At 35.0% G+C, this 57,671-nt stretch carries 46 protein-coding genes (1 of these 46 running past the window's edge); 22 read left to right on the top strand and 24 right to left on the bottom strand.

The features are described 5' to 3' along the window. Positions 1-136 precede the first annotated feature (136 nt). The 6 genes from AC1DVP_RS06580 to rpsF all read right to left on the bottom strand — a co-directional run bounded on the left by AC1DVP_RS06580 (position 137) and on the right by rpsF (position 4,683). A complete protein-coding gene (locus AC1DVP_RS06580; protein WP_477182702.1) occupies positions 137-829 on the bottom strand; it encodes a hypothetical protein in 693 nt (230 codons plus the stop codon). After that, complete coding sequence (ligA, locus tag AC1DVP_RS06575) at positions 819-2,822, bottom strand: NAD-dependent DNA ligase LigA (protein ID WP_477182701.1); 2,004 nt, start codon at positions 2,820-2,822, stop codon at positions 819-821. The genes AC1DVP_RS06580 and ligA overlap by 11 nt, the downstream gene beginning before the upstream one ends. Positions 2,823-2,985: 163 nt before the next feature. Then, a complete protein-coding gene (locus AC1DVP_RS06570; protein ID WP_477182700.1) occupies positions 2,986-3,459 on the bottom strand; it encodes a DUF6495 family protein in 474 nt (157 codons plus the stop codon). A 70-nt stretch (positions 3,460-3,529) separates the two neighbouring features. Then, entirely contained in the window at positions 3,530-3,973 is a 444-nt protein-coding gene (rplI, locus tag AC1DVP_RS06565) for a 50S ribosomal protein L9 (protein ID WP_477182699.1), read from the bottom strand. A gap of 66 nt (positions 3,974-4,039) precedes the next feature. Continuing rightward, on the bottom strand, positions 4,040-4,336 hold the full coding sequence (rpsR, locus tag AC1DVP_RS06560; protein WP_007138295.1) for a 30S ribosomal protein S18: 297 nt from the start codon (positions 4,334-4,336) through the stop codon (positions 4,040-4,042). Positions 4,337-4,341: 5 nt separating this feature from the next. Next, positions 4,342-4,683: a 30S ribosomal protein S6 gene (gene rpsF / locus AC1DVP_RS06555; protein ID WP_281298720.1), complete on the bottom strand. Its 342-nt coding sequence runs from the start codon at positions 4,681-4,683 to the stop codon at positions 4,342-4,344. Between the two features lie 165 nt (positions 4,684-4,848). Here rpsF and AC1DVP_RS06550 point away from each other — a divergent pair, with 165 nt between their 5' ends. Beyond that, positions 4,849-5,544 (top strand): LytR/AlgR family response regulator transcription factor, encoded by a 696-nt coding sequence (locus AC1DVP_RS06550; RefSeq protein WP_077370383.1) that lies wholly within the window; start codon positions 4,849-4,851, stop codon positions 5,542-5,544. Between the two features lie 14 nt (positions 5,545-5,558). Here the strand turns inward: AC1DVP_RS06550 and priA are convergent, their stop codons facing one another. From priA to dnaK, 18 genes are all read right to left on the bottom strand, one after another. Next, complete coding sequence (gene priA / locus AC1DVP_RS06545; RefSeq protein ID WP_477182698.1) at positions 5,559-8,009, bottom strand: replication restart helicase PriA; 2,451 nt, start codon at positions 8,007-8,009, stop codon at positions 5,559-5,561. A gap of 24 nt (positions 8,010-8,033) precedes the next feature. Beyond that, positions 8,034-8,783: a subclass B1 metallo-beta-lactamase gene (bla-B1-FLAV, locus tag AC1DVP_RS06540; RefSeq protein ID WP_477182697.1), complete on the bottom strand. Its 750-nt coding sequence runs from the start codon at positions 8,781-8,783 to the stop codon at positions 8,034-8,036. 11 nt (positions 8,784-8,794) lie between these two features. Then, positions 8,795-9,229 carry a DUF2147 domain-containing protein gene (locus AC1DVP_RS06535; protein WP_477182696.1) on the bottom strand — a complete coding sequence of 145 codons (435 nt, stop codon included), beginning with the start codon at positions 9,227-9,229 and terminating at the stop codon, positions 8,795-8,797. Between the two features lie 110 nt (positions 9,230-9,339). After that, positions 9,340-10,272 carry a YihY/virulence factor BrkB family protein gene (locus AC1DVP_RS06530; RefSeq protein ID WP_477182695.1) on the bottom strand — a complete coding sequence of 311 codons (933 nt, stop codon included), beginning with the start codon at positions 10,270-10,272 and terminating at the stop codon, positions 9,340-9,342. A 3-nt stretch (positions 10,273-10,275) separates the two neighbouring features. Further along, a complete protein-coding gene (gene nadC / locus AC1DVP_RS06525; protein WP_477182694.1) occupies positions 10,276-11,133 on the bottom strand; it encodes a carboxylating nicotinate-nucleotide diphosphorylase in 858 nt (285 codons plus the stop codon). A 215-nt stretch (positions 11,134-11,348) separates the two neighbouring features. Next, positions 11,349-12,722 carry a M20/M25/M40 family metallo-hydrolase gene (locus tag AC1DVP_RS06520; RefSeq protein WP_477182693.1) on the bottom strand — a complete coding sequence of 458 codons (1,374 nt, stop codon included), beginning with the start codon at positions 12,720-12,722 and terminating at the stop codon, positions 11,349-11,351. A gap of 111 nt (positions 12,723-12,833) precedes the next feature. Next, positions 12,834-14,756 (bottom strand): family 43 glycosylhydrolase, encoded by a 1,923-nt coding sequence (locus tag AC1DVP_RS06515; protein WP_477182692.1) that lies wholly within the window; start codon positions 14,754-14,756, stop codon positions 12,834-12,836. Positions 14,757-15,054: 298 nt separating this feature from the next. Then, positions 15,055-17,355: a beta-glucosidase BglX gene (gene bglX, locus AC1DVP_RS06510; RefSeq protein ID WP_477182691.1), complete on the bottom strand. Its 2,301-nt coding sequence runs from the start codon at positions 17,353-17,355 to the stop codon at positions 15,055-15,057. Beyond that, complete coding sequence (locus tag AC1DVP_RS06505) at positions 17,352-18,059, bottom strand: carboxylesterase family protein (RefSeq protein ID WP_477182690.1); 708 nt, start codon at positions 18,057-18,059, stop codon at positions 17,352-17,354. Before AC1DVP_RS06505 ends, bglX begins: the two co-directional genes overlap by 4 nt. Before the next feature lie 12 nt (positions 18,060-18,071). Beyond that, a complete protein-coding gene (locus AC1DVP_RS06500) occupies positions 18,072-19,457 on the bottom strand; it encodes a glucoamylase family protein (RefSeq protein WP_477182689.1) in 1,386 nt (461 codons plus the stop codon). 72 nt (positions 19,458-19,529) lie between these two features. Beyond that, entirely contained in the window at positions 19,530-20,432 is a 903-nt protein-coding gene (locus AC1DVP_RS06495; protein WP_477182688.1) for a LamG-like jellyroll fold domain-containing protein, read from the bottom strand. 17 nt (positions 20,433-20,449) lie between these two features. After that, positions 20,450-21,907: a RagB/SusD family nutrient uptake outer membrane protein gene (locus AC1DVP_RS06490; RefSeq protein WP_477182687.1), complete on the bottom strand. Its 1,458-nt coding sequence runs from the start codon at positions 21,905-21,907 to the stop codon at positions 20,450-20,452. A 4-nt stretch (positions 21,908-21,911) separates the two neighbouring features. Further along, positions 21,912-24,920, bottom strand: coding sequence for a SusC/RagA family TonB-linked outer membrane protein (locus AC1DVP_RS06485; RefSeq protein ID WP_477182686.1), 3,009 nt, complete (start codon positions 24,918-24,920; stop codon positions 21,912-21,914). Positions 24,921-25,161: 241 nt separating this feature from the next. Continuing rightward, complete coding sequence (locus AC1DVP_RS06480; protein WP_477182685.1) at positions 25,162-27,906, bottom strand: helix-turn-helix and ligand-binding sensor domain-containing protein; 2,745 nt, start codon at positions 27,904-27,906, stop codon at positions 25,162-25,164. 102 nt (positions 27,907-28,008) lie between these two features. Beyond that, on the bottom strand, positions 28,009-29,205 hold the full coding sequence (locus AC1DVP_RS06475; protein WP_477182684.1) for an acetate/propionate family kinase: 1,197 nt from the start codon (positions 29,203-29,205) through the stop codon (positions 28,009-28,011). A gap of 1 nt (position 29,206) precedes the next feature. After that, on the bottom strand, positions 29,207-31,300 hold the full coding sequence (pta, locus tag AC1DVP_RS06470) for a phosphate acetyltransferase (RefSeq protein ID WP_477182683.1): 2,094 nt from the start codon (positions 31,298-31,300) through the stop codon (positions 29,207-29,209). Between the two features lie 90 nt (positions 31,301-31,390). Next, positions 31,391-32,461 carry a magnesium/cobalt transporter CorA gene (gene corA, locus AC1DVP_RS06465; protein ID WP_477182682.1) on the bottom strand — a complete coding sequence of 357 codons (1,071 nt, stop codon included), beginning with the start codon at positions 32,459-32,461 and terminating at the stop codon, positions 31,391-31,393. Between the two features lie 139 nt (positions 32,462-32,600). Beyond that, the gene (gene dnaK, locus AC1DVP_RS06460) at positions 32,601-34,484 is read right to left on the bottom strand and encodes a molecular chaperone DnaK (RefSeq protein WP_477182681.1); all 1,884 of its coding nucleotides are present in this window, start codon (positions 34,482-34,484) and stop codon (positions 32,601-32,603) included. Between the two features lie 432 nt (positions 34,485-34,916). On the opposite strand from dnaK, the gene AC1DVP_RS06455 reads away from it, so the two are divergent. From AC1DVP_RS06455 to AC1DVP_RS06355, 21 genes are all read left to right on the top strand, one after another. Then, entirely contained in the window at positions 34,917-35,378 is a 462-nt protein-coding gene (locus AC1DVP_RS06455) for an SRPBCC family protein (RefSeq protein WP_477182680.1), read from the top strand. A 212-nt stretch (positions 35,379-35,590) separates the two neighbouring features. Continuing rightward, positions 35,591-36,046, top strand: coding sequence for a MarR family winged helix-turn-helix transcriptional regulator (locus AC1DVP_RS06450; protein ID WP_477182679.1), 456 nt, complete (start codon positions 35,591-35,593; stop codon positions 36,044-36,046). Between the two features lie 11 nt (positions 36,047-36,057). Then, complete coding sequence (locus tag AC1DVP_RS06445; RefSeq protein ID WP_477182678.1) at positions 36,058-36,690, top strand: NAD(P)H-dependent oxidoreductase; 633 nt, start codon at positions 36,058-36,060, stop codon at positions 36,688-36,690. A gap of 49 nt (positions 36,691-36,739) precedes the next feature. Next, on the top strand, positions 36,740-37,306 hold the full coding sequence (locus tag AC1DVP_RS06440; protein WP_477182677.1) for a YceI family protein: 567 nt from the start codon (positions 36,740-36,742) through the stop codon (positions 37,304-37,306). Between the two features lie 242 nt (positions 37,307-37,548). Beyond that, on the top strand, positions 37,549-38,823 hold the full coding sequence (locus AC1DVP_RS06435; protein WP_477182676.1) for a hypothetical protein: 1,275 nt from the start codon (positions 37,549-37,551) through the stop codon (positions 38,821-38,823). A 283-nt stretch (positions 38,824-39,106) separates the two neighbouring features. Next, positions 39,107-39,676, top strand: a complete 570-nt coding sequence (locus AC1DVP_RS06430; RefSeq protein ID WP_477182675.1) for a YceI family protein — start codon at positions 39,107-39,109, stop codon at positions 39,674-39,676. 287 nt (positions 39,677-39,963) lie between these two features. Next, a complete protein-coding gene (locus AC1DVP_RS06425; protein WP_477182674.1) occupies positions 39,964-41,364 on the top strand; it encodes an anthranilate synthase component I family protein in 1,401 nt (466 codons plus the stop codon). A 70-nt stretch (positions 41,365-41,434) separates the two neighbouring features. Next, positions 41,435-42,001, top strand: coding sequence for an anthranilate synthase component II (locus tag AC1DVP_RS06420; RefSeq protein ID WP_477182673.1), 567 nt, complete (start codon positions 41,435-41,437; stop codon positions 41,999-42,001). A 74-nt stretch (positions 42,002-42,075) separates the two neighbouring features. Further along, entirely contained in the window at positions 42,076-42,912 is an 837-nt protein-coding gene (locus AC1DVP_RS06415) for a c-type cytochrome (protein ID WP_477182672.1), read from the top strand. Positions 42,913-42,918: 6 nt separating this feature from the next. Next, positions 42,919-43,326 (top strand): GNAT family N-acetyltransferase, encoded by a 408-nt coding sequence (locus AC1DVP_RS06410; protein WP_477182671.1) that lies wholly within the window; start codon positions 42,919-42,921, stop codon positions 43,324-43,326. 101 nt (positions 43,327-43,427) lie between these two features. Continuing rightward, positions 43,428-44,423 (top strand): anthranilate phosphoribosyltransferase, encoded by a 996-nt coding sequence (trpD, locus tag AC1DVP_RS06405; protein ID WP_477182670.1) that lies wholly within the window; start codon positions 43,428-43,430, stop codon positions 44,421-44,423. A gap of 4 nt (positions 44,424-44,427) precedes the next feature. Beyond that, entirely contained in the window at positions 44,428-45,108 is a 681-nt protein-coding gene (locus tag AC1DVP_RS06400) for a hypothetical protein (RefSeq protein WP_477182669.1), read from the top strand. Between the two features lie 5 nt (positions 45,109-45,113). Beyond that, complete coding sequence (gene trpC / locus AC1DVP_RS06395; protein WP_477182668.1) at positions 45,114-45,896, top strand: indole-3-glycerol phosphate synthase TrpC; 783 nt, start codon at positions 45,114-45,116, stop codon at positions 45,894-45,896. A 107-nt stretch (positions 45,897-46,003) separates the two neighbouring features. Further along, positions 46,004-46,627, top strand: a complete 624-nt coding sequence (locus tag AC1DVP_RS06390) for a phosphoribosylanthranilate isomerase (protein ID WP_477182667.1) — start codon at positions 46,004-46,006, stop codon at positions 46,625-46,627. 14 nt (positions 46,628-46,641) lie between these two features. Further along, entirely contained in the window at positions 46,642-47,823 is a 1,182-nt protein-coding gene (gene trpB / locus AC1DVP_RS06385) for a tryptophan synthase subunit beta (RefSeq protein ID WP_477182666.1), read from the top strand. 157 nt (positions 47,824-47,980) lie between these two features. Then, positions 47,981-48,301, top strand: a complete 321-nt coding sequence (locus AC1DVP_RS06380) for a gamma-glutamylcyclotransferase family protein (protein ID WP_477182665.1) — start codon at positions 47,981-47,983, stop codon at positions 48,299-48,301. Positions 48,302-48,335: 34 nt separating this feature from the next. Then, positions 48,336-49,097 carry a tryptophan synthase subunit alpha gene (gene trpA / locus AC1DVP_RS06375; RefSeq protein ID WP_477182664.1) on the top strand — a complete coding sequence of 254 codons (762 nt, stop codon included), beginning with the start codon at positions 48,336-48,338 and terminating at the stop codon, positions 49,095-49,097. Between the two features lie 651 nt (positions 49,098-49,748). Beyond that, the gene (locus tag AC1DVP_RS06370; RefSeq protein WP_477182663.1) at positions 49,749-54,341 is read left to right on the top strand and encodes a molybdopterin cofactor-binding domain-containing protein; all 4,593 of its coding nucleotides are present in this window, start codon (positions 49,749-49,751) and stop codon (positions 54,339-54,341) included. 53 nt (positions 54,342-54,394) lie between these two features. Beyond that, the gene (locus AC1DVP_RS06365; RefSeq protein ID WP_477182662.1) at positions 54,395-55,825 is read left to right on the top strand and encodes a hypothetical protein; all 1,431 of its coding nucleotides are present in this window, start codon (positions 54,395-54,397) and stop codon (positions 55,823-55,825) included. 109 nt (positions 55,826-55,934) lie between these two features. Further along, positions 55,935-56,984 (top strand): deoxyribonuclease II family protein, encoded by a 1,050-nt coding sequence (locus tag AC1DVP_RS06360; RefSeq protein ID WP_477182661.1) that lies wholly within the window; start codon positions 55,935-55,937, stop codon positions 56,982-56,984. Positions 56,985-57,023: 39 nt separating this feature from the next. Then, positions 57,024-57,671, top strand: partial view of an alkaline phosphatase family protein gene (locus AC1DVP_RS06355; protein ID WP_477182660.1) — the 5' end (the start) only. 879 nt of this gene lie beyond the right edge of the window; 648 of the gene's 1,527 nt are visible here — the first part of the coding sequence; it begins with the start codon at positions 57,024-57,026; its stop codon lies beyond the right edge, outside the window.

Below are 57,671 nucleotides of genomic sequence, written 5' to 3'. Positions count from 1 at the left end.
GTTTTAACTTGACCTCATGTAAAAAACAGCAGCAAAAAAAAGGGCCATGAAAAATCAGGGGGGACAATATAGAATTTAATTGAAGTCGAATTGATTTTTAATTTATTCTCATAAACAAATAAAAACTCTAGGAAAATCAATAGCCGTTTAAATCCTCAATTACTTTATCTTTCTCCAATAAGTAGCTCACCATAAAAAAATACGATAAAAATTGAGTGATTAAGCTAACAAAAGCAAAGAGAGAATTATAAAAATAAAATTTATATATAATAAAAAAAATATCCGTAATTATAAAACAAATACACATTAACATGCCATTAAAGAAAGCATAACTCCCGCTTTTGATATAGTTTATGATTGAAACGATACTCAAAACGCTCAAAATTATCCCAAAAAACACATACAATGAAAAATCAAGTTCTAAATTTTCGAGTTCTAAGTTTAAAACGGAATAACAAATAGCTCCAATTCCAAGAATTAAAATAAAAATAGAAAGGCTGTCTTTATAACTAAATTTCAAGTATTTAAATTCTTCTTGCGCTAAATACAAAAGCAAAACATAAACCATCAAGACAGATAAGAAAGACCCCATTGCAGATTCACTAATATTAAGCGTGGTAAAAACATCTCTCAAAAAAAGCAGCAAGAAAATCAATCCTTTAACAAATGTAATCCTGTAATTGTTAGACACCAAATAATAGATAAACAAAGAAGGAACTATAATTGATTTACCACACAAAACTAAACCTTCATAATCCAATAACTTAAATAGTATAACCAATACTGAAGTTACAAAAAATAATATAAGTGATGGAGTGCTAGCTTTCATTCAGCATTATTATAAATTGGTCTTCTGAAATTATTTCCACGTTCAGTTTATTTGCTTTTTCTAATTTAGCAGGTCCCATATTATCTCCAGCAACAACAAAATCCGTTTTGGCTGATATAGAACTACCCACTTTACCTCCATTATCTTCGATAGCCTTTTTTAAATCATCTCTTGAAAACTGAGCAAAAACCCCTGAAACAACAAATGTTTTTCCGATGAATTTCTCTGTTGCGTTTGGATTTATTTTTTCGACGATTTCAAACTGAACGCCATAACTTTTTAACCGTTCAATTATTTTCTTATTTTCTTCATTCTCGAAAAATTCGATTACGCTTTTAGCAATTCGTTCACCTATTTCGTCAACTAAAATCAAATCCATTAAAGAAGCCTGACTTAAAGCGTCAATATTTTTGTAATGTTTGGCTAATTTCTTGGCGACAGTTTCACCAACAAAACGAATTCCTAATGCAAACAAAACACTTTCAAACGGAATTTCTTTAGATTTTTCAACGCCATTTACCAGATTTTCAGCAGATTTTTGCGCCATTCTTTCTAAGTGCAAAATATCCTCAACTTTTAATTCATACAAATCAGCATAATTATGAACCAAGTCATTTTTGAAAAGCAAAGCAACCGTTTCTCCGCCAAGACCTTCTATATCCATTGCTTTTCTTGAAATGTAATGCTGGATTCTGCCAATAATCTGTGGAGGGCAGCCATAAAAATTTGGACAATAATGATTGGCTTCTCCTTCGTTACGAACTAACTCTGATTGACATTCTGGACAATGTGTGATGTATTTTGTGACTTCTGAATTTTCAGTACGCTTGTCTAAATCTACCGCTATAATTTTTGGAATAATTTCTCCTCCTTTTTCCACAAAAACAGTATCATTAATTCGAATATCTAACTTTTCTATTTGATCAGCATTGTGCAATGAAGCACGCTTTACAATAGTTCCAGCCAATTGTACTGGTTCAAGATTAGCAACAGGAGTTATTGCTCCCGTACGCCCAACCTGATAGGTAATCGAATTTAGTTTTGTTGAAACCTGCTCTGATTTAAATTTATAAGCAATTGCCCAGCGAGGTGATTTTGCTGTATAACCCAATTCTTGCTGGTGTTCGATACTATTAACTTTTACAACAACTCCATCCGTTTCATAAGGCAATTCATGACGATGTACATCCCAATGGTCTATGAACTGAAAAACCTCTTCTAAACTATCGGCCAATTTTGCTCCAGCAGGTACTTTAAAACCCCATTTTCTTGCTGTTTCCAAACCTTCAAATTGAGATCGAAAAGGCACATTATTCCCAATAACAGAATACAACAAACACTCTAAAGGCCGTTTGGCAACTTCGGCACTATCCTGCAATTTTAAACTTCCAGAAGCTGTATTTCTTGGATTCGAATAGGGTGTTTCACCAATTTCAATTAATTCCTGATTCATTTTTTCAAAACCAGCATAAGGCAATATAATCTCTCCGCGAATAGCAAACTGCGATGGAAAATCCCCTTTCAATTGTAACGGAATTGATTTAATTGTCTTAATATTATTGGTAACATCATCTCCCTGAAAACCATCTCCGCGAGTTACAGCACGAGCCAATTTTCCATTTTCATAAGTAATACTAATTGAAGCGCCATCATACTTTAATTCACAAGTATACTGCAAAGGAACATCACCAAGAACTTTCTGAATTCTATTCTCCCAGTCAATCAAATCTTCTTTAGAATAAGAATTATCCAAAGAATACATACGGTATTCATGTGCAATAGTTTCAAAATTTTTAGTAACCTTACCTCCTACTCTTTGCGTAGGCGAATTGGCATCAAAAAATTCAGGATGCTTGTTTTCCAAATCCTGAAGTTCTTTTAATTTCATATCAAACTCATAATCAGATAATGTTGGATTATCCAGCACATAATAATTATGATTGTGAAGATTGAGCTCTTCTCTAAGCGTTTGTATGGTTTCCTGTATATTCATATGCAGATTATATTTGCTTTTTTTATGGGTCATATGTAATTCGCATATCGTATATTAGTCTTTATCAACATTTTTCGGGTATGCTCATTTCATAAAAAAATTGGCTATTCTAGTAAATTAATAATCTACTAAAATAACCAATTTAAAATTTAAAAATCAAATTTTATGACTCAATAATAGTATTAATTTGGTTGTATAATTGTCCGTCGCTCAAAATTGAACCTTGCTGAATCAATTGAAAAACAGAAAGATTGCGTTCCTCTGTAAATTCTTTTTTACCCGCTTTCATTTCAATAGTTTCGGTAAACATATTATCACTCAGCCATTGCAGCCCATCTTTTGTCAAAAAATCAACATCGGAAACCAATGATTTCAAAACTATTGATTTTATATAGGTATCAAAACAATGAAACAGGAAGATATGATTTTTGGAGAAAAATTCCAAATACGCAGCTCTTGACAAAACACCTTCCCAAACTAAATCTGAAAAAACATCCAGCTCCTGCTCGGCAACTTCAGGTTTTTCTGCCTTGATTTGATCCCATTCGGCTTTATCAATTGCCTGAGCAGCCAAAAAATTAGTGAACTCCTGCGTTAATTCTTCAAACTGTTCTTTGGTTAACCTAGAATATTTCATTTTTTCCAATAATTATTTTAAACAAAAAAATCCCGATTTTCATCGGGATTTCAATATATACATTTAAAAATTATGCTTTTTCAGCGATAATTTCGTATGCTAATTCAACGATTACATCTCTGTGCAATCTAACTGAAGCAGTATATTTACCAGTACGCTTAACGATACCAGAAGTAATAAATTTTCTGTCAATTTCAAAACCTCCTTTAGCAATTGCCTCAGCGATATCAATGTTTGTAATAGATCCGAATAATTTTTCACCACCTGCTTTTGCAGAAATTTTAATTTCTAAAGCTTTTAAGTTTTCAGCTAACGCTTTTGCGTCAGCAACAATTTTAGCTTCTTTGTGAGCTCTTTGCTTTAGGTTTTCAGCCAATACTTTCTTTGCAGAAGAAGTAGCTAAATGAGCAAATCCTTGTGGAATTAAAAAGTTACGACCGTATCCGTTTTTTACAGTTACTACATCATCTTTAAATCCTAAATTCTGAACGTCTTTTCTTAAAATAAGTTCCATGTTGTTGTCCTTTATTTGAGAAGTTAGGTTTCATTTTACCGAAAACCAACAACTGTTAATTTTTAATTATTTTAATAAATCAGCCACGTATGGCATTAAAGCTAAGTGACGAGCTCTTTTTACAGCTACAGACACTTTTCTTTGGTATTTTAATGAAGTTCCAGTTAAACGGCGAGGAAGAATTTTTCCTTGCTCATTAACGAATTTCAATAAGAAATCAGCATCTTTATAATCGATATATTTGATACCTGATTTTTTGAAACGGCAATACTTTTTAGTTTTGTTAGTTTCTATGTTTAAAGGCGTAAGATATCTGATATCCCCGTCTTTTTTTCCTGAAGCAGATTGTTGTAATGTTGCCATGATAATTAAGCTTTTTGAGATTTAAGTTTTGCTCTTCTTCTTTCAGCCCAAGAGATAGCATGTTTGTCAAGACTTACAGTTAAGAAACGCATAACTCTTTCGTCACGTCTAAATTCAGTTTCGAAAGCAATTAAAACTTCTCCTGGAACTTTGAATTCGAACAAGTGGTAAAATCCACTTTTTTTGTTTTGAATTTCGTAAGCCATTTTTTTAAGGCCCCAATCTTCTTTCGATACCATTTCTGCTCCTCTACTAGTAAGAAAATCTTCAAATTTGCTTACTGTTTCCTTTACCTGAACTTCAGATAAAACGGGATTTAAAATGAAAACAGTTTCATAATGATTCATAAAAAATTTATTTATTTGTTAAATTGGGTGCAAAAGTAATCTTTTTTTCCAAACAAACAAATGCTAACCAAGTATAATCGACAAACGGTGGAAAAAAACATGATTTTTTAAAATTAATTAAAAAAAAAAACTATTTTTACTCTACCGAATCAAAAACTTGATACTATGAAACTAAACTGTGTTGTTGTTGATGATAGTTCAATACAAAGAATGATTATTGCAAAACTGGTTAATAATCATACCAACTTAAACCTAATCGGAGATTTTTCAAATGCAATTGAGGCAAAAAGCTGTATGACTGTCCATACGGTAGATTTAATATTTCTTGATATTGAAATGCCTGTGATTAGTGGTTTTGATTTTCTTGACGGTTTAAAAACCAAGCCTCAAATCATTTTCATTACTTCAAAAGCTGAATATGCGATGAAGGCATTTGATTATGATGCAACCGATTATTTGCAAAAACCAATTTCTATTGAACGATTTAATGCTTCTGTCCGCAGAGCGATTGACCACTTTCTTCTTAAAAAAGAAAATAAGGAAGACGAAGGAGAGCATATCTTTATCAAAAGCAATCTAAAAAAACTAAAGATATTTACTTCTAAAATTAAATGGATTGAAGCTTTTGGCGATTATGTAAAAGTAGTTACAGAAGACGACAGCAATCTTGTGCTTTCCACAATGAAATCATTTGAAAATGATTTATCAAAGGATAAATTTATTAGGGTACACAAATCCTATATTGTAAACATTGACAAGATCGACCGTTTCAATAGTAAGTTTGCCGAAATTGGAGTGACAAAAATTCCTTTAAGCAGAAACAAAAAAGAAGATTTAGTAAAAGCACTTGCTTATTCTTAAATCAAAGCAATAGCTTAATAAAAATCAACATTTACAGCTACTTTTATTGCTCTGTATTGTGAAACAGCCTCAAAACTATTCAATATTTTCTGAATAGTTTTTTTTGTACCTATAATGGAAGTATTTTGGGGTATTTTAATTATTATAGTTCTTATGTATTCATTTCGAATTCTGCTGATAGCTGGCTCTTCGGGACCTAAAACTGGCATTGCAAGATTCTGGCTGAGTACTTGATACAACCACATGGCACCTTCTTTCAGCTTGTCAAAATCACGCTGCTTCAAGGTCAGTTTTATAATTCTGAAATATGGCGGATACTTATAAATTTGTCTGTCATACAATTGCTCATTATACATTCCTAAATAATTTGAGTGCGTAACTTGCTGTATCGTATTGTGATTGGGATTGTAGGTCTGAATAATAACTTTTCCTTTTTTATCGGAACGTCCGGAGCGTCCAGCAACTTGGGTCATCATTTGAAAACTTCGTTCAAAAGCTCTAAAATCAGGGTGGTACAGCATCGTATCGGCATTCATAATACCAACCAAATTTACATTGTCAAAATCCAATCCTTTGGCAAGCATCTGGGTTCCAACCAAAATATCAATCTCCCGATTCTTAAAACTGTCAATTATCTTTTCGAAACCAAATTTTCCTCGGGTTGTATCCTGATCCATTCTGCCAATTTTGGCATTTGGAAAAATAGTTATCAGCTCCTGTTCTATTTGCTCTGTTCCTAATCCTTTTGTAGTCAAATCTACACTATGACAGGCATGACAATGAGTTGGATTCGCAATAGAATAACCACAGTAATGACAGCGCAATTGGTTTTTATGCTTATGATAGGTCAAACTTACATCACACGACTGACAATGAGGAACGTGACCGCAGGTAATACATTCTATAATTGGAGAATAACCTCTTCTGTTTTGAAACAAAATCACTTGCTCCCCTACAGATAAAGAAGCTGTAATTTCTTCTATTAAAACATCACTAAAATGACCGTTCATTTTTTTTCGAAAGTACTTATCTTTCAAATCTACCAGCAAAACTTCCGGTAAACTTGCGTTTCCAAAACGCTTCGAAATTTCAACGAATCCAAATTTATCTGATTTTGCATTATAATACGTCTCAATACTTGGCGTTGCCGAACCCAAGAGTACTTTAGCCTTATGCGCATTGGCCAAAACAATAGCAGAATCACGTGCATGAAACCTAGGAGCAGGATCTGACTGCTTAAAAGTCTGTTCATGCTCTTCATCAATAATTATAAATCCTAAATCATAAAAAGGCAAAAACAAAGCTGATCTGGCTCCAATTACAATTTGGGCTTTTTCAGCATTTAACAAAACCTGATTCCAAACCTCCACTCTTTCATTATTGCTGTATTTAGAATGAAAAACAGCAACTTTATTTCCAAAATGCGCTCTGATTCTTGAAACCAACTGAGCGGTTAAAACAATTTCCGGCAACAAATACAGTACTTGTTTTCCTGTTGCCAAATACTCCTCTATAAGTTTAATATAAATTTCAGTCTTCCCACTTGAAGTAATTCCGTGTAAAAGACAAACTGATTTTTGCTTAAAACTTTCTTTTATCGATTCGAAAGCATTTTGCTGATCTGGGCTCAACTGCAGTTCATCTTCCCTTCCTTTTCCAGCAAAATTGATTCGGTCTTCCTGCAAAAAATAATCCTCCAGAATCTCCTTATCGATTAATGCTTTAATAATTGCAGGAGTCGATTGAGCTGTCTCAGCCAGTTTTTTTACTGTAATCGGCTTTTTCTCAGTCGCGCTCAATTGGAAATAATTCAAAACTATTTCCTTTTGCTTATTGGCGCTTTTTAAAATTTCGAGTAAATCCTTTAAGCCTTGATCCGAATCGTATTTTGGATGCAACCGCACATATCTAACCAATTTAGGMTTGTATGTTTCCTGGAGTTCTTCCTGCAGCACTAAAATATTTTTATCAATCAATTTTTGAATAACCGGAAAAATATTCTTTTTATTCAAAATTGAAATAATATCTTGTATTTTTAATGAACTCTGTTGCTGCAAGGCTTCATAAATTAAATATTCATCATCCGAAAGTAAACTTTCATCAACAAATAAATCATTTTTTCTGGTGATCAGCGTCTCACTTTCCAATAACAATGCGCTTGGCATAGCATTACGGTACACGTCCCCTATAGCACACATATAATAATCAGCAATCCAAAACCAGTGATTGATTTGAAACTCGGTTACTACAGGAGCTGTATCTAAAATTTGATGTATTTCTTTGGCTTCGTATAAAGTAGGTACGTTATTATGGATTTCAATAACTAAAGCCGTATAGATTTTATTTTTTCCAAAAGGCACTGTAACTCTCATTCCTTTCTTCATGAATTGGAATTCAGTTTCAGATACAGAATATGTAAATGTTTTAGCTAAAGAAAGCGGTAAAATGACTTCGACGAAATACATGTAAAGAATTTATGGTCTGTAAAATTACTTTTTATTTAATTTATCAGACGCTTTTTTATTTTTATATTCCTGAACCAATTTCAACGTATGATTCAAAGATTTTGTATCAGTCCAATCATCATGGCCCGGAATAATATACTTTGGATTTTTAAATTTTACCTGTACTTTTTTAATGGATTTCTCCCATTCATTCACATTGGCATCGCCTAAATAACCTAAATCTTTTGCAATTGAGCTTTTAATAAAACATCCTCCGTAGAGTAGTTTTTCTTTATCAAACCAAACTACGATATTATCTGGCGCATGCCCTTTTCCTGGATAATAAACTTCAAATTTATATTCTCCAACTTTGAAAATAGTATCATCCGGAATTACAAATTCAGCTTTTTTTTCATTTTTTAGAATCTGATCCGTTAATTTTATGGTATACGTTTTAATTCCCTTTTGTCTGTAAAATTCCAGCCCACCTGCGCGGTCATCATGAGAATGCGTTGCGAGACACATCACAACATCCTTTTTATGTTTAAATTTTATGCTGTCCAGTAAAGGCTGAAATTGCGACTTATCCCATGGAGCATCAAATAAAACAACTCCTTTATCTGTAACTAAATACATTGCGTTTGCAGAAACCAGATTTCCTTTATAATTATTAAAAGTTTTATAAATATAAAAGCCACCCATAAGATGACTTATTTGCAATGGCGAATTTTTAGATTGTCCAAAGCTTTTAGACAGTATTATAAAGAACAAAATTACCGATGCCAGTTTTTGCATTTGCATTAAAATTAATTTTTCACTCTTGTCCAGTATTGAGTTCTTCCTATAATTGAAACCCCAATATAACCGCGGAGTTTTAGTCTATCTGGAGACTCTAATATGATATAGCATTTATATTTTTTACCATTTTCAGGATCCAAAATTGTTCCTCCATTGTATTCTGAATCGTCTTTTTGAAGACCTTTAATTATAACCATTCCTAAAATTGGTTTGTTTTTATCAGCGCCATCACATTTCCCGCATACATCTTTTTTGTGTTCCGCACGAAGTATTTCGACAATTTTGCCGTATAGTTTCCCTCCTTTTTCATAAATCTCTACTATTGATTTGGCCCGTCCTGTCTCATCATCAACGGTTTTCCATTTCCCTAAAATACTCTGGCTTTGAACATTAAAAATCATTGCAAAAAACACAACTAAACCAAATACGATACTTTTTTTCATTTTTCCTTAAATTATTGTCTCACTTTTTTATTCAAAAATCACCTTTTCTAGTCGATCAGGATTTCTTTCGGCAAGAATACAAAATTTCACATAAACAATCTCATTCATTGCTAAACTTTGCTGCTGTCATTTGTTTTTTTCAGCTTACGGATCGTTGCATTCAGCTCAAATCCCAATAATAAAATCATACAGTTAATCCAGATGTAAAACATCATAATTAACAATGTTCCAATCGAACCATACAATTCATTATATTTTGAAAACCGCAACACCCAAATTCCAAAAAAATAAGAAGAAATAATTATAAGTACTGTTGTAAAAACCGAGCCAACGCTAATGAACGGCGGCTTATGCGACTGTTTAGTTCCATACCGCAATAAAACCGAAGATGTAATCAGAATCATTAATATTACAAAAATATATCTTCCTAAAATTATCAGCGGAATCCGGTCACTCAGTACATCCTGTATCGCTGTGCTTTGAATCAAAACCTCAAAAACCACAATAATTGCAACTGTCAGAAGCAAAAGAACAGAAAGCAGTAATGAAATTCCCAAGGCAACAAAGTATTGATTCAAGAAACCTCTTTTTTCCAATACATGACGGGAAGATTCAAATCCGCCAAGAATTCCGTTTATACCATTTGCCATCAGGAAAATAGACAGAAAAAATCCAGATGACACTAATCCAGTGTGACTGTTATTAAGAATATCGTTAACAATATTGGCAATAGCATCATACGTATTGGGGGGAACTCCGTCTTTTACAAAATCCAGAAAATCGTTTTGAAATCCTTTTATCGGTATGTAAGGAATTAAATTTAAAATAAATAACGCAAAAGGAAACAGCGCCATAAAAAAGCTAAATGCAACCGCACTGGCGTGATAGGAAAATGCTCCGTCTATGATTCCCTCAAAATATAATTCTAATAAATCATAAAACGAAAAGCCTCCCAAACCTGGCATTTTAATCTTTTTCAAGATATGCATCAGACTTCTTATAACTGGGATTTTTTCGATTTTTTCCTCGATCTTAAATGTCATAACCTAAATTGCTTTCAAGCTTAAATCCATGTTATAAACCGAATGCGTTAATGCTCCCGAAGAAATATAATTGACACCGCATTCTGCATAAAACCGCATTGTATCTTCATTGATGTTTCCCGAAGATTCGGTTTGGCATTTGTTACCAATTAAAGCAACAGCTGTTCGGGTATCTTCATAATTGAAATTATCAATCAGAATTCTGTGTACTCCTTCACTTTTTAGAATTTCTTCAATTTCGGCAAGATTTCTGGCTTCAACAATAATTTTTAAGTCCAGATTATTTTCTTTCAGATAAGCTTGAGTTTTGGCTATTGCCAATGTGATTCCACCAGCAAAATCAATGTGATTATCCTTTAGCATAACCATATCATACAATGCGAAACGGTGATTTTCTCCCCCTCCAATTGTTACAGCCCATTTTTCGGCAACACGAAATCCTGGAGTGGTTTTGCGGGTATCTAGTATTTTTGTATTCGTTCCTTTTAACAATTGCACAAAACTGTTTGTTTTGGTAGCTATCGCACTCATCCGCTGCATAGTGTTTAACACCACTCTTTCGGACTTCAGAATAGATTGTGAACTAGCCAAAACATGAAAAACAACATCGCCTTTTTTGACTGGCGTACCATCTTCAATAAAGGTTTCTATCTGCATATTAGGATCAACATATTCAAATATCATTTTTGCAAAAGCAACTCCGGCAATAATACCGTCTTCTTTTACCAATAATTTTGCTTTACCCATTGCGTTTTCAGGAATACAAGCTAAGGAGCTATAATCTCCAGAGCCTACATCCTCTCTAATAGCATTTGCAATCAATACCTTTAATTCGTTTTGAAACTGCTCTTCAGTAATCATTTTTTTATTCTTTAATATAGAATGCTAAAGTAGGATTTATTTTGTGCAATAAAAAGCAAGTCTGTTTGAAAAGTTTGAGTTTTTACATTTATTTATGACAGATCAATATTTGAATTACTAACTGTTTCAATATGTAAAGCTTCGATTTTTTCGCAAAAAAACCTGCAGAAATTATATTCGCTGCAGGTTACAGCTCAACCTTAATTGATATAAGATTATTCTATGCCTTTCTGGTCTATCAAATAAATCATTGCAGTCATTGTCGCTGCGCCAAGTTCCAGCTCTCTTTTGTTAATTGCATCAAACTTATCATTCGCTGCATGATGATAGTCAAAATAACGCTGAGAATCTGGTTTTAAACCAGCTTTAACAATCTTTTTAGCCGTTAAATGTTCAATATCTGATCCTGCATGGCCTATTGTAAAACTGTGAACCAAATACGGTTCAAAAAAATCTTTAAATCCTTGTATCTTTTTGAAGTTAGCATCATCTGCTTCAATAGAGAAACCTCTTGGAGTAAACCCGCCAGAATCACTTTCTAAAGCAAAAACATGATTTTCGTTCTTTTGCTTTGCTTCTTCTTCATATTTTGCTCCGCCTTTTCCACCATTTTCTTCATTCATGAATAAAACCACACGAATCGTATTTTTAGGCTTATAATTTACATTTTTAAGAATACGGATCACTTCCATACTTTGTACAACTCCTGCTCCATCATCTTGAGAGCCATCAGCTAAATCCCAAGAATCAAGATGTCCTCCAACTACCATAATATTATCGGGACGTTCTGTTCCTGTTAGTTCACCAATTACGTTATGAGACAAAACATCCGGTAATGTCTGGCATGATAATTTGAAATAAAATTTCAGTGTTGGATTCTTTTTTAAGGATTCGCTCAATAATTCAGCTCCATTTGTACTTATTGCAGCAGTTGGAATATATTTCTCTTTTGGCAAATCCCCATAACTTTGTGCTCCTGTATGAGGATAATCGTCTAAACGTAAATTCATTGAGCGGACAATAGTTCCTACAGCACCAAATTTCGCTGCTTCTTTTGCACCAGCAAATCTTTGGTCAACACAAGCTCCATAAGAGACAAACGTTTCAATGTTTTCAGGATTCATTGGGCGATTGAAAAACACAATTTTCCCTTTTACTTTATCACCTAATTCATTTAATTCCTTTATTCCCTTAACTTCAATTACCTCAGCTGTAAGCCCCGTTTTTGCAGTTGCAACTGATCCGCCTAAGGCACAGATCGGCACAACAGTTTTGGTTCGATTGTTTAAAATATAAGCAGTTTCTTTTTCTCCGCGAACCCAATGAGGCACCATTACTTCCTGCAGATATACTTTATCTAGTCCAAGACCTTCTAATTGTGATTTTGTGTATTTAACTGCAGTTTCTGCATTGGCAGATCCAGACAGACGGCTTCCGATATCGTTAGATAAATGTTTTAACCAAGAATAACATTGAGATTCGGTTAAGGCTTTTTTATAAAACAGTTTAATGTTTTTTTCATCATTTGATTGTGCAAAAGATGTCAATCCGTTTAGAAATAAAGCAGTTAAAAGAATTGTTTTTTTCATAAGTAATATTCCTTTATTGGTTATCAAAACCCTTTTTTGGGCTAAAGCAAAGAAACAAAATTCTAAACAACCAAAAGGGATTTATCCGCTGACTTTTCTCAAAATCTAAAATTATTTTATCTCAATAATCTTATTTTTAGGCCCTATTCCATTTTCATTAAAAGGCTCAATAGCAAAATAGTACTTTGTTCCTTTATCTAAACCTCTAAAATCATAAGAACTGTCTCCGTAAACCATTATGCTGTTGTATAATTTATCTGGAGCTATTCCATAAAAAACAGTATAACCAGTGGCATCTTTCTGTTTTTTCCAAGAAATGACTGCATTACGGGAATCAGATGCATTTCGTTTAACTTTAAAATCAGCTACAGCCTTTGGTTTTTCCAATAATCCATTTCCAAAAACCCTAAAATCTGAAACTGCAAATAGACCGGAAGCGTTATGAATATTGACCATTTTGATATAACGGGCTTTAATTGATTTTGTCAGCTCAACATAATCGTGAGGAACATCTTTATCGTTGTTTGACTTATCGACCACTAAAGTCCAATTTTCGGCATCATCAGACATATAGATCTTATACTGATAATAAATATCCATGGCTTTATTGTACTGAGTCGCTTTATGATCTGCATAATTGATTTGTAGTGCGTTAATTTCCATCTTTCTGCCTAAATCAAGCTGTAGCCACTCACCTGCTTTATCTGTCGTTGCCGACCAATACGTTTGAATATTTTCATCGGTTAAATTCGAAGCATCATAACAGATTTTTTCAAACACTTTTTTACCTCCATTATCCACTCTGTGTGTTTCGACTTCCTTACACTCTTCGGATGAAGAAACTGTAACAGGCTTTTTATAGGAAAGTAACATCCAGCCTGAAGAAGCTCCTTTTGTTTGATCTCGCTGCCCTGTTGGAAGCACAATAGGAAAATCTCCATAAGAAGTAATAGAATACATCACATTATCTTTGTCAAATCCGGCTGGGAACATATCAATTCTTCGTTCAAAACGGTCTTTTATTGAGATTTTACAGGTTCCCGTATTCCAATAATTACCGTAATTATCAGCAAAAGTATTTCCGTGTCCGGCACCAATTACAAAACCTCCTGGCTTATACGACATCGGATTGTGTTTTTGATATACAAATGGTCCCAAAGGGCTATTCCCTACATGAACACCATTTGCATATCCCTTAAATTCCGTAGCCGGAGCGCCATATTGCATGTAATACTTTCCATTGTGCTTGGTCATCCACGCACCTTCAATAAAATTCCCCCAAGGTGCAGGTTCCATGTCGTTATTAGACCCAAAACGCTCCCAACCATGTGTTACGGGATCTAAACCAATAACTGCTTTTGCCTCACCATACGGGCGCTGAATATCTTCAACTTCGGTTGATGCATATAGTTTTGCGTAGTCATCCTGATTCCCTTTAGGAAGCCAGGTTTTATAATCTACTTCAACCCCAACAAGCGGTAATTTTCCGCTAGAACCATAATACATATAGACTTTTTTATCATCGTCCTGAAAGATTGCAGGATCCCAAGTTGGCAGCATTGCGGTGTTTACATGTCTTGTCCATCTTCCTGACTTTGGGTCAGCTGTTTTCCAGATCGGATGATCTTTTTTCCAAGTTGAACCTACATAAAACAAAGTGTCATTTACAACCCAAGCCGCAGGCGCACACTGATCATCATCACCCGGATTTCGCTGAAAACTGCCATATACAAATTTCCAATCGGACATATCTTTGCTCGAAAAAAATCCAGCCTGATTAGTTGCAAATAAATAATAATCTCCTTTATAGGTAATAATCACAGGATCTGCACTGGAACGGCGGGATTCTGGAATACCATTATGATTTTGAGTCGTATAATTGTAACCTATATTTATTGGATTACAATAGGTCACTGCTGGTTTATTAGGATCAAACCATTCTGTTTTTCCACCAACAGCATTATTTTGAGCTTTTGTATTGACTGAAAAACCAATCAAAAAAAGCAAAAGCGTTATCGAATACAGTTTATCCATTTTTGTTCTATTTATATTAATGATTTAAGCTTTAGACAGTTTTTCTTTTGAAACTAAAATTTGTCAAAATGTATTCTCGCAAAGGCGCTAAGACGCAAAAAAACCATCTTAACTTTGCGTCTTAGCGTCTTTGCTAGAGTGAATTAAAGAATTTATTAATAATATTACCCTCACTCGGAAATCAATCTGAAACAATCAAATTTGATATAATTTAAAAATATTTTATCCTAAATAATGATTAAAAAAAAGCCCTTCGTCTAACCAAAAAACGAAGGGCCAAACAAACTACTAACCAATTTTAATCTGCTAAAATGAAATTAACTTTCTTATCTGCATTTGAGTTTCCTCCAACAAAAACTTCAAACTGTCCAGGTTCAGCAACAAATTTTAAATCCGAATTATAGAATTTCAGGTCTTCTACAGTGATATCAAATGTTACTGTTTTCATTTCTCCTTTTTTCAGCGTTATTTTTTGAAATGCTTTAAGTTCTCTAACAGGTCTGGTTACAGATCCTACAACATCTCTAATATACAATTGAACCGTTTCCTTACCGTCATAATTCCCAGTATTAGCAACTTCAATACTAACTGTTACTTTTCCATCAGCATTCATTTTATCAGATGAAATTTTCAGGTCTGAATATTCAAAATTGGTATAGCTCAATCCGTAACCAAAAGGAAATAATGGTTCGTTTCTTTCGTCTAAATAATTAGATCTGAATTTTTCAAATTTACCTTCTGTGTTAGAAAGAGGTCTTCCTGTATTTTTATGAGCATAATAAATTGGCACCTGCCCAACGCTTCTTGGAAATGTAGTAGTTAATTTCCCAGAAGGATTTACATCACCAAACAAAACATCGGCGATAGCATTACCAGCTTCGCTACCGGCAAACCAAACATTCAAAATAGCTGGAACAGTTGCATTTTCATCGTTTAATACTAATGGACGGCCGTCAAATAATACGAGCACTACAGGTTTTCCTGTTTTTAATAATTCGTTCAATAAATCTTTTTGCGCTTGAGGAATTTCTAAATTGGTACGGCTACTGCTTTCTCCGCTCATCTCCGCAGATTCTCCAAGTGCTGCAACAATAACATCAGCTTGATTAGCTGCTTTTAAAGCTTCGGCGAGCATATCTTCTTTAGATCGTTTATCTCTGTTTAAGGTTTTTCCAAACATAGTGGCATTGGTCTCAAAAGTCTCATCATAATCTAAATTACTGCCTTTGGCATACAGTACTTTGGCAGATTTCCCTGCAACTTCCTGAATTCCTGCCAATAATGAAATACATTTTTCTCTATTAGTAGCAACACTCCAAGTTCCTGACATATTGTTTTTGGCATCCGCCAATGGTCCAATCAAAGCAATTGTTCCCGATTTTTTCAAAGGCAGTAACTGATTTTTATTTTTTAGTAAAACCAATGATTGAGAAGCTGTTTTTCTGGCTTCATCTCTGCTGGCTGTGGTAAAAATTTCAGTTTTCGATCTTTTGCCATCACAATATCTGTACGGATCTTCGAATAATCCTAAATCATATTTGGCATTCAAAATCAATGTAACCGCATTATCAATCTGCGCTATAGTAACTTTCTTTTCGTCCAATGATTTTTTTAAAGTAGTCAAGAATCCTTCGCCTACCATATCCATTTCAACACCAGCGTTCAAAGACATAGCCGTTACAGTCTGCAAATCGCCCATGCCGTGTGCCATCATTTCAGGAATACCTGTAAAATCAGTAACTACAAAACCTTTAAAACCCCATTGTTTTCTCAACACATCAGTCATAAGCCATTTATTTCCAGTGGCAGGAATACCGTCAACTTCATTGAAAGAAGCCATAACCGATCCTACTCCAGCATCAACAGCGGCTTTATAAGGAGGAAAATAGTCATTAAACATTCTTATATGACTCATATCTACTGTATTGTAATCGCGTCCTGCTTCTGGCGCTCCATACAATGCAAAATGCTTAACACATGCCATAATCGAGTTATTCTTAGAAAGATCATGTTGCTGATAACCATTCACCATTGCTTTGGCTATTTGGCTTCCCAAATACGGATCTTCCCCGGAACCTTCTGAAATCCTTCCCCAGCGCGGGTCACGAGAAATATCAACCATAGGGGAAAACGTCCAGTTTATTCCATCGGCACTCGCTTCCTGTGCTGCAATTTGAGCACTTCTTTCGATTAAATTCATGTCCCAAGTACAGGAAAGTCCAAGAGGAATCGGAAAAGTAGTTTCGTAACCGTGAATTACGTCCATACCAAAAATCAAAGGAATTTTCAAACGGCTTTTTTCGACAGCAATCCGTTGTACTTCTTTTATTTTTTGAACTGATTTGATATTAAATAATCCACCGACCTTACCTTCTTCAATTTTTCTTGCAACATCAGAGCTATTGGCCTGACCGGTGGTTATATCTCCCGAAGTTGGCAAATTCAATTGTCCTAATTTTTCATCCAAAGTCATTTTGGATAACAGCTCGGCCACAAATTCGATTTTTGGTTTTATTTTAACGGCTTTTTTATTTTCTTTCTTTTGGCTGTAGCCAAAAAAAACAGAGCCTAGGAGTATTACAATTACTATTTTTTTCATTTTTTATTTATTTTATTTTGCTTCAATATCCAAGCGTATGTTGCTGAATTATCATAAACCTGAGTCCAACAATCATGACCTGAATCGTTGAATAGCTTTAACTCAACATCTTTATTACATTTTTTTAATTCTTTATAAATGGCAATATCGTTATCAACAGGAACCACATTATCTAGCAAACCGTGAAAAATTCGAATGGGAATTGCTTTAATTTTGCAGATTTCTTCCAACTGATTGATATCTACGAAGCCTGAAACTGGTACAACTGCAGCAAACATTTCTGAATGCTTTAGAGCCAGACTCCAAGTTCCCCATCCTCCAGAACTTAACCCGGTAAGATAAATTCGGTTAGAATCAATATTATTTTCTTTCTGAATTTTTAAAATCAGTTCATACAAAAAATCTGGATTCCATTGTTGTCCTTCCGGACATTGCGGCGCAAGAACATAAGCATCTATATCATGGTTTTTTAAATACTTGAAAGGGCCATGAATTTTTACTTTCTCCACATCCGAACCATTTTCGCCAGAACCATGCAAAAAAACAAGCAATGGTTTTTTCTCTTTAATGTCAGCAGGAATATGCAATGCATACCCCAATTCCTGTTTTTGCACAACCTCTATTTTAGCATTACCAATAATATCCTTTTGGGCAAAAGTCAATAGTGAAAACAAAAAAAATGGAATTATGATTTTATATTTCATATACAGATTATATTAAAATCCATACTTTCCAGAATGAAAGCCAAGATTCAGCAAACCTTGTTTTACCTCTGGCGCATTCATGAATAATTTCCATAACAAACCAGTGCGATGGTTTTCAATCATTGGCGCAATAGTTCCCTGGTCAATTGCCAGATAACGAGGGGTAACCCAATTATAATGTGGCGAAAAAGCATCATAAGGCCCTGCAATTCCTACGTAAGTGTTTTTCTTTTCATCGTATAAATAATGTAAAAACTTCATGCTTTCGGCAGGAGTAAAAGGAAAAGCAGACAAAGCTGCGGTTGGAGTAATAACCCCAGTATCGTTCAAAGGCTGGTGAGCTGTATAACCTGTTGTCCCATCTGGATTTCTGGTATAACTCGCTGTAAGCCCCCAACATTTTTCAGAATATCCATTCCATTGCTTTGGATTTGCAATGCAATATTTATTAATGATTTTGGAATGATTTTGGGTTAATTCCCAGTAATTGGCATACTTATCCGTTAACTGACTTGGGTCAAGTCCCAAATAAGAATACTGAGCCCAAAACAAAGGACCTACATTGCCCGTAGCTCCATTATAATTAAATATTACCGGAAGTCCATATTGAGTAGCTCCGTTTATAATTGCTCCATTTCTAGCCCAAGCTTCATGATAAGCTGCCGCAGGAATGGCATGAGCAACAGATGAAGCTCCCAAAATATAGGTAATCAAACATTCATTATAACCTTCTAATTTGAAATTCATTTCCCAGCCATAATTAGGAGACCAGTGCCAATACATTGCATTTTCACCTTTGGTATACCAATTCCATTCAACTCCTTTCCATAAATTATCAGCTTTTAAAGCCAATGCTTTCTCTGCTGTATTTCCGTTTTTAAAATATTCTCTAACAATTAGCAATCCTTGGCATAAAAAGGAAGTTTCTACAATATCACCTCCATTATCTTTAGTTCCAAAAGGTATAACATGACCTGTTTTTCCATCAATCCAATGTGGCCAAGCTCCATGAAAACGGTCTGCATTTTCAAGGAAAATCATAGCTGTTGTCAATCGGGAAACTGCCTCGCCTCTATTTACAAAACCACGTTCTACTCCTACAATTACAGACATTAGCCCAAAACCAGAACCGCCAGTAGTAACGATATTCGCTTCAAAACTAGGATCTTCGGTAAGATAACGCTCTCTTGCCAATTTAGAGTTGGGTTCGGCATAATCCCAAAAATACTTTATAGCATCTTTTTGAACCTGATCCATGGCTTGTTCATCGGTCAAAACGGCTACAGGTGTTGTTGGAGTTGTTGGTAATGGAGTGCCTCCACTATTTCCTTCGGGTGTTGATGAAGAACAGGAATTGAAGAAATTCAAAAAAACTAATAAGAATAGATGACTTTTCATTTTATAAAATGTATTAATGGCTAAAAAATACACACCTGATTTATTAACTTTATCAGGTGTGTAAATGAATATCTATCTGTTGTCTTTTTCTAATTTATAAAGAGCTGTAACTTCATTATCTGCAAGTGCTACATCATAAATTCTAAATTCGTCCATTAAACCAGTATAGTGAAGCATCCATCCATCAGCAGCACCCCAAGGAGCTCCTAAATGCTGTTGATAGCCACCAATAATAAATTTTGAAACTTCGGAATTAGCTAATTCTCCATAGGGACCTCCTCCAGTTAAAGGATCGCTTGCATATCTTTTTGAAATAGATGCAGGCAGATCTAATTTTTGACCATCAATATAAAGACTGTAAGTAGAACTTATACCATTATATGTCCAAACTAAATGTTTCCATGATCCAAACATATTGGCTAAAACATTTGCTCCTCCATGTTCAATAAATTGTCCCGACCAAGGAATACTTGGCGTAACATCTTTTTGGATATGATTTTTTAATAACATTGTTGTTGCTGGTCCAGTACCTTCAATCAGAGTAAAAATGTTTCCCCAAAAATCAGTTTTCTTAGGAAGCATAAATAATGATTGAGCTCCTCCAGTATGCGGATTAGTTTTTATCCACATTGAAACTGAAATACTCTTAACATTAATTACAGAACTTGATACATTATTATATGCAATAAATGAACTTGAAGAACCTTTGTATGCCTCTCCTTTTATACCAGCTTCATAAGCAACATCAGTTCCCACTCCACCAGTTATAGCATTTTTTGAATCTTGTATATTACCATCAAAACTAAATTTTGAAACTAAATGGTCTTTAGCAATTTCATCTGAGTTTTCATAACCTCCAATTGACTCATAAGGAATTGGAGCGTTTACTTTATCAATGCTTTCCTCATTACAGCTTACAAAAAATTGTATGGCTATAACTGAAGCAAATAAGAAAATATATTTATTTTTTTTCATTTTACCTTTTTTTAAAATTAATTATAACCTGGATTTTGTTGTGACAATCCACCAGCCTGTTTAATAAATGATGCAGGAATTGGAAACAATTCGTTTTTGCCTTCTGTAAAAACTTTATTGTCTACAGCAAATGCAGCTTTGGCTTGACCTGTTCTCACTAAATCGAAGAATCTGTCGTGCTCAAAAGCCATCTCTACTCTTCTTTCTCTCCATATCGCTGTTCTGATATCTGCTTGAGAACTAAAAGTTGTATTGGCTAATCCTGCTCTATTTCTAATTTGGTTTAACAAAGGAATTGCAGTAGAGGTTTGACCCAATTCATTTAAAGCTTCCGCTTTCATTAATAAAACTTCAGCATATCTTAGGTACTTAATATCAACATCTGTTTCCCAAGCATCTGTGTAAGCCGAAGAATAAGCCTTGTAATTGTATCTTTCATTTTCAACTGTATTTGGCACTATTCTGCCATCATATAAAGTTGTTCCTCTAAAGATAATTGTAGCTGCTTTTCTAACATCTCCGAGCTCATAGGCATTAACTAAACTTTGTGATGGTGTATTGAAACCCCATCCCCAACCGCCAGCGCCACGAGCGCCTTGCGTATTAGAATACCCCTCAATTCCTTTGGCAGGAACAGCACCCTGAGCGTAAATTTCAAAAATAGATTCTGAATCAAATTTTCCTGTAGCTTTATACATAGAAGCATAATCACTAACAATTGAATAACCTGTAACTTTATTACAGTTATCAATTACTTGTTGCCATTTTTTTTGATACAAACTTACTTTTGCCAATAAAGCATAAGCAGCACCTTTTGAAGCTCTAGATCTTTCATTTACAGAATAAGCTGTTTTTTCTGGTAAAGCAGCAATAGCATCATTTAAATCACTTTCGATAAAAACATATACTTCAGCTGCTGTTTTACGAGTCAACTGCATAATTCTATCCGAATCTGAACCTGGAACTGGCAAATGATCCACAATTGGAACTCCACCGTAGCATTTTACTAAAGTAAAATACATAAAAGCTCTTAAAAACTTAGCTTCACCAATTAGCCTAGCTCTTAAATTTGGATCAGCTTTATCTAATTTTGGAATAATGCTTAAGGCTTGATTACATCTGTTAATTCCATCATAATTAGCATTAAACGTACTCTCTGCAGATGGGTTTGAAGCATTGTATGTTAATGCATCCAGTACATCTTTGTCTGTTCCCGTATCACCAGGAGACGATCCTTTATCGGCATCATCAGAGGTAATGCTTGAAAGACCTATCCATCCGAATGAAGTCATATCCCAATTCAAAAACTTGTTATAAATGGCCGTAACAAACTGAGCAGCTCCAGCATCATTATTATATAATTCTATATCTTTTGTAGAAATAGATTCTGTTTGGTCTACATCTAAATAATCGTCTGCACATCCAGAAAAAAAGAATGCCGATACTACAAACGTTGCTATATATATCTTTTTCATTGTATTAAAATTTTAAATTAGCACCAATAACAAATGATCTTAAAGTTGGATAAGCATCAAGCTCTACTCCTTGAGTTCCGTAAGGATTTCCGTCACCATTTAATTCTGGAGAGAATCCTGAGAATTTTTGTGTAATAAATGGGTTTATAGCGTTTACATAAATTCTGCAAGCGCTAATGAAACTAGTGCTTTGTAATGGCAGCTTGTATCCCAGTGTTATGTTATTAATTCTAAAAAAGTCACCAGATTCTAAATAATAAGTAGAAGCAACGGGCACTTGATTAAATGGTGCTGGGTTTGAAGCTGTTAAATTATTGGCTGTCCAGAAATCTGTAGCAAGAGATTCTTCTATGTTTTCTCCAGAAAAACGCTGTGCTTTTTTGCCGTTGTATACTTTTGCGCCTGCTGTTCCGTATCCATCAACAGAAAAATCAAAGTTTTTGTAATTGAATCCTAAAGAAATACCGTAATTAGATTTTGGCAAACTGGATCCAACATACTTTTTATCTGTAGCTGCGCTTAAAGCATCTTGAGTTACTTTGTCGCCTGCTGCATTATAGTACAGCATTTTACCATTTGTAGCGTCAAAACCTGCATATTCATAGACATAAAAACTTCCTAGTGGTTGGCCAACTGTAGTATTATCAAGCAATTTAGTATCTTGGCCGTTACCCAATCCTCCTCCAATAACTGGAGATAAAACCACATTTTTTAAACCAGTAAGCTCATTTTTATTATTTGAAAAGTTACCGCCAATGTAATAGCTAAAATCATCATTGATTTTATCATCCCAACGCAAAGAAATCTCATATCCTTTGTTTGATACTTCTCCAACGTGTGCCGGTGATGCGCTTGTAATCCCTGATGTAGAATAAGGTTTTGTATTTAAAATTACGTTGGTTGTATTTTTTTCATACAAATCAACAGTTCCTTTTAATCTATTATCTAAAAATTCAAAATCAAGACCTACTGAAGATTCTTCACTGATTTCCCAAGATAAACTAGGGTCAATTTGCGAGTTGATTGTCGTTCCTTCGTTTAATATGGAACCTCCTAAATATGTGTTCAAACCAGAAGTATACCCTTGACTGTTAAGCGGTACATTTTGATTTCCCAATCGTCCCCAGCTTCCTCTTAATTTTAACAAATTGATTCCTTTCACATCTGTCATAAAGTCTTCTTTGGTAATAATCCATCCTGCACCAAAGGCAGGAAAAGTTCCCCAACGATAATCTTTGCCAAAATTTGATGAGCCGTCACGTCTTATTGTTCCTGTCACCAAATATCTGTCCATCAATTTGTATTGGAAACGACCCAAGTATGAAGCTAGTTTTGTTTCATTAAAAACCTCATCTTTATAACTTATCACATTTGTTGCGTATTCAACATCTTTTAAAGCCCAATAGTTAGCATCGGAATTTACATTTTTCCTTTTGATAGTCAATTTTTCTCTAGATCCCTTAACATTTGTTTCAATGCCTGCAGTAACTTCGACATCATGAATTTCAGCAAATACTTTATTGTATGTTAAGTAATTGGACAAATTCCAATTAAAATATTCTTCTCTGCCTTTGGTCAATGAATTTAAATTGGCATTTGGAAATAGTTTCTCATAATCACTTGCCACTTTATCAGGGTTTCCTGCTAACCAAATATTTTTAGTGTCTTCAAAATTATATTGTTTCCAAGTATAATACTCTCCATTAAATTGGGATGTAAACTTTAATGATTTTATAATTTCATAATCCAATTTCAAACCTCCCTGCAAGTTTACACTTCTTTGCTCTTCATTAAAAAAGTCAAGTTGAGCTACCGGATTTCCAACATTATTAAATGCTGCCCCTGTTTCACTTGCAAAACCATCATCCCCAACTCTGGAAACTCCGTATTTACCATCTGCAAAACGAACCGGTACAATTGGAGATTGTTTGTAGGCATTTGTGAAAGCTCCCAATGGTTTTGGTGTAGACTTAGTAGATGTAAAACTAAAATTTTGATTTAAAGTCAGTTTCTTAGAAATTTTATATTCGTTATTATTTCTAAAGGTAGTACGGCCATAATCCAATCCATTTAAAATTGCTTTTTCTTCATAATTTCCTAAACTGAAAAAATATTTTATGTTTTCAGTTGCTCCCGAAACAGAAATATTGTTTTGATTATAAGTTCCCGTTCTGGTAATTTCATCAAACCAATCTGTATTAACGGGTTGATCCTGAGAAAAAGTAGTAGATTGCAAAGCCGAATTCGTATAGTAAGCATATTTGTTACTACCAGCCATTTTCACTTTTTTAAGTGGTTCTCTTATACCAGCATAACTTTCTATTTCTACAGAAACCTTTTCTCCTTTACCTTTTTTTGTAGTAATAATGATAACTCCATTCGCAGCTCTTGTACCATAAATAGCTAACGCTGAAGCATCTTTTAGAATATCATAAGAAGTAATGTCATTAGTGTTAATGTTATTGATGTTCTCAGTTGGCATTCCGTCTACGACATATAAAGGAGTTCTTCCTCCTAATGCAGTTCCTAAACCTCTAATAACCACTGAAGGAGTACTTCCTGGCAAATCAGATGAAGTAACCTGCACCCCCGCCGCCTTACCTTGAATAGCCTGCGATGCATTCAATACTTTGGTTTTGGCAATTTCTTCTGCTTTTATAGAAGAAATTGCCGTAGTATTATCAATTTTCTTTCTTGTACCGTATCCAATAACTACGACTTCTTTCAATGCAGTGTCTTTGGATTCTTTCATTGTTATAGTCATCGGTGTCAAAGTTGCAGCTACTGATACAGATTCAAAACCGACTAAGCTAATTTTTAATATTGTGCCCTCTTTGGCATTAATACTAAAACTTCCATCAAAATCAGTATCAGTGGAAACATTTCCTGCAACAACAAATGCTCCGGGAATTCCAATTCCATTCTGATCCGATACTTTTCCTTTGATTACTTGACCAGACATATAGGCTGGAAGTAGAATGAGTGCTAAAAAGCTAAAAATAAAATTTCTCATAGGTTTATTAAACGTTTAAGTTAGTTGAGCTAAATTAACCAATTACAACGTTGTAGTAGCTGAAGTGACACTACTACATAAATACATCAAACCGTGTTTTTATTTTTATAAATCCTTGTTTTAAAGGATTTAAGGAGATCATGAAGAAGTATGGCAAAAGCTAATGATGTAGTAATGATGTATTGTTATTCCATAAAAATTATGCGAAATAAATATATTATTAATAAAAAAATACATCATTTTATATAGATAATAAAAATTTAGAAAGCACTTCTTCTTGAGAAAGCCCAAGTTTTTTTCTTAAACGGTAACGGTGCAGCTCTACACCTCTAAAAGAAATATTCATCATAGGAGCAATTTCTTTGGAAGAAAGATTCATTTTCAGGTACACACACAGCTTAATATCCTTAGAAGTCAGATTTGGGTATTTCTTTGAAAGAGCAATAATAAACTCATTATTAATTTGATTCAGATTAGTCTCAAAAATTTCCCATTCATGCTTATTAACAGCATTAATTTTTATAGCTTTTTTTATCTCGCTTTTTAGTTTATTGAAATCCGATTCTGAATCTAATATATTCTGAATGTTTTCAATCATTTCGCTTTGCTTAGCAATCGAAAGCGATTTGCCTGCTACTTCCGAAGATTTTGACTGCAATTCGAGTTCCAGAATATGCTTCTCATATTCCTGCCTGTTTAACTCATTTTCGGCTTTCAGTTCCATCTCCAGAATTTCTCTCTGATGCTTTAGTTCCTCTTTCTGCAGTTTAAGTTTTTGAATATATTTAATCTTATTCCATTTATAATAAAGATATAAGATAAGCCCAACGACAATAAGGTAAACTAAGATCATCCAAATGGAAAAATACCATGCATTGGCTACAGTAAACTGAAAATTAGCCGCTTTATTATAGTGTAAGCCATCATTACTGTAAATGGTAACATCATGAGAACCGCTAGTAAGGTTGTTCAGGAGTATCAAGCCTTCCTTTATTGGAACTAACTCTTTTTTACCATTTAATCTGTAAAATAAATCTGGTTTCGAAGCTCCGTAAACTCCAGATATAACATCAATCCTCAACTCTGAATTGTGCTTGATCTTCGAATTATTTTCGACTAAATTATCATTATTGAAGGCTTCAATTTTTACATTCGCTTTTTCTTTCTTATTATACCTTAAATCTAAAGAAATGAAGCCATCATCCAGATTGAGCAAATAATTATTTTTATCTTTAAAAATCTTCAAATTATCATTAATGATTTTTCCTTTATAATATTTCTCCTGAATACTGTTCCTGATAAACTTAGATCCTTGAGCATAAACATGATATAAAAGACCATCTTGCAGCACCATAAAATGATTTTCATCGATAGAGACAATATTGGAAACATTTTTGAAATTTTCATTAAACAATTGATTAGCTTCTAATTGATTAGTAAAGGAGTTGAATGTGTACCATGTATTGTTAATCAAAAAAAGGATTTCATTTCTAAATTCAAATATTTTCACTCCAAAGTCATTGCTAATTTTACTGCGCTGGGTCACATTATCGACTTTGATTTTATAAGCATCATTATATAAAATACGATATAAGCCTCTATTGATATCTGCTGCCCAAATTTCATTCTTTCTATTTTGGGCAAGGTACTTAATTGGCTTCTGCAACCCTTTAAGCGCTGTCTTTTCTTTTAAATTATTGGCATCATTATAAATTACAATTCCGCTGTAAGTAGCCTGCAGATAGGAATTATTAATGGCGCTCTTGGCTAGATTCCACCCTCCGTTAATAGTACTCAGCTTACTGAATATACCATTTTTATAAATATATGTTCCCTCATTATGACCTATGAGATACTGATCGTTTATTTTACTGATAACCCAAGCCTGTCCCTGCGTACTGGGAATCAAAGAAAGCTGTTTTCCTTCATACTTAAACACACCATGATTGGAAGCCATCAAATAGCCTTGCGGAATGCTCGCTACCGAATAAACCGAACCTAAAATCCCTGAACTGTCATAAAATATTGAAATTGGGGAATTTACCTCAATATGAGCGATTCCGTTATCAAGACCTAGCCACAAATCATTTTCTTCGTCCTGTCCAATACTCAAAATAGAATTGTTCATCAGGACATTGTTCCTGTTAATATTTTCATAAGTGCCATCTGTCAAGTCCAGAATATAAACGCCATTATTTGCGGTACCAATAATCAGTTTATTATTTTTGATAAATTGGGCAACATTAATATTAGCAGATTTTAGAATTTCATTTAACTCGTTTTTCCAAGCGCTTAAAATATTATTTTCAAGCACATAAACTCCATGCTTTTTGGTAAAAAAATAGGTTTTTCCTTGATATTTCTGAATAGAATGTATTACGTTATTTTCTAAAAGGGACAGCCCGTTTACTTTTTCAATCTCTCCATTATTTAGCCTGTAAATTCCTTTTTCTACAGAAGCAATCAATAATTCATTGCCGGCAATAAAACAATAGGATATTAAAAAAGGAAAAATTTTCTCTTTAATCACTTTTCCGTCATATACAAAAAGACCATTAAAAGATTGAAAATAAATTTTATTATTAAACTTAAATATCTTCCATATTTCATCATTATTATTCTTCTCATCAAATACTTTCTTCCCTTTGGAAATAGAAACATAATGCATCTTGGCATCCTTTCGATACCAATAGCCGAATTCCTGATAAGAACCCGAATAAATCTTATCTCCTTCGACCATTATTGATCGGATTATAGTTTTATTGGGTAATTTATATTTCTCCCATTTTACGCCATCATACCTTAGCAAATAGTTATTATTAGCAAAATACATAGCATTATCTTTTCCTTGTGCTACGCTCCAAATCTGGTTATCTCCCTGATAATTTGATTTGCTGTAATTTTCAACAAAAGGGAGCAATTCCTGAGCTGTAAGATGTAATGATATAAAACCAAAAATGAATATATAGATAAGTTTAGTTTTCAAAATGTAGCGATTTTTTATCAAATATAATTACATTTCCGCAATTAAAAACACAAAAAAAGCCTCTGAATACAGAAGCTTTTTTGGACATTCATTATTTATTTTTTAATTCAGCAGTAATTTATACACTTGATTAGCAATTTCGATTTCTTCGTTGGTAGGAACAACCAAAATTTTCGTTTTCGATTCTGGCAAATTGATTTCTCGAATTTCTTTGGAACGGATTTCATTTTTAGACAGGTCTAATTCAATCCCAAAATACTCCATATCGGTACACACTAATTTTCTGATGTAAGATGAATTTTCACCAATTCCAGCAGTAAAAATAATGGCATCCAAACCATTTAAAGCAGCTGTATAGGAACCAATGTATTTTTTTATTCGATAGGCATTCATTGCTAATGCCAATTGACAGTCTTTATTTCCCTGCTCAGCATTTGATTCAATATCTCTTAAATCGCTATATCCTGTCAAACCAAGCATTCCGCTTTGTTTTTGCAATAAAGCATTAGCTTCGTCTGCTGTATAATTCAATACTTTCATCATATGAAATATTACAGATTGATCGATATCACCGCTTCTGGTTCCCATAATCAATCCGCTGATTGGAGTAAAGCCCATCGAGGTCTCAATACTTTTCCCATCTTTCACAGCTGTAATGCTACAGCCGTTGCCTAAATGTATAGTAATCATATTTTTATGAGGCTTATCTGAAGCTCTCAGATACTGAACTGCCTTTTCAGATACATATTTATGAGATGTTCCATGAAAGCCATAAGCTCTAATTTTATTCTCCTTTAAAAAATAATTAGGAATAGCATACTTATATGCTACCTCAGGCATTGTTTGATGAAAAGCAGTATCAAAAACAGCTATTTGTTTGGCTTCAGCAAAAATTTCTTCGGCCACAATAATTCCTTCTAAATGCGCTGGATTGTGCAAAGGTGCTAAATCACATAATTTTCTTATTTCTTCTTTAACTTCTGGAGTGATCAAGGTTGTATCCGAAAATGAGCTGCCGCCATGCACCACTCTATGTCCAACAGCTTCAATCTCTTTGGTGCTTTTTATAACTCCTTTTTCGTCATCCATAAGCAATTGAGCGATTTTATTAAGCCCAATTTTATGATTGGCGATTGGCAGAATTTCCTCTACTTTAACGGCTTTGGTTACATAAGTAAAATTAGATGTTTCCAACCCTATTCTATCAATCATCCCTGAACAGACTACTACTCCAGAAGGCATTTCTATCAATTGGTACTTTATAGAAGAACTTCCTGAATTTATTATTACTATTTTCATATTATAATCCTTGTGCTTGAATTGCCGTAATCACGACAGTGTTAATAATATCATCTATTGTACAGCCACGGCTTAAATCATTTACAGGCTTATTTAACCCTTGCAGCATTGGACCAATTGCTAATGCTCCAGTTTCTCTCTGTACTGCTTTATAAGTGTTGTTTCCTGTATTCAAATCAGGAAAAATCAATACGCTGGCGTGACCAGCCACTTCAGAATTCGGCATTTTGCTTTGTCCTACTTCCAAATCGACAGCTGCATCGTATTGAATAGGACCTTCTATTTTGAGATCTGGGCGTTTTTGTTTCACTATTTCCGTTGCAGTTCTCACTTTATCCACTTCATCACCTTTTCCAGACGAACCGGATGAATAAGATAACATGGCTATTTTTGGTTCTATTCCAAAACCAATACTAGAATCTGCAGATGAAATTGCAATTTCTGCCAATTGTTCGGCCGTAGGATTTGGATTGATTGCACAATCACCAAAAATAGAAACGCGATCTTCCAGACACATGAAAAATATAGAGGAAACAACAGAAGAGTTAGGTTTGGTTTTAATAAACTGCAATGCAGGCAAAATAGTATGCTGAGTAGTATGTGCCGCCCCGGAAACCATTCCGTCAGCATGCCCTTTATACACCATCATCGTTCCAAAATAAGAGACATCCTCCATTAAATCCCTTGCCATTCCAAGAGTCACATTTTTGGCTTTTCTTAACTCATAATAAGTATTTACATAATCATCATACAGCTCTGATTCTATTGGATTTATAATCGGTATTCTTGAAAAATCCAACTCTAAGCCTAATTCAGCTACTTTACTTTCAATTTGTTTTTTGTTCCCAATAATAGAAAGATCCACAACATCCATCGCTTGTAAACGGGCAGCAGCAATGATAATCCTTTCATCACTTCCTTCGGGCAAAACGATATGTTTTCTATGTGCTTTAGCTCTTTTTACCAAATTATACTGAAACATTTTTGGCGTCATTCCTTCGGCTTCAAAAGCGTTAAACTTATCGATCAAAACATCTAAATCTACATATTTATCAAACGTATTGATCGATGTCTCAATTTTTTGCAGGTTATCAGGATAGATTTTAGATTTAATATTTCCTATTTTATTCGCAATATGATACGTTCCCCCTTCTACGGTAATAATTGGCACTACTGATGAAAGTCCTTCTATCAATTTCATAATACTATCCTCTGGAATAATATTTCCAGTCAATACAATTCCTGAAACTGATGGATAATTGGCAGATTCATTTGCCTGCAAGGCTCCCAGAATAATATCGGCTCTGTCACCAGGCGTGATAATAAGCCCATTTTCTTTCAGATGCAGTAAGTAATTGCATAATTGCATTGCTCCAATACTGTAACTTCCTATTTGATTGTTTAAATATTCATGACCAAATAATATTTCGGCATTCAATACTTCGACAATCTCATGTATAGTAGGATTGTTTAAACTTCCAATTAATGGTATCGAATTTACAAGAACCGATGACGGCAGGCTTTTTTTCAGACTGGTAGTAACTAACTCCAGATTCTCCGGCTGTACTTTATTGGCAATTACAGCCAATACTTCCACTTCTTTAATCTTAAAGGAATTATGAGCAAGATTTAAATTATCAATTAATTCATCTAAAGTTTTTCCTTCCCCAGAGCCAACAATAATAGTAGGAACACCTAGATTTTTTGCAATCAAAACATTCATATCCAGCTCAATGACTGTGCCTTCTCCTGTAAAACTGGTTCCTTCAACCAAAATAAAATCAAAACGGTCTTCCAGTTTTTTATATTTTTCAATAATCAAATCAACAACTTCTCCTAATTTGCCATTGTTTTTTTTCTTGATTAATTTACTTTTGGTAATAGCATAAGCATCCTCATATTCAATATCAAGATCAAAATGCGAAATAACCATTTCAATATGCGTGTCTTTTTTCTCCTTTTCATAATCTTCAATAATAGGTCTGAAATAGCCCACTTTTGCAGTCTTTCCCAAAAGCATTCTCAATAACCCTAAAGTAATTATTGTCTTGCCGCAATTCTCTTCAATAGTTGCGATATATATAGCTTTCTTCATATTGTAAATTTTATTTTTTCCTTTTATATTAATTACAAAATTAGATGTTTAATTTCCTAATAAATATGACCAAAATCAGTTTAAATAAAATTAAAACCATTTTCGTTTCTTGAAATAAATAACCATGCCAATTACTGTCAAAAACATGAAGGCAATTACAAAATAATAGCCATTTGGTTCCCGCAGTTCTGGCATATTATCAAAATTCATCCCATAAACTCCCACAATAAAAGTCAACGGAATGAATATGACCGAAATAATGGTCAGCGTTTTCATAATCTCATTCATTTTATGCGTCTGCGCTGCAAAAAAGAAATTAGAAGCACTTTCCAATGAAACCATATCCGATTCTATTTGTTCCAAAAGTTCTAAACATTTTTGATGCAAACGGGTAAAAAAACTAAAATTATCCGATTCAATTTCATCAAAAACATTATCCTCTTTAATACTTTTAATATCATACAAAGAATCCCGAAGCGGTATAATAGAGCGCTTTAAAAAATTAAAAATATCCCTGTGTTTTTCAATTTTTTCCAAAATAATGGGGTCAGCACTATTTTTGGTACAGTCTATCAAATCTTCTATTTTATCCTCTTCGGCTTCGATCGTAATATAAAAATTACCTATAATGGCATCCAGCAGAATATACAATAAATAGTCTGCCCGTTTAGAGCGCACAATTCCGGAATTGGTACGGATTCGTTCCCTTATATGGGTGAAAAAATCACTTCTTTTTTCCTGGAAAGAAATCAGAATTCCTCTTTTCAGCAAAAAACTAATTTGTTCAACCCTAATATCATCGGAACTTTCAGAAGGCAAAATCGATTTTATATTAAAGAACAAAACCTCTTTTTCTTCTTCCAGTTTGGTTCTCTTAGTTGTATTCAGAATATCAGCCAGCATAAAATCGTTGATGTCAAAATATCCTGCAACATCTTTAAGCAGATCAACATCGTTTAAACCATGAATATTCAGCCAATTGGTTTTAGCTAAATCAATATGTTTTTCTAAATTATCAATAGTCCCGTTTTCATATTCAGAAACCGTGCAATCATCAAAAACAAACAATTGCATTTCAATTTCTTTATTTTTGTGCTGTCCCGTATATTCGAGCGTATAAGGCTGTAATCTCTTCCCTTTCTTGTATTTAATCTTTCTCATAAAATAATTTGTATAGTAATATTACAAAAAAAACTGCAAACGCTGGCTTTAAGGCATAAAAAAACCGAGCCATTTCTGACTCGGTTTCCCATTTATTATAGTGTTGAGACGCGATTAATCGCGTCTCAACGAGAAATAATTATTTTACTTCTTCAAATTCAACGTCTTCAACATTGTCTCCTTGCGATTGAGCTTGTGGCTCAGCTGCTTGTTGACCTTGTTCTCCTTGAGCGTACATTTCCTCAGTAGCTTTTTTCCAGGCTGCGTTGATGTTGTCAAGAGCAGTTTGAATTGCAGGGATGTCTTGAGATTGGTGAGCCATTCTCAATTCAGTCAATGCATACTCGATAGCCACTTTGTTATCATCAGATAATTTAGCTCCAAGCTCTTTCAATTGAGACTCAGTTTGGAAGATCATTCCATCTGCTTCGTTCAATTTTTCAGCTCTTTCTCTTGCGATTTTGTCAGCATCAGCATTAGCTTCAGCATCTTTTTTCATTCTTTCGATTTCTTCAGCTGTCAATCCAGAAGAAGCTTCAATACGAATATCGTGAGATTTACCAGTTCCTTTGTCTGTTGCAGAAACTTTGATGATACCATTAGCATCAATATCAAAAGTTACTTCAATTTGAGGAACTCCTCTTGGTGCTGGCGGGATACCATCTAAGTGGAAACGACCGATAGTTTTGTTATCCACAGCCATTGCTCTAGCTCCTTGCAATACGTGGATTTCAACAGATGGCTGAGAATCAGCAGCAGTAGAGAATACTTGAGATTTTTTAGTTGGGATAGTTGTGTTAGCCTCAATTAATGTAGTCATAACACCACCCATAGTTTCGATACCTAAAGATAAAGGCGTAACGTCAAGCAGCAATACATCTTTTACATCTCCAGAAAGAACTCCACCTTGAATAGCAGCTCCAATAGCAACAACTTCATCAGGGTTAACTCCTTTAGACGCTTTTTTACCAAAGAATTTTTCAACTTCGTCAACAATTCTTGGGATACGGGTAGAACCTCCAACCAAGATAACTTCGTCAATGTCAGAAACAGATAAACCTGCATTTTTCAACGCTTTAGCAACTGGTGCCATAGAACGTTTTACTAATGAGTCAGTTAGTTGCTCAAATTTAGCTCTAGTTAATTTTTTAACTAGGTGTTTTGGTCCAGAAGCTGTAGCAGTTACGTATGGCAAGTTGATTTCAGTTTCTGCAGAAGATGACAATTCAATTTTAGCTTTCTCAGCAGCTTCTTTGATACGTTGTAATGACATTGGATCCAAACGCAAATCGATACCTTCTTCAGCTTTAAATTCGTCTGCTAACCAGTCAATAATTTCGTGGTCAAAATCATCTCCTCCTAAGTGAGTGTCTCCATCTGTAGACAATACTTCGAAAACTCCGTCTCCTAATTCAAGAACAGAGATATCAAAAGTACCTCCACCTAAATCGTAAACAGCAATTTTTTGATCAGTTCCTTTTTTGTCCAAACCGTATGCCAAAGCTGCTGCAGTTGGTTCGTTGATGATACGCATTACTTTAAGACCTGCAATTTCACCAGCTTCTTTTGTAGCTTGACGCTGCGCATCATTAAAGTAAGCAGGGACAGTAATAACCGCTTCAGTAACTGTTTGACCTAAATAGTCTTCAGCAGTTTTTTTCATTTTTTGAAGTGTCATAGCTGACAATTCTTGTGCAGTGTACAAACGGCCGTCAATATCCACACGTGGAGTATTGTTGTCACCTTTTACTACTGAATAAGGAACTCTTTTTGCCTCCTCAGTGATTTCAGCAAAAGAATGTCCCACAAAACGTTTGATAGAAGCAATAGTCTTAGTTGGATTAGTTACTGCTTGTCTTTTAGCAGGATCTCCCACTTTAATTTCTCCACCTTCAACAAAAGCGATGATAGATGGTGTAGTTCTTTTTCCTTCCGCATTAGGAATAACAACTGCTTCATTACCTTCCATTACAGAAACACAAGAGTTTGTAGTACCTAAATCAATTCCGATTATTTTACCCATTTTTAATATATTTAATTTTTATTATATACTTATTTTATAACTCGAAGACTCAAAAGCAATCACTGTGCCAATATAAAAAACCGAGTAAAATGTCAGTTTATAATACAATTGGCATAAAACAATATGACAAACTGACATTTTGTAATTCATTTACTTCATCAATTTACTAAAGCTCATTTGGGCAAGACCACATTAGGTAAAGGGGCTCATGCTGCACACGCCTATTCGCCCCTTTCCCTAATGCGGTCGGGCTATTGCCATTACTTCGGTAATTTGGCGCTATCCCTCTTGCGGCCACAACAGTATTAATCCATATCAAAATTCTATATCCTATTTATTTTATACCTTAGTATTATTAAAAAAACTTTCTCTAAGTCATCAATTTTAGAGACAATCTATTTTAAACTGACGATAATACTAAAACAAATGTAAATGGCAACAGAAATTACAATAACAACCCCAGACAGCGAAATAGTCAGTTCCAGAATTGTAAACGCATCAAGAGAACTTGTCTATCGTGCCTGGACAGAACCTGAACATTTAAAAAAATGGTGGGGACCAGCAGGTTTCACAAATACTTTTAATGAATTTGATTTCCGGGTAGGCGGAAAATGGAGCTTTATTATGCACGGCCCAGACAAAGGAAATTATCCTAATGAATGTGAGTTTATCAAAATAGAAAAACCTTCATTAATAGCTTGGAAACGCCATTCTAAACCATTATTTCAAATACTGGCAACATTTGAAGAAGTGTCCGGCAAAAAAACAAAAATTGTTTTTAAAATGCTTTTTAATTCAGCCGAAGAATGCAATAAATTGAAGCCATTTGTAGTCGATAAAAATGAAGAAAACTTTGACAGGCTTGAAAATGAATTAAAAGTAATGGCTATGTAACATAGAATGAATAAGAACTTCTTTGTTTTAATACACTCCTATTGTAATTGAAAATCCTTATTTTACTAGGCTCCGTTCCTGTTATAGCAGTCTTTGAATTATTTATGGATGTTATTTCATCATCTTTTCTTAACAAAAAATTAACTCTAACATTTGTATATACAAATATAAAATGTGTTACATTTGTACCAACAAATAAAGATTGACTAGCTATGAAGATTGAAGATGAATTAAAAAGCAAGGTTGAATATAGCAAATCAAAACAAATTGTTTTGAATATAATGTACACTGTAAACGTAATTACAGAACGTTTTAATGACATCATAAAACCTTATGATATATCAGGAGAACAATTTAATGTATTACGAATATTAAGAGGCCAAAAAGGTTGTCCTGCTAATATGTGCATTATACAGGAAAGGATGTTGGCCAAAACGAGCAATACAACGCGATTAGTAGATAAATTATTATTGAAAGATTTAGTTACACGTAACGTTTGTCCGGATAACCGAAGAAAAATTGAAGTATTAATTACCCAAAAAGGTCTTGATTTATTAGCTGAACTAGATCCTAAAGTAAAAGAACACGAAGATTTTTTTGCCAAAAATTTAAATAACCAAGAATTAGAACAACTGAATACATTACTAGAAAAATACAGAACCAAATAAATTAAATAATCATGAGTAATTTTTTGAACAATCAAAATTGGAGATACGCAACAAAGAAATTTGATGCAACTAAAAAAGTCTCAGCAGAAGACTTAAATACCTTAAAAGAAGCTATTCGATTGAGTTCTTCTTCATACGGATTACAGCCTTACAAAGTAATCATCGTAGAAAATCCAGAATTAAGAGCACAGCTTCAGCCAGCTGCTTGGGGACAAACCCAAATAGTAGATGCATCACATTTATTCATTTTTGCAAATGATACAAATATTGGAGATGAAGCTATTGATGAATTTTTAAATGCCATTAGCGTTGAAAGAGAAACTCCTCTTGAAGCATTGGCTGGATACGGCGATTTTATGAAATCTAAAATATCAACTTTGGAACCTGCAATCAAAAATGTTTGGACATCAAAACAAACGTATTTAGCATTAGGAAACTTACTAAATGCCGCTGCCGAACTAAAAATTGACGTAACTCCAATGGAAGGTTTTGTCCCTGCTCAGGTAAATGAAATATTAGGTCTAGACAAACTAAATCTTAATGCTTCTCTTATTGCAACAATTGGATACCGTCATGAAGAAGACACTACCCAATTTTACAAAAAAGTCAGAAAATCACAAGAAGAACTATTTATCACTTTATAATCTTAATAATTACTAATTCATAATTAAATCATTTTAAACAAATTAAAACATGAAAAATTTAAAAACTATCGCCTTAGCATTCGTAGTAGCATTGTCCACATTAGCAGTAACTGCACAAACTAAAAAAATTGATGTAGCTAAAAGCAGCATTAACTGGGTTGGAAAAAAAGTAACAGGTCAGCACTCTGGAACTGTAGCTTTTAAAAGCGGCGCTCTAGTATTCAAAAAAAATGCACTAACAGGAGGGTCTTTTACTGTTGATATGACATCTTTGACAGCTACAGATCTTACAGGTGAATACTTAGGAAAATTAAACGGTCACTTGAAATCAGAAGATTTCTTTGGAACTGAAAAATTCCCAACTTCAACTTTAGTTTTCAAAACTATTGCTGTAAAAGCAAAAGACGTATACACTGTAACTGCTGATTTGACTATCAAAGGAATCACTAAACCTGTAACATTTGACATCACTGTAAAAGGAAAAACTGCTACTACAGCTTTTAATGTAGACCGTACTAAATACGATATTAAATACAATTCTAAATCATTCTTCGAAAGCATTGGTGACAAAGCTATCTATGATGAATTTGAATTAACCGTAAACTTGAACTTTTAATTTTAGAATTCAATAATGGAAAGTACCCTCAGCATTTTTTGCTGGGGGTATTTTTTTTACGCTAAAATCAGCTCAAAAAAATATTATGAACAGCCAGCTCCTTGCGAACATATACAGAAAAATATTAACTCAAAAATCATAAATCGATAACATTAAGAAAATACGTCTAAGACATTGTTCCGGTAATTTTGAAAACAAAACTAAAGGATTAAAAAAACAAAAAAACCACAACTATTAGCGTTATGAAAGCAAAACTACTGGCAGTCATTATCATTTTATTTTCTATTACCTTATTGAATGCCCAACAAATAAAAGGAATTACTGGCGACACCAACTGGATGAACAATTGGACAAATTTTAAACCAAGCACTACCATATATAATGAAGCCAACCAAATACTAACAGGTACCATAGACAAAGACCTAAAATTGACTAAAAACAATACGTACAAATTAATTGGAACTGTCTATGTAACTAATAAAGCTGTTTTAACAATAGAACCTGGAACAGTCATTAGAGGCGATAAAGAATCCTGTGGAACTCTTGTTATCACCAAAGGCTGTAAACTTATGGCCGAAGGCACCGTTGCCGAACCTATTGTTTTTACTTCAAACAATTCTAATTTAATGAGAAAACCAGGCGATTGGGGAGGCATTATTATATTAGGCGAAGCTCCTATCAATAAAATTGGAGGCGTTAGTTTTTTAGATTTCAATTTAGATCCAGCTGTCAGTTATTATGGAGGACAAGACCCAAACAGCAATTCGGGTATTTTAAAATATGTCCGTATCGAATATTCAGGCCACAAAATCAATGCTCTTAAAGAATTGAACGGATTATCATTGGGCGGCGTCGGAAGAGGCACTAAGTTTGAATTCATTCAAATTAGTTTTTCAAATGATGATTCATTCGAATCTTATGGAGGTGATGTTAATTTTAGCAATCTGATTTCGTTTAGAGCAACCGATGATGATTTTGATTTTACTCAAGGTGTTCAATGTACTATTTCCAATAGTATAGCTATTCGTAATCCATATTCTTCGGACATATCAGGTTCACGCTGTTTTGAAATTGATTCATACGATAAAATTGAAAATGCAGATATAACAAAAAAACTAACCAAAATTACAGCCAGCAACATGACATTGATAAATACCGAAGACAACAATCAGGGACTGGTTAGAGAAGCGGTTTATATCAAAGAAAAAAGCTATTTTAATATCATTAACAGTATTATAGATGGTTTTAGCAGCTGTGTTTTACTCGAAAACAAAATAGCCGCATTCCCTGCTAATTTAGCAAAAATCAACATCCAAGGAATACAGATTAACCGATGTGGCGGTGTGGTTTTAAGCGAAAGCCCCAACTATAATTCCGAATTAAGTAATTGGTACAACAGTGACACCTTCTCATTAGATATTACAAAATTCACCAATACTGAATTATTCATTCAATCGGATGTTAAAAACTTACCCGATTTTAGAACCAAAAACACAAATCCAATAGTGAGTAAATAATTGAATTCTTAACTTTAAAGCCCGATATTTTATCGGGCTTTTTTGTTACTTAACAATGTAAAATCATGATTTAAACAACACTTTAAATATTCTATTAACATTAAAAAACCACAGCAAAATAATAGATTGAAAGTAACTGAAATACAAAATTTTAAATTAACTTTATAAAAACATTTAGAATCAAACGCATACCGCAATCATAATTCAATCGATTTCGTTTTTTTTATCAAGATAAAATCAGCCTACAATTTATTTACTTTTTTATTAATTTAATTTATAAAATATGAGCAAATTAAAATCACTTAGCATTGTTTTACTGATTCTGTTTTCCTTTCACAAAGGAAATGCACAAACTTCTAAAATTGATGTAGCAAAGAGCAGCATTAATTGGGTAGGAAAAAAAATAACGGGTGAACATGAAGGAAGCGTCAAATTTAAGGACGGTTATCTTGTTTTTAAAGACAACAAATTAGCAGGAGGAAGTTTTACTGCAGATATGACTAGCTTATCGAATACTGATCAAACAGGCAGTTCTAAACAAAAACTGGAAGGTCATTTAAAATCGGAAGATTTTTTCAACACTGCAAATTACACCACTTCGATGTTAACCTTTAAAAGTATTGCCAGCAAGGGAAACAACACCTATCTCATTAATGCCGATTTAACCATAAAAGGGATTACAAACCCTATACAATTTGATTTGGCTATAGTTGGAAAAAACAAAGCCACAGCCTCATTAAATATTAATCGGACCAAATATGACATTAAATATGGCTCAGGCAGTTATTTTGACGACTTAGGGGATAAGACAATTTACGATGATTTTGAATTAAATGTAACTTTAGTGTTTTAACCATTGTAATTTAACAAAAATTCAAAAAAAATATCTTTTTTTTTATTTCATATTTTTTGTCAAAACAAATATCATTTATATATTTGCAAATAAGAAAACAAAACATGATAACAATAACAAACAATACTTGGTGGTGGAATAATTTACGTCAAACGTCGTGAACTAAGCTCCTATAGTATTATTTGAACTATAAATATAAAAAGGCTTGTCATCACGACAGGCCTTTTTTCATTTAGCAAAATGAGGAAAAATTTAAAAAATCCATTGAATCAAAAGCAACATAAAGCATGAAAACCTATAAACTGCAAACCAGCTACAAACAAATCCTTGCCGATACGATTACTCCGGTGAGTATCTATTTCAAAATAAGAGATAAATTTCCCAATAGTTTATTGCTGGAAAGCAGTGATTATCATGGAAATGACAATAGCTTTTCCTATATCTGCTGTAATCCAATCGCTTCGATAAAAATAGAAAACGAAATTATCTCCAAAAACTACCCTGACGGAACATCTGAAACTATTGCTATTGATGCAAAAACCGATATTCCTGAAATCATCCAAAACTTTTCGGGACAATTTCAATCTGATAAAACCGCTTTCAAATTTATAAACAATGGTTTATTTGGATACATCTCATATGATGCTGTTCGCTATTTCGAAAAAGTAACTATTGCAAAAAAAGAAAACAGCAATTCAATTCCCGATGTGTTTTATGCAGTTTACCAAAACATCATTGCCATTAACCATTTCAAAAACGAAGCGTATATTTTCTGCCATAACCTTGACGGAAAAAACAATATCTCCGAAATTGAGCAGTTAATGCAGTCCAGAAACATCGCTTCATATAAATTCTCCAAAGAAGGCGAAGGTTTTTCGAACCTAACCGATGAAGAATTTAAACAAAATGTGGCTTTGGCTAAAAAGCATTGTTTCCGTGGCGATGTGTTCCAATTGGTTTTATCCAGAAGATTTACCCAAGGATTCAAAGGCGACGAGTTTAATGTTTACAGAGCTTTAAGAAGCATCAACCCATCCCCGTACCTATTCTTTTTTGACTATGGCGATTTCAAAATTTTCGGTTCTTCACCCGAAGCACAAATCATCGTAAAAAACCGTAAGGCAGAAATCCATCCCATAGCAGGTACCTTCAAACGAACAGGTGATGATGAACAAGACGCTGTACTAGCCAAAAAATTATCGGAAGACAAAAAAGAAAACAGCGAACACGTAATGCTGGTTGATTTGGCTCGAAATGATTTAAGCCGAAACGGACATGCAGTGCAAGTAGAAAAATACAGGGAAATTCAGTTTTTCTCCCACGTAATCCATTTGGTTTCCAAAGTAACGGGCCATTTACACGAAAAAGCCACAACTATGCAAGTAGTAGCCGATACTTTTCCAGCAGGAACTTTGAGCGGAGCGCCAAAACACAGAGCGATGCAGTTGATAGAAGATTACGAAAAGACAAACCGTAATTTTTATGGAGGCGCCATCGGTTTTATGGATTTTGAAGGTAACTTTAACCATGCCATTATGATTCGAACTTTCTTGAGCAAAAACCATCAATTACACTCCCAAGCCGGTGCCGGAATCGTAGTCAGTTCAGACGAAGAAAGTGAAATGCAGGAAGTTTACAATAAATTACTAGCTTTGAATAAAGCATTGGATTTAGCAGAGACAATTTAAAAATTAAAAAATTGAATGATTGAAAAATTCCCAATCTTTAAATTTCTCAATCTTTAAATCATTAAATAAAATGAAAAAAATATTAGTTATAGACAATTACGATAGTTTCACTTATAATTTAGTGCATTATCTGGAAGATTTAAACTGCGAAGTTACCGTTTACAGAAACGATGAATTTGATATTGACGAAATTGCTGTTTTTGATAAAATTTTGCTTTCTCCGGGACCAGGAATCCCAGACGAAGCCGGATTATTGAAAGCCGTTATCCAAAAATATGCGCCGACCAAAAGTATTTTTGGAGTGTGTCTTGGTCAGCAAGCCATCGGAGAAGTTTTTGGAGGGACGCTTTCCAACTTAGACAAAGTGTATCACGGAGTTGCAACACCTGTAAAAACAGTTGTTGACGATGAGCTTTTATTTGAAGGTTTAGGTAAAGAGTTTGAAGTTGGCCGTTACCATTCTTGGGTAGTCGACAGCAATTTACCCGATGTATTGGAAGCCACTTCATTTGACGAAAACGGACAGGTAATGTCGCTGAGACACAAAACTTACGATGTGCGAGGCGTGCAATTTCATCCTGAAAGCGTACTGACTCCAAACGGAAAAAAGATTTTGGAAAACTGGGTAAAAAGTTAGTAATCAGCACAAACGTTTAAATAAAAAACAGTAAACTTTGTATCTTCAATGTGTTCTTAGTGGTTAAAAAAAAAATGAAAAAAGTCAAAATCCATCTTTTCCTTTCTTGCTTTTTTATTTTTAGCTTCCTTTCCTGTAATCAACAAAAGGAGCAAAAAATAGAATCGCAAGTTAATATCCAGTCCGAAATTGTTTTGGATTTGGTGGATTTGCAATCAAAAAACAAACTGGGAAAAGATACTGTTATCACTGTCATTAACGACCCCGTTTATCATAAAACAAAGAAGTATCAAGCCGTAAACGCATTAGAACTTTTAAAAAATGAAATTGATTTATCAAAAGTTGACATAAAGAATACGCTAATAGTTTTTGAATGCATCGATGGTTATAAACCCGAAATGCCTCTTGAATTGTTTTTGAAAACAAACGCTTTTCTGGCTTTCAAAGATGTTAACTCTCCTAAAGGTTCCAATTGGGAAAAAATTGTCAAAAACGGAAACGAGATGAATGCCGACCCTTTTTATTTAGTTTATACATCAGTTTCTGAAGATAATCAGGAATACAAATGGCCTTACAACGTTATCAAATTTCGCTTTGAATCGAAAAACAAAAACATTGAAGCCTTACAACCAAGAAATGATGAAACAGCAATGAAAGGATTCGCATTATTTCAAAAACAGTGTATCACTTGTCATGCCATAAACGGAATTGGAGGCGAAATGGGACCTGAATTAAATTATCCCAAAAACGTAACCGAGTATTGGAAAGAAACTGAATTGGTAGATTATATTGTAGATCCAGCTTCTTTCAGACACAAAGTCAAAATGCCAGCACTCGGAATCACAAAACAACAATCTCAGGAGATTGTCGATTATTTAAAATATATGTCTAAAAACAAAAAGAAAATATAAATCGAAATGAGCATACAAATTTCCGACACAAGAGACATACCTATTGAAGAAATATTAACTCTTTATCTTGCAAATAATTGGAGTTCGGCTAATAAACCAACGCAATTATACAATGGGCTGATGAATTCCGAAACTTTAATTACGGCTTGGGAAGACAACAAATTAGTCGGGCTTGGAAATGCTATTTCTGACGGACATTTAACTGTGTATTATCCTCATTTATTAGTCCTTCCTGAATATCAGGGAAAAGGAATTGGAAAAATGATTGTTGACAAAATGCAGGAGAAATATCAATATTTTCATATGCAAATGCTCACTGCCGATGGAAAAGCTGTGGATTTTTATAAAAAAAATGGTTTTGAACGTGCCGGAAACACAGAACCAATGTGGATTTATCAAGGAAATGAACACTGATAAGAGGAGTAAACAGTTTTCAGTATTTAGTCGGCAGTATCTGTCTATAAATATAAAACTTAGAATCTTAGTCACTTAGAAACTTAGCATCTTTAAAAAAAATGAAAAACATATTAAACAGATTAATCAACCACGAAATTCTCTCCAAAGAGGAAGCCAAAAACGTATTGGTAAATATCTCCAGCGGGAGTTACAATCCAAGTCAGATTTCGGCCTTTTTGACCGTATATATGATGCGAAGCATCAGCATCGAAGAATTGGCGGGATTCAGGGAAGCGCTTTTGGAATTGTGCATTCGGATTGATTTATCCGATTACAACACCATCGATTTGTGCGGTACGGGAGGTGACGGAAAAGACACTTTCAACATTTCGACTTTAGCCTCTTTTGTGTCCGCAGGAGCAGGTATAAAAGTCGCCAAACATGGAAATTACGGAGTCTCCTCTATTTCGGGTTCCAGTAACGTGATGGAGAAATTGGGAGTAAAATTCAGCAACGATGGTGAATTTATTAAAAAATGCATTGACAAAGCCGGAATTGCCATTCTGCATGCACCGTTATTCCACCCAGCGATGAAAAATGTGGGTCCTATCCGAAAAGAACTGGGAGTTAAAACCTTTTTCAATATGCTCGGCCCAATGGTAAATCCATCGTTTCCGCAAAACCAATTGGTAGGTGTATTCAACCTCGAATTGGCCAGAATGTACAGTTATTTATACCAAAATACTAATGTGAATTTTACGATTTTACATTCGCTAGACGGTTATGACGAAGTATCTTTGACGGGACCAACAAAAATCATTACCAGCACTCAAGAAAGAATGCTGAATCCTGCTGATTTTGGTGTCCGCCTTTTGGAACAAAGCGAAATTGAAGGAGGAAAAACCATCGATGAATCAGCTGAAATGTTTATGAATATCATTTCTGGAAAAGGAAACGAAGCCCAAAACAATGTCGTTTGTGCCAATGCCGGAATAGCAATTGCAACGGTTACCAAATGCTCGCCTCTAGAAGGTTTTGAATTAGCCAAAGAAAGCTTACTTTCCGGAAAAGGATTGACAGCGTTAAAAACTGTACAAGATTTAAGCAAAAATTAAAATCATGGCTTTTGAATTAAAAAATGCAGTTCCATGGGGGCGAAGTTTAGAAGAATACACTAAAATTTTCAAACTGACGGATTCTGATTTGAACAGCAAAATCATCAGTTTGGGAGACGGTCCCGCAAGTTTCAATTCGGAAATGAAACAGCTTGGTAAAAAAGTGATCTCCTTGGATTTAATTTATCAATTCACAAAAGCAGAATTAAAACAGCGAATTGACGAAACCAAAGAAACTGTCATGGAACAAATGAGAACGAATCAGGAAAAATTCGTTTGGAAAAATATAAAAAGCATTGATGAATTGGAACGGATTCGTATGGGGGCGATGTCTAAATTTGTTGATGATTTTGAATTAGGAAAAGAACAGCAAAGATATGTGTACCACGAGTTACCAAATTCAACAAAATATGATACTGCAGCATTTGATTTGGGGTTAAGTTCCCACTTTTTGATACTGTATTCACAATTAGGATTAGACTTTCACATTCAATCCATTACCGAAATGCTCCGGATAAGCAAAGAAATAAGAATATTTCCGATATTGAATTTAAATGCAGAAAGATCGGAGGTTTTAGAAGGCGTCATCAGTCATTTTGAATCCGATTTCGATGTAAAAATTGAATCTTCTGACTACGAATTTCAGAAAAACGGAAACCAAATGTTAGTTATTAAAAGAAAATAAATAAAATGAATATTTTAGATAAAATTATAATCGACAAAAAAAGAGAAGTGGTTCTCAAGAAATCCATCATTCCGGTTTCGCAGTTGGAGGCTTCGGTTTTCTTTGGCAAACAAACCATTTCTTTAAGCCAAAATTTAAAAAACAGCAACTCCGGAATCATTGCGGAACACAAGCGCCGCTCACCTTCAAAAGTAATTATCAACCAGAATTTCACTGTTGAAGAAGTAGTAAAAGGATATGAAAGTGCTGGTGCCTGCGGGATTTCGGTTTTGACGGATGGAAAATATTTTGGCGGTTCTTTGGACGATTTGCTTTTGGCTAGAGCCTCGGTAAACATTCCGCTTTTGCGAAAAGAATTTATTATAGATGAATACCAAATCCTGGAAGCCAAAGCCCATGGAGCCGATTTGATTTTATTAATTGCCGCCGTTTTGACTAGAGAAGAAATCAAATCATTATCTGAATTTGCAAAAGGTTTAGGATTGGAAGTACTATTGGAAGTGCACAATCTCGAAGAACTGGAAAAATCGATTATGCCGACACTGGATATGATTGGCGTAAACAATAGAAACCTGAAAACTTTTGAAGTAAGTTTAGATTTCAGCAAAGAACTGGCTTCAAAAATTCCAGATGAATTCGTCAAAGTTTCCGAAAGCGGTATTTCGTCAATCGATGCTATTAACGAACTGAAACCATACGGCTACAAAGGATTCTTGATTGGAGAAAATTTTATGAAAACCGATGATGCTGGTAAAGCTGCCAAAGAATTTATTCAACAGTTAAAATAAAAATAAAACACAGATTTCTCAACCGAGCAATAGCGAACGGACGAAGTAAATTTTCACAAATTGAATTCGTGCTAATTTGTGAAATTTGTATCAAAAACTTAAAAAAAATGAAACTCAAAATCTGCGGCATGAAATATCCCGACAATATACTCGAAGTAGGTTCGCTCCTGCCCGATTATATGGGATTTATATTTTGGCCTAAATCGGCTCGCTATTTTGACGGAGATATGCCGGAATTGCCAAAATCAATTAAAAAAACAGGAGTTTTTGTCAACGAAAGCATTCCGGTAATTGAAGAGAAAATAACAAAATACAATTTACAGGCCATTCAGCTGCACGGTCAGGAATCGGCCGCATTTTGTAAGGAAATAAAAACTAAATTAGCTACTTCTATTGAAATTATCAAAGTGTTTTCGGCTGACGAAAATTTTGATTTTAGCATTTTGGAACCTTATGAAACCGTTTCTGATTATTTCCTTTTTGACACCAAAGGAAAATTACCCGGCGGTAACGGAACCACTTTTGACTGGAAAATATTAAGCAGCTATCCTTCCACAAAACCATTCTTCCTTAGCGGCGGAATTGGAATCGAAGAATTTGATGCCGTAAACGAAATTTTGAAAACCAATTTACCTATTTATGCAATTGATATAAACAGTAAATTTGAAATTGAACCAGGATTAAAAAATATAAATCTTGTAAAGACAATTCGCGAATTGTCCCAACAATAAAAAAATAAAATAAAATGTCATATAACGTCAACGAAAAAGGATATTACGGAGAATTTGGAGGAGCTTACATTCCCGAAATGTTATATCCAAACGTAGAAGAATTACGCCAAAAATATTTAGAAATCACAGCCGAACCAGACTTTAAAGCTGAGTTTAACCAATTGTTAAAAGATTATGTAGGGCGTCCTAGCCCATTGTATTTTGCCAAAAGGCTTTCTGAAAAATACAATACCAAAATCTATCTCAAAAGAGAAGATTTAAACCATACAGGCGCACATAAAGTAAACAACACCATTGGACAGATATTAGTTGCAAAACGTTTGGGCAAAAAACGAATCATTGCCGAAACTGGTGCAGGTCAGCATGGAGTAGCAACAGCAACAGTTTGTGCCTTAATGGGCATGGAATGTATCGTATACATGGGCGAAATCGACATTGCCCGCCAAGCACCAAATGTTGCCCGCATGAAAATGCTGGGTGCGGAAGTTCGTCCAGCACTTTCGGGTTCCAGAACTTTAAAAGACGCCACCAACGAAGCCATCCGAGATTGGATCAACAATCCTGTCGATACCCATTATATCATTGGATCGGCCATTGGACCACATCCTTATCCCGATATGGTAACCCGTTTTCAAAGCATCATTTCCGAAGAAATCAAATGGCAGCTAAAAGAAAAAGAAGGTCGCGAAAACCCCGATTATGTTGTTGCTTGCATTGGTGGCGGTAGTAATGCCGCAGGAACCTATTATCACTTTTTGCACGAACCGGAAGTTGGAATTATTGCTGCCGAAGCTGCTGGAAAAGGCGTTAACAGCGGACATAGCGCAGCGACTAGTAAACTGGGGAAAGTAGGTATTATTCACGGTTGCAAAACCCTGCTTATGCAAACACCCGACGGCCAGATTACCGAACCGTATTCGATTTCGGCAGGGCTTGATTACCCTGGAGTTGGTCCTATGCACGCCCATTTGGCACAGACTGGCCGTGGCGAATTCTTTTCGGTAACCGATGATGAAGCCATGAACGCAGGTTTACAGCTTACCAAATTAGAAGGAATTATTCCAGCCATAGAAAGCGCACATGCTTTTGCAGTTTTAGATCAGAAAAAATTCAAACCAACAGATATTGTCGTGATTAGTCTTTCAGGTCGTGGCGACAAAGATTTAGACAACTATATTGATTATTTCAAATTATGATAAAATAATTTGGGCGTTCCCCAAGGGTCGGGCTGTACGTTCCCGCTTTTTTTGAGGCGAAAAAAATCGCCTCAAAAAAGAGCTTCACTGCCATCCCTAACGCGCATTCGAGATAAGCATCAAATTTAAGTTTATTAACATTTTCAAAATAGATTCTATGCAAAAATTATTCGCTTACGGTACCTTACAGCATGAGGATGTACAACAAGACCTTTTTGGACGTATTCTTGAGGGAACACCAGAAATATTAGTAGGTTATGAACTAAATGAAATACAAATTGAAGAAGAATTTGGAATCGTGCACTACCCTATTATTAAAGAAACCGAAAACCCAAATGACACCATCAGTGGTACCTTATACGAAGTAACACAAAGTGAACTCCGTCAGACAGATTTGTATGAAGGACTGCATTACAAACGCGTAGAAGTGCATTTGCAGTCCAATCAAAATGCATGGGCTTATAGTGCTGCCATTTAGAAACGAATAAAGAGATTATAAAGAAATAAGAAAAATGAACAGAATAAGCCAAAAACTACAAGAAGACAAAAAGATACTTTCCATCTATTTTTCAGCAGGATATCCAAACTTAAATGATACTGTACAAATCATTCAGGATTTAGAAAAAAATGGTATTGATATGATCGAAATAGGATTACCATTTAGTGACCCATTGGCCGATGGGCCAACCATTCAAGCCAGTTCGACAACCGCTTTGCACAACGGAATGACCACTCAAATTTTATTTGACCAGCTAAAGGACATTCGCAAAAGCGTAAATATTCCGCTGGTGATAATGGGTTATTTTAACCCGATGCTGCAATACGGTGTAGAAAATTTCTGCAGGAAATGTGCTGAAATTGGCATTGATGGTTTAATCATTCCTGACCTTCCGGTAGATGTATATGCTGAACAATACAAAGCCACTTTCGATAAATACGGATTAATCAATGTGTTCTTGATTACGCCACAAACTTCGGATGAGCGCATTCGTTTTATTGACAGCGTTTCCAGCGGATTTATTTATATGGTGAGCTCGGCGAGTGTTACAGGTTCCCAATCTGGTTTTGGAAGCACTCAGGAAAATTACTTTGAGCGCATTRCAAACATGAATCTAAAAAACCCTCAAGTAATTGGCTTCGGAATCAACAATACCGAAACTTTCAATCAAGCCACACAATATGCCAAAGGAGCAATTATTGGCAGTGCCTTTATCAAACATCTATCTCAAGAGGGAACAAACAAAATAGGAGAATTTGTTAAAACAATTCGATAAATCATATTATACTATAAAAAAAGCGGCGTTTAAAGTTAATTTAAACGCCGCTTTTTTTGTTTCAAAATGATAAACATTTTGTGATGAAAATTAATTACATCCTTTTATTTACATCTTTTACTGACGAAAGCCTCCCCTACCGTACGAATCTTTTCGTGTGTAAATCGTCAATGCTAATTTCATACAGAAATAATTGGATAAATCCCAATATTTTGCTCGGCATGAATAAATTCTAAAATTGAGCATTTTTATCTAAACTGCAAGATTTAAAAAAAACACTACTTCTGTACTCATAACCCTATTTCCCCTCTTTATGACTTAATACTAAGGGTTAATGCTATTTTTTTTTAAATCAACAAATCAATTTATCAACTTTGAATAGTTAAGTAATATTAAATAAATTCATACAAGAACACTGATTTCTTAGTTTCTAAAAAAAGGATTCGAAACCTAATCAAATGTAAAATACGATTCAATATTTTATTACGAGCAGAAAATTCTACAGCCAAAAGGGAACTGCTCCCAATAAATAAAGTAGAGTCACTTTAATAATCCTGGCATTAAAGATTTATTTAAAAATAAATTAACTGATAACCATGTTTTTGATAAACTCATAAAAAGCAGAAATAACCAAAACCTCAAGTACTAACTATGAAAAATTCAGTAAATTTCTTTCTAAATGGCAAACCCGTTACAATAGAAAATCCTTCACCAGATTTACTTTTAATTGATTATTTACGATCTCCCGAAGTGAGTCTTTCCGGACCAAAAAAACCATGCGGTCAGGGAGGTTGCGGTGGTTGTACTGTAATAGTATCTGAATGGAATGATAAGGAAAAAACACCCAAACATTTGGCTATAAACTCGTGCCTTAGACCTGTATGTGCCATAGGCGGACTTTCTGTTACTACAATTGAAGGAACTGGTGCCGCTCGTAAACCTGATCCCAAATTTCTATTACAAAAATCCAGTTCAACACGTGCTAATGTTCCTATTGACGAAGACAACTCTCCAATATTAGATGCCGCAATGAAGGAAGCGGGAGAAAAACTTATTGCTGTTCAGGAAAAAATCTCTGAAAGTCTTCAAAATGGAATTAGTTCAGCGGAGATAAAAATTATAGACGAAATTTCGGAATATCCTTCGGAACAGTCACATTTAGGTATGAATCCGGTCGCATACCAATTGGCTTTAAACAATGGTAGCCAATGCGGGTATTGCAGTGTAGGATTTGTAATGAATATGTCCGAATTTATAGTGAATAAGCCCGAAGCAACCAAAAAAGAAATCGAAGAAGCATTCGATGGAAACTTATGCCGTTGTACTGGTTATCGCTCCATCCTTACCGGGATGAAAACCTTTGCTTCGGATTGGAGTGCTGCTGACGAAAAAAACAGAATGCCTTGTAAACTGGATCCTGTTACTAAAGCCCAGCTTCCTGCTAATGTTGAGATTCCTTTTCCTCATGCTGCACAACAGCCTGCTTCGGGGGTTTCGACAAATCGCTGGCTGACTCCAAAATCACTATCAGAACTTGCCGATATCTTCAAAAACAAGAAAAATGTCCGACTCGTACATGCTAACACCTCTTATGGAATTTATAAAAATGAGTATTTAGACACTACATTATATGCTGATATCCGATTTATTCCAGAACTTAATACTGACTATGAATTAACAGATAACTATCTCAAAATAGCCGCCAGCACTACTTACAGCGAACTAATAGAAATTCTGTCTAAGGGCATTGATAAGCTAAAACAGATTAATAGAAAAACATCCATATCTGATATTTCTATTTTAGAAGCATTGGACTATATGGCTCGTCGTACAGCAGGACGTATTGTTCGTAATGCTGCAACAATTGGCGGTAACACAATGTTAGTGCTTAAACATATTCCAATTCATACTGGAGAACCATTCCCTTCAGATCTCTTTACTGCGTTATTTGCCGTAGAAACAAAGATTAGCTATTTATTATTAGATAAAAATGGCAGTTTTAAAGAGCATACAAAAACAGCCGAAGCTCTTGTTGAAGCCGTCATAAAAGATCCAAAATTAGCTGACGAAATTGTGCTTAATTCCTATACAATTCCTTTGAAAGACACAAATGACGTTGTGCTTGCCCAAAAAGTAGCTCTTCGTGAAGTGAACGCTCATAGTATAGTGAATTCAACTATCAATTTTAGTATTAATGACGAGTGCATCGTAAAATCAGCGATTTTAGTATTTGGAGGTATTGCGCCTTATCCTTGGAGAGCAACAGAAACCGAGAAGGCAATTAAGGATAAAAAACTAACCTTAGCGGATGCTGAAAAACTTTCAAAAATACTGGCAAAAGAAGTTTCCGAAGAACTTGATGCACAGAAAGAAAGAATGGAAGAAGTTCCAAACGAAGACTTTACTTTGGAATACCGTACACAACTAACTGTTTCTTTTTTCTACAAAGCCATTGTAAACGCTTTAGTTGTTAAAGGGGCTTCTGTACCTGAAAACCTGATTTCAGCAGCTGAAACCAAATGGGGCAACTGGGCTGTAAGTGAGGGAATACAAACTTACAAAACACAGAATTATAAAGCTCCGGTGGCTCAGCCTTATATTAAAGTCACAGCAATGTACCAGACTTCAGGGCAAACCAATTACACCCATGAACTTGCTGTGCCGCCGCTTACTTTAAATGGTGCGTTCGTACAAAGCCAAAGTGCTCTGATGAATTACTCTTTTGTAATTCCAAATACTAAAAACACAGCTACAATAGCGGAACTACGAGTATTTCTAAAAAGTATTTTTCCAGCTTTTACCGATATTATTACTGCTGATAATATTAAAAATGGAGGTCGTAATTATCAGGGAATGGGAAGTGACCAACCACTATTTGCTGAACAATTAGTTAGTTATGTGGGTCAGTCTATTGCTATGATACTTGCTCCAACAGAGCAGGAAGCCATTAAGATTGCTGCTTTCGTATCTACAGAATGTATTCAGTATTCGAAACCTGGGGCTCCTTGGACAGAGCAATGGAGTGAGCCGATTATAGATTTACTTGACGCTATTAAAAAAGGAAGTATTTTTCCTGATGCTCCCGTATCTGCTTCTTTTGCTTCTCATATTTGGAAAATAACCCGTCCCGGAAGTCAATTTGACTGGGCAACAAATGATGATTCCATTGCTCCTAAAGTTCTTTTACGAGATCAAAAAATAAATACTCAGGAAGTTACAGTAGACAGTGTTCCTTGCACCGTTGTCAGTTCCTCACAGCTTTGTGGCGGACAAGCCCATTTTTATATGGAACCTCAGGCTTGTATTGTAACTCCTATGGATGAACACCGTATGAAAGTACAGCCATCTGTTCAGAGTCCGGGAGGAATGCACGATACGGTAGCTTCAGCACTGGGAATGTACCATCATCAAATTGAAGTTGAGGTGCCACCTGTTGGAGGAGGATTTGGAGGTAAAACGGAACAAACCCGTTTTATTGCCGGACCAACAGCTGTTGCCGCAAAAGCAACCAAAAGACCTGTCCGCCTTGCGGTTCCTCGTGATGAGGATACTGCAATGATTGGAAAACGTCATGCCTATTATGGTGAATACCAAATTGCAGTTGATGCTGGTTTACATAACGAAAAAAACAAAGGAATTATTCAAGGATTCCAATTAAAAATGTGGGGAGATGGCGGTGCTTTCTATGACTGCTCATTTATCGTATCCAACTGTATTCAGCTGCGAACAGATAATGCTTATAAAATCAAAAATTTTGAAAGCCAAATCGATGTCTGCCGAACCAATACGGCCCCAAGTACAGCAATGCGTGCCTTTGGAGATGTTCAAGGCAAAAACATTGTTGAAAATGCCATCGACGATGCTGCCATCTCATTAAATATGAGACCAGAAGACTTACGTGAAAAAAATCTTTACGATCGAGGTGATGTTACTCCATTCGGGCAAGCACTTACTTATTGTTATATGAAACAAGTATGGGCATACGCTAAGAAAGTTTCTAATTTTGAAGATAAGTATCAGGAGGTTCAAAAATTCAACAAAGAAAATAAATGGCACAAAAGAGGAATCTCTATGATTCCTGTAAAATATGGTTCAGGATACAATTTGCTTGCGCTGGAACAATCAGCCGCTATTGTGGTCATAAATCCAAATGACGGAACTGTTGTCATACATCAGGGTGGTGTTGAAATAGGACAAGGCTTAGTGACTCAGGCGCAGCAAGTCGCAGCCTATGTTTTGGGAATACCAATGGAAATGATATTCATTGACAATGTGAATACAAGTGTTACTCCAAATCCAACAAGTACAGGTGGCTCTACAGGAACTCCTTATTCCTGTGAAGCCGTAAAACAAACCTGCGAAGAGATGCGGGCTCGACTTATGGAATTTGGCTACCAAATGCTAAAAGAAAACGGTGAAGACTGGTGCAAAAGCAAGAACATCGACTTTTGGAACTATGGAGCTGGAGAAAATAAAGGCTGGGCTAAAAAAATCAAAATTAGTGAAGGAAATGAATTAATGATTTGGCAGCATCTCATCAATTTAGCAGCTTCACAAAGGGTAAATCTTATTGCTTCTTTTAATACTAAAATAAAAGGCGGTGAAGTCCAAATACCAGCCATGACATTCAAAACTGAAGCAGATCAGCCTAATATCCCAGGTATAGAGCGTGTTAAAGATGCTAAGCTTGGAGGTGGTGTTGATTCTTTTGTAGGCTTCACTTATTCGGTAGCATGCTCGGTTACCGAAGTTGATATTCTTACTGGAGAAGTTAAGATTATTAGTTCAGACATCATTTATGATATGGGATGGAGTTTGAATCCTGCCATCGATATAGGACAAGTAGAAGGAGCTTTTGTTCAGGGTATTGGATACCTATTGACTGAAAAATTAGTATCAGAAACGGAAGGTGTTAATAAAGGGCGATTAAATTCAACCAACACTTGGCGTTACAAGATTCCTGCTGTTACAACGATTCCATTAGAAATGAATACTTTCCTCTTCCCTAGAGACGAAGAATCGGTAAAAAGCATTCCAGAAGATACAAACCAAATATTCTCGGCAAAAGAAGTTGGAGAACCTCCCCTAGTATTAGCCAACAGCGTTTTCTTCGCCATAAAAGATGCCATACGTGCTTCAAGAACAGAGCGCAAGCTATCCCCTCTTTTTCGACTAGATGCCCCTGCAACCGTTCAGGAAGTACGCAGAGCCTGTGAAGTAATTGAAAAAAATCTCGGAGAATAACAAAGCATTATACAAAGACAATAAAAAATAAATACTAACCAAATTATCTACCAATGAAACAGCTAAAACCGCTTATTATTGCAACCTCTATCTTTTTCGCTTCCTGCGACAAAAAACATGAAAATCCAGTTGCTGAAAAAAGCACAAATGCCCTGACTGCATTAGAGAAACAAAACTATGAAGAAAATGGATTCCCTGATTTCGGTTATATGGTAAGCCCTCAGGAATATAGAGAAAAATATGCTGACCAGCCTATATTTCGCCTAAAAACAGATTTCCCAACAGAAATGCCTGAAGAAATGCCTAAATTTCTTGACATCGATTTCAAAAAAGAACCTTTAAAATATATTGAAGCCGTTCGCGATTATGGATTTGAAGGAAATACAGAAGACTGGAATCCTTATGAAAATAAAGTTCGTGATTGGTATCATATTCCGTGGCTGCATCCAAGTGTTGAAGGACCAAATGCTTATCCGCCAAACGGAGGTACAGAGGGTTTCCATGGTCTGATTAAAGAAGCCCCGCTGGGACCTTACCAATTAGGGCCAGGACTTAAAGGAGTTGAAGGTGATTATTCTGTATATGCCATTACTTTAATCAATGATAAAGCAGGTTACGCTATGGGTCAAATGTGGAAAGATCCTCAACACCCTAATCTTAAAGTATTGGATAAACGTTATAATAATGGAGGATTCCCAACAGGAACCGTTTTTGTAAAATTATTATTTACTGATGCTCCAAAAGGAACAGATTTCGTAGATTATCTTGTAAACCCATTGACATGGAAAGCTTACATCACTGAAAATTTCTGGAAATCAAGTAAAAGAGTCGTTTMTGATGTGCACCTTTTGCAAATGGATATTTCTGTTCGTGATCCAAGAGCTGACAGAAGTCCAAGCAATCCTGATGGAACTGGCTGGGTATTTGGAACTTTTTGCTACAACGGAAAGCTGAATAAGAAAAACAAATTGATGAACCTCGTACCTGTTGGTCTTACATGGGGGAATGATCCTAAAAACAGAATCAACAAAACATCTCCATATCCGCCAATTAAAACTGAGGTTAACAAAGATCTGGAAGAAACAGTGATTTTCGAAAGCCCAAATCTTCCGCCTCAGCATCTTGGATGGAATGGCAGATTAGATGGTCCTGCCGATTTAAATACCGTTTCTTGTATGTCATGTCATAATGCAGCGCAATATCCTGCAGTTACTTCACTCGTTCCTCCTAATGCAGCACCAGATGGCGGACAAGCTCCTCCAGTAGGCGGCGGCGGTCATGAATGGATGAAATGGTTCCAAAATATAGACTGTGGCACCTCTATGGATCAGACAGTATATTCAACAGATTTCTCTTTTCAGGTAGCCATTGCTTTGGAAAACTTTTTCACCGCTAAAGAAGCTGCAGAAAAAGGAAGTTTTGCTTCCCAATACAAAGCTGTCCAGGTACCTATCAGACGTGGAGATATAGCTCCTAATAAATAATTTACAGCAGACATTATTAATTCATAATTAAAATACCGATTCAAATCCTCAAAAATTTGAATCGGTATAACTATACTTAATGCTATACGAAAACTTTAAAAATATAAAAATGGCTAATACAATTTCTGCATTGGATGAAAGCGGTCAACCAGTTGATTGGTGGTTTGCTTATAAAGTTCCAAAATTGGGTAAAACCGCAGACGAACCTACTGCTACCGGCTATGAATACGTTTATTATGACCCTAATATAAAAAAAGTTGTTCAGTCTCCTAATTTGCTCACAGACGGAAAAGGAGCACTTGACCTAACATTGAAAGCAGTCTTCGATAACCCATCACCCACTACCGGATGGATTCTTTATAATGACGAAATGCCTGCCGATGCCAATAGAACGGACAGCAGCACATTTGGTCATACAAAAGGTATACTTGCTTTTGATACCGATACAAAAACAGCTTTATGGCTGCTTCATTCGTGGCCAAAATATGCAGATGCCGCAGCAACTTCAATGCCGACACCAGAATATGGACAGACTTTTCTCTGCATTTCCGTCGATATGGAAACAGCTGGTATGATTGCAGCTCAAATGGCAAACCATCAGGTGCCGCAGGTATACTCACCACATATACCTGACTCGTTAGATAAAAATGATCCTCTGTATATTCTCAGTCAAACACTGAACCCTAATCCTGCAGGAGATTCAGATGTATTGGCTTATAAATCCCGAGGAGGATTTGATTTTAAAGTCATTGCAAAGAACGAAAAATGGAACAAAGATTTCTGGAATGATTTAGTTGGTCCTGCACTTGGAACAGACATTGATGTCGAAACCTGGATTAGAGGTAAAATTCCGCCAACATTAGACAGTGACGGTATTCACAAAACTTTTGATGTTAAATATATTGACCTAAGTCCGCTTGGAGTGCCATGGAACTGGCCGGAAACCCACGACCATGCCAAATGGGCTGTTAGTGTAGACTCCGACTGGGTTTGTGTTGGTGATATCAACCGTATGGTTTCTCAGGAAAAACGCGGAGGCGGTACAATTGCATTTCAGGACAATACTCTATGGACTGCTTTATCCAAAACAGATCTTATAGTAGCGCCTCCAGGCCATTCAAGAGTTGATGCTCAGAACTTAATCAAAGAAACACACTAAACCAAATCCTGATTTTCTACCAAAACTAAATTCAGTAAGATGAACCAATACCTAACACCGAATAAGGACAAGTTACAGAAAACCATTAAGCATATCGTAGTGCTCATGCTGGAAAACCGGTCTTTCGACAATTTATTAGGCTGGTTGTATAGTGACGAAAAACCACCTCATAACCAACAATTTGAAGGACTGACAAAAGAACTTTGGAATCCGCTGGATAATATAGATTCTGATGGTATTCCTTTCATTGAAAAAGTAATGATTGAGAAAAACGGTCAGCCCAAAAAACGCAGAGGGGAACTTATTCCAAATCCTGTAGATTTTACCCTTCCAAACCCGGATCCGGGCGAAGGTTTTAAAGATACCAATCATCAATTGTATTTAAAATATGATGTAGCGCAGCAATATGCACCGCCGGCTATTAATATGGGCTTTGTTCAGAACTATCAAAATGCCATGTTATATGGAGCTTTTAGCTTTGGTGATGATCCTGCAAATCCTCGTAGCATTATGAAGTGCTATACTCCAGAACAAACTCCTGTACTAAGTGAGTTGGCGAAAAGTTTTGCTGTTTGTGATCATTATCATTGTTCAGTACCAAGCCAGACTATCCCTAACCGTGATTTTGTACATTCCGCCACTTCGACAGGACATGTCAATAACAATCCCGTTGCACAATGTGATGCA

It is taken from the genome of Flavobacterium sp. P3_A6, assembly GCF_056403035.1.
This window is presented reverse-complemented; position numbering and strand designations above follow the sequence as displayed.

Excerpts from the sequence above, each read along its gene's own strand:
- AC1DVP_RS06580 (WP_477182702.1), bottom strand. The coding sequence starts at position 829 with ATGAAAGCTAGCACTCCATCACTTATATTATTTTTTGTAACTTCAGTA.
- ligA (WP_477182701.1), bottom strand. The coding sequence starts at position 2,822 with ATGAATATACAGGAAACCATACAAACGCTTAGAGAAGAGCTCAATCTT.
- AC1DVP_RS06570 (WP_477182700.1), bottom strand. The coding sequence starts at position 3,459 with ATGAAATATTCTAGGTTAACCAAAGAACAGTTTGAAGAATTAACGCAG.
- rplI (WP_477182699.1), bottom strand. The coding sequence starts at position 3,973 with ATGGAACTTATTTTAAGAAAAGACGTTCAGAATTTAGGATTTAAAGAT.
- rpsR (WP_007138295.1), bottom strand. The coding sequence starts at position 4,336 with ATGGCAACATTACAACAATCTGCTTCAGGAAAAAAAGACGGGGATATC.
- rpsF (WP_281298720.1), bottom strand. The coding sequence starts at position 4,683 with ATGAATCATTATGAAACTGTTTTCATTTTAAATCCCGTTTTATCTGAA.
- AC1DVP_RS06550 (WP_077370383.1), top strand. The coding sequence starts at position 4,849 with ATGAAACTAAACTGTGTTGTTGTTGATGATAGTTCAATACAAAGAATG.
- bla-B1-FLAV (WP_477182697.1), bottom strand. The coding sequence starts at position 8,783 with ATGCAAAAACTGGCATCGGTAATTTTGTTCTTTATAATACTGTCTAAA.
- AC1DVP_RS06535 (WP_477182696.1), bottom strand. The coding sequence starts at position 9,229 with ATGAAAAAAAGTATCGTATTTGGTTTAGTTGTGTTTTTTGCAATGATT.
- AC1DVP_RS06530 (WP_477182695.1), bottom strand. The coding sequence starts at position 10,272 with ATGACATTTAAGATCGAGGAAAAAATCGAAAAAATCCCAGTTATAAGA.
- nadC (WP_477182694.1), bottom strand. The coding sequence starts at position 11,133 with ATGATTACTGAAGAGCAGTTTCAAAACGAATTAAAGGTATTGATTGCA.
- AC1DVP_RS06520 (WP_477182693.1), bottom strand. The coding sequence starts at position 12,722 with ATGAAAAAAACAATTCTTTTAACTGCTTTATTTCTAAACGGATTGACA.
- AC1DVP_RS06515 (WP_477182692.1), bottom strand. The coding sequence starts at position 14,756 with ATGGATAAACTGTATTCGATAACGCTTTTGCTTTTTTTGATTGGTTTT.
- bglX (WP_477182691.1), bottom strand. The coding sequence starts at position 17,355 with ATGAAAAAAATAGTAATTGTAATACTCCTAGGCTCTGTTTTTTTTGGC.
- AC1DVP_RS06505 (WP_477182690.1), bottom strand. The coding sequence starts at position 18,059 with ATGAAATATAAAATCATAATTCCATTTTTTTTGTTTTCACTATTGACT.
- AC1DVP_RS06500 (WP_477182689.1), bottom strand. The coding sequence starts at position 19,457 with ATGAAAAGTCATCTATTCTTATTAGTTTTTTTGAATTTCTTCAATTCC.
- AC1DVP_RS06495 (WP_477182688.1), bottom strand. The coding sequence starts at position 20,432 with ATGAAAAAAAATAAATATATTTTCTTATTTGCTTCAGTTATAGCCATA.
- AC1DVP_RS06490 (WP_477182687.1), bottom strand. The coding sequence starts at position 21,907 with ATGAAAAAGATATATATAGCAACGTTTGTAGTATCGGCATTCTTTTTT.
- AC1DVP_RS06485 (WP_477182686.1), bottom strand. The coding sequence starts at position 24,920 with ATGAGAAATTTTATTTTTAGCTTTTTAGCACTCATTCTACTTCCAGCC.
- AC1DVP_RS06475 (WP_477182684.1), bottom strand. The coding sequence starts at position 29,205 with ATGAAAATAGTAATAATAAATTCAGGAAGTTCTTCTATAAAGTACCAA.
- pta (WP_477182683.1), bottom strand. The coding sequence starts at position 31,300 with ATGAAGAAAGCTATATATATCGCAACTATTGAAGAGAATTGCGGCAAG.
- corA (WP_477182682.1), bottom strand. The coding sequence starts at position 32,461 with ATGAGAAAGATTAAATACAAGAAAGGGAAGAGATTACAGCCTTATACG.
- dnaK (WP_477182681.1), bottom strand. The coding sequence starts at position 34,484 with ATGGGTAAAATAATCGGAATTGATTTAGGTACTACAAACTCTTGTGTT.
- AC1DVP_RS06455 (WP_477182680.1), top strand. The coding sequence starts at position 34,917 with ATGGCAACAGAAATTACAATAACAACCCCAGACAGCGAAATAGTCAGT.
- AC1DVP_RS06450 (WP_477182679.1), top strand. The coding sequence starts at position 35,591 with ATGAAGATTGAAGATGAATTAAAAAGCAAGGTTGAATATAGCAAATCA.
- AC1DVP_RS06445 (WP_477182678.1), top strand. The coding sequence starts at position 36,058 with ATGAGTAATTTTTTGAACAATCAAAATTGGAGATACGCAACAAAGAAA.
- AC1DVP_RS06440 (WP_477182677.1), top strand. The coding sequence starts at position 36,740 with ATGAAAAATTTAAAAACTATCGCCTTAGCATTCGTAGTAGCATTGTCC.
- AC1DVP_RS06435 (WP_477182676.1), top strand. The coding sequence starts at position 37,549 with ATGAAAGCAAAACTACTGGCAGTCATTATCATTTTATTTTCTATTACC.
- AC1DVP_RS06430 (WP_477182675.1), top strand. The coding sequence starts at position 39,107 with ATGAGCAAATTAAAATCACTTAGCATTGTTTTACTGATTCTGTTTTCC.
- AC1DVP_RS06425 (WP_477182674.1), top strand. The coding sequence starts at position 39,964 with ATGAAAACCTATAAACTGCAAACCAGCTACAAACAAATCCTTGCCGAT.
- AC1DVP_RS06420 (WP_477182673.1), top strand. The coding sequence starts at position 41,435 with ATGAAAAAAATATTAGTTATAGACAATTACGATAGTTTCACTTATAAT.
- AC1DVP_RS06415 (WP_477182672.1), top strand. The coding sequence starts at position 42,076 with ATGAAAAAAGTCAAAATCCATCTTTTCCTTTCTTGCTTTTTTATTTTT.
- AC1DVP_RS06410 (WP_477182671.1), top strand. The coding sequence starts at position 42,919 with ATGAGCATACAAATTTCCGACACAAGAGACATACCTATTGAAGAAATA.
- trpD (WP_477182670.1), top strand. The coding sequence starts at position 43,428 with ATGAAAAACATATTAAACAGATTAATCAACCACGAAATTCTCTCCAAA.
- AC1DVP_RS06400 (WP_477182669.1), top strand. The coding sequence starts at position 44,428 with ATGGCTTTTGAATTAAAAAATGCAGTTCCATGGGGGCGAAGTTTAGAA.
- trpC (WP_477182668.1), top strand. The coding sequence starts at position 45,114 with ATGAATATTTTAGATAAAATTATAATCGACAAAAAAAGAGAAGTGGTT.
- AC1DVP_RS06390 (WP_477182667.1), top strand. The coding sequence starts at position 46,004 with ATGAAACTCAAAATCTGCGGCATGAAATATCCCGACAATATACTCGAA.
- trpB (WP_477182666.1), top strand. The coding sequence starts at position 46,642 with ATGTCATATAACGTCAACGAAAAAGGATATTACGGAGAATTTGGAGGA.
- AC1DVP_RS06380 (WP_477182665.1), top strand. The coding sequence starts at position 47,981 with ATGCAAAAATTATTCGCTTACGGTACCTTACAGCATGAGGATGTACAA.
- AC1DVP_RS06370 (WP_477182663.1), top strand. The coding sequence starts at position 49,749 with ATGAAAAATTCAGTAAATTTCTTTCTAAATGGCAAACCCGTTACAATA.
- AC1DVP_RS06360 (WP_477182661.1), top strand. The coding sequence starts at position 55,935 with ATGGCTAATACAATTTCTGCATTGGATGAAAGCGGTCAACCAGTTGAT.